The 57,671-nt window shown below is 59.2% G+C and carries 42 protein-coding genes and 1 pseudogene (1 of these 43 running past the window's edge); 25 read left to right on the forward strand and 18 right to left on the reverse strand.

Annotated features, from left to right (window positions below; genetic code table 11):
* A pseudogene (locus QM647_RS15310) lies at positions 1-183 on the forward strand (hypothetical protein); the annotation flags it as partial.
* Positions 184-430: 247 nt separating this feature from the next.
* Here the strand turns inward: QM647_RS15310 and QM647_RS15315 are convergent.
* The 4 genes from QM647_RS15315 to QM647_RS15330 all read right to left on the reverse strand — a co-directional run bounded on the left by QM647_RS15315 (position 431) and on the right by QM647_RS15330 (position 3,336).
* Positions 431-676 carry a hypothetical protein gene (locus tag QM647_RS15315; protein WP_414996413.1) on the reverse strand — a complete coding sequence of 82 codons (246 nt, stop codon included), beginning with the start codon at positions 674-676 and terminating at the stop codon, positions 431-433.
* A 158-nt stretch (positions 677-834) separates the two neighbouring features.
* Positions 835-1,524, reverse strand: coding sequence for an N-formylglutamate amidohydrolase (locus QM647_RS15320; protein ID WP_414996414.1), 690 nt, complete (start codon positions 1,522-1,524; stop codon positions 835-837).
* 38 nt (positions 1,525-1,562) lie between these two features.
* Entirely contained in the window at positions 1,563-2,378 is an 816-nt protein-coding gene (locus tag QM647_RS15325) for a transglutaminase-like domain-containing protein (protein ID WP_414996415.1), read from the reverse strand.
* The gene (locus QM647_RS15330; protein ID WP_414996416.1) at positions 2,368-3,336 is read right to left on the reverse strand and encodes a transglutaminase family protein; all 969 of its coding nucleotides are present in this window, start codon (positions 3,334-3,336) and stop codon (positions 2,368-2,370) included. The genes QM647_RS15325 and QM647_RS15330 overlap by 11 nt, the downstream gene beginning before the upstream one ends.
* A 346-nt stretch (positions 3,337-3,682) precedes the next feature.
* On the opposite strand from QM647_RS15330, the gene QM647_RS15335 reads away from it, so the two are divergent.
* Positions 3,683-4,801, forward strand: a complete 1,119-nt coding sequence (locus QM647_RS15335) for a putative zinc-binding metallopeptidase (RefSeq protein ID WP_414996417.1) — start codon at positions 3,683-3,685, stop codon at positions 4,799-4,801.
* A gap of 129 nt (positions 4,802-4,930) precedes the next feature.
* Here the strand turns inward: QM647_RS15335 and QM647_RS15340 are convergent, their stop codons facing one another.
* Positions 4,931-5,647, reverse strand: coding sequence for a response regulator transcription factor (locus QM647_RS15340; RefSeq protein ID WP_414996418.1), 717 nt, complete (start codon positions 5,645-5,647; stop codon positions 4,931-4,933).
* 686 nt (positions 5,648-6,333) lie between these two features.
* Between QM647_RS15340 and QM647_RS15345 the strand changes: the two genes are divergently transcribed.
* The 5 genes from QM647_RS15345 (at position 6,334) to QM647_RS15365 (ending at position 15,162) form a co-directional block, all read left to right on the forward strand.
* The gene (locus QM647_RS15345; RefSeq protein ID WP_414996419.1) at positions 6,334-6,915 is read left to right on the forward strand and encodes an RNA polymerase sigma factor; all 582 of its coding nucleotides are present in this window, start codon (positions 6,334-6,336) and stop codon (positions 6,913-6,915) included.
* A complete protein-coding gene (locus QM647_RS15350; RefSeq protein WP_414996420.1) occupies positions 6,884-7,858 on the forward strand; it encodes a FecR family protein in 975 nt (324 codons plus the stop codon). The genes QM647_RS15345 and QM647_RS15350 overlap by 32 nt, the downstream gene beginning before the upstream one ends.
* Positions 7,859-7,921: 63 nt before the next feature.
* On the forward strand, positions 7,922-11,137 hold the full coding sequence (locus QM647_RS15355) for a TonB-dependent receptor (protein ID WP_414996421.1): 3,216 nt from the start codon (positions 7,922-7,924) through the stop codon (positions 11,135-11,137).
* 239 nt (positions 11,138-11,376) lie between these two features.
* Positions 11,377-14,298, forward strand: coding sequence for a TonB-dependent receptor domain-containing protein (locus QM647_RS15360; protein ID WP_414996422.1), 2,922 nt, complete (start codon positions 11,377-11,379; stop codon positions 14,296-14,298).
* 489 nt (positions 14,299-14,787) lie between these two features.
* Positions 14,788-15,162 (forward strand): peptide deformylase, encoded by a 375-nt coding sequence (locus tag QM647_RS15365; RefSeq protein ID WP_414996423.1) that lies wholly within the window; start codon positions 14,788-14,790, stop codon positions 15,160-15,162.
* A 55-nt stretch (positions 15,163-15,217) separates the two neighbouring features.
* On the opposite strand, the gene QM647_RS15370 is transcribed toward QM647_RS15365, so the two are convergent.
* The 3 genes from QM647_RS15370 to QM647_RS15380 form a co-directional block, all read right to left on the reverse strand.
* Entirely contained in the window at positions 15,218-16,603 is a 1,386-nt protein-coding gene (locus tag QM647_RS15370) for an LLM class flavin-dependent oxidoreductase (protein WP_414996424.1), read from the reverse strand.
* A gap of 24 nt (positions 16,604-16,627) precedes the next feature.
* The gene (locus QM647_RS15375; RefSeq protein WP_414996425.1) at positions 16,628-17,272 is read right to left on the reverse strand and encodes a peroxiredoxin-like family protein; all 645 of its coding nucleotides are present in this window, start codon (positions 17,270-17,272) and stop codon (positions 16,628-16,630) included.
* A 90-nt stretch (positions 17,273-17,362) separates the two neighbouring features.
* The gene (locus QM647_RS15380; RefSeq protein WP_414996426.1) at positions 17,363-18,199 is read right to left on the reverse strand and encodes a LysR substrate-binding domain-containing protein; all 837 of its coding nucleotides are present in this window, start codon (positions 18,197-18,199) and stop codon (positions 17,363-17,365) included.
* A 230-nt stretch (positions 18,200-18,429) separates the two neighbouring features.
* Between QM647_RS15380 and QM647_RS15385 the strand changes: the two genes are divergently transcribed.
* From QM647_RS15385 to QM647_RS15430, 10 genes are all read left to right on the forward strand, one after another.
* The gene (locus tag QM647_RS15385) at positions 18,430-19,215 is read left to right on the forward strand and encodes an ABC transporter permease (RefSeq protein WP_414996427.1); all 786 of its coding nucleotides are present in this window, start codon (positions 18,430-18,432) and stop codon (positions 19,213-19,215) included.
* Positions 19,216-19,224: 9 nt separating this feature from the next.
* Positions 19,225-20,064, forward strand: coding sequence for an ABC transporter ATP-binding protein (locus QM647_RS15390; protein WP_414996428.1), 840 nt, complete (start codon positions 19,225-19,227; stop codon positions 20,062-20,064).
* A gap of 10 nt (positions 20,065-20,074) precedes the next feature.
* Positions 20,075-21,196 carry an LLM class flavin-dependent oxidoreductase gene (locus QM647_RS15395; RefSeq protein WP_414996429.1) on the forward strand — a complete coding sequence of 374 codons (1,122 nt, stop codon included), beginning with the start codon at positions 20,075-20,077 and terminating at the stop codon, positions 21,194-21,196.
* A 4-nt stretch (positions 21,197-21,200) separates the two neighbouring features.
* Positions 21,201-21,806 (forward strand): cysteine dioxygenase, encoded by a 606-nt coding sequence (locus QM647_RS15400; protein WP_414996430.1) that lies wholly within the window; start codon positions 21,201-21,203, stop codon positions 21,804-21,806.
* On the forward strand, positions 21,803-23,029 hold the full coding sequence (locus tag QM647_RS15405) for a rhodanese-like domain-containing protein (RefSeq protein WP_414996431.1): 1,227 nt from the start codon (positions 21,803-21,805) through the stop codon (positions 23,027-23,029). The genes QM647_RS15400 and QM647_RS15405 overlap by 4 nt, the downstream gene beginning before the upstream one ends.
* 16 nt (positions 23,030-23,045) lie before the next feature.
* Positions 23,046-24,140: an LLM class flavin-dependent oxidoreductase gene (locus QM647_RS15410; RefSeq protein WP_414996432.1), complete on the forward strand. Its 1,095-nt coding sequence runs from the start codon at positions 23,046-23,048 to the stop codon at positions 24,138-24,140.
* Between the two features lie 317 nt (positions 24,141-24,457).
* Complete coding sequence (locus tag QM647_RS15415) at positions 24,458-26,950, forward strand: TonB-dependent receptor plug domain-containing protein (RefSeq protein ID WP_414996433.1); 2,493 nt, start codon at positions 24,458-24,460, stop codon at positions 26,948-26,950.
* Between the two features lie 25 nt (positions 26,951-26,975).
* Complete coding sequence (locus QM647_RS15420; RefSeq protein ID WP_414996434.1) at positions 26,976-27,836, forward strand: TauD/TfdA dioxygenase family protein; 861 nt, start codon at positions 26,976-26,978, stop codon at positions 27,834-27,836.
* Positions 27,837-27,933: 97 nt separating this feature from the next.
* On the forward strand, positions 27,934-28,878 hold the full coding sequence (locus QM647_RS15425) for an ABC transporter substrate-binding protein (RefSeq protein WP_414996435.1): 945 nt from the start codon (positions 27,934-27,936) through the stop codon (positions 28,876-28,878).
* 10 nt (positions 28,879-28,888) lie between these two features.
* Positions 28,889-29,452 carry a hypothetical protein gene (locus QM647_RS15430; protein ID WP_414996436.1) on the forward strand — a complete coding sequence of 188 codons (564 nt, stop codon included), beginning with the start codon at positions 28,889-28,891 and terminating at the stop codon, positions 29,450-29,452.
* 352 nt (positions 29,453-29,804) lie between these two features.
* On the opposite strand, the gene QM647_RS15435 is transcribed toward QM647_RS15430, so the two are convergent.
* From QM647_RS15435 to QM647_RS15445, 3 genes are all read right to left on the reverse strand, one after another.
* The gene (locus QM647_RS15435) at positions 29,805-32,273 is read right to left on the reverse strand and encodes a zinc-dependent metalloprotease (protein WP_414996437.1); all 2,469 of its coding nucleotides are present in this window, start codon (positions 32,271-32,273) and stop codon (positions 29,805-29,807) included.
* Positions 32,274-32,349: 76 nt separating this feature from the next.
* On the reverse strand, positions 32,350-33,552 hold the full coding sequence (locus QM647_RS15440; RefSeq protein ID WP_414996438.1) for an MFS transporter: 1,203 nt from the start codon (positions 33,550-33,552) through the stop codon (positions 32,350-32,352).
* Between the two features lie 222 nt (positions 33,553-33,774).
* Positions 33,775-35,418, reverse strand: a complete 1,644-nt coding sequence (locus tag QM647_RS15445; RefSeq protein WP_414996439.1) for a sodium:solute symporter family transporter — start codon at positions 35,416-35,418, stop codon at positions 33,775-33,777.
* 623 nt (positions 35,419-36,041) lie between these two features.
* Between QM647_RS15445 and QM647_RS15450 the strand changes: the two genes are divergently transcribed.
* The 7 genes from QM647_RS15450 to QM647_RS15480 all read left to right on the forward strand — a co-directional run bounded on the left by QM647_RS15450 (position 36,042) and on the right by QM647_RS15480 (position 48,474).
* Entirely contained in the window at positions 36,042-37,484 is a 1,443-nt protein-coding gene (locus QM647_RS15450) for a glycoside hydrolase (RefSeq protein WP_414996440.1), read from the forward strand.
* Positions 37,485-37,546: 62 nt separating this feature from the next.
* On the forward strand, positions 37,547-38,326 hold the full coding sequence (locus QM647_RS15455) for a FadR/GntR family transcriptional regulator (protein ID WP_414996441.1): 780 nt from the start codon (positions 37,547-37,549) through the stop codon (positions 38,324-38,326).
* Positions 38,327-38,557: 231 nt separating this feature from the next.
* Positions 38,558-40,426 (forward strand): beta-galactosidase, encoded by a 1,869-nt coding sequence (locus QM647_RS15460; RefSeq protein WP_414996442.1) that lies wholly within the window; start codon positions 38,558-38,560, stop codon positions 40,424-40,426.
* 379 nt (positions 40,427-40,805) lie between these two features.
* Positions 40,806-43,529, forward strand: a complete 2,724-nt coding sequence (locus tag QM647_RS15465) for a TonB-dependent receptor (protein ID WP_414996443.1) — start codon at positions 40,806-40,808, stop codon at positions 43,527-43,529.
* Between the two features lie 106 nt (positions 43,530-43,635).
* Positions 43,636-45,747, forward strand: coding sequence for a beta-galactosidase (locus QM647_RS15470; protein WP_414996444.1), 2,112 nt, complete (start codon positions 43,636-43,638; stop codon positions 45,745-45,747).
* Between the two features lie 18 nt (positions 45,748-45,765).
* A complete protein-coding gene (locus QM647_RS15475; RefSeq protein ID WP_414996445.1) occupies positions 45,766-46,926 on the forward strand; it encodes a 1,4-beta-xylanase in 1,161 nt (386 codons plus the stop codon).
* Between the two features lie 219 nt (positions 46,927-47,145).
* Positions 47,146-48,474 carry a UDP-glucose dehydrogenase family protein gene (locus QM647_RS15480; RefSeq protein ID WP_414996446.1) on the forward strand — a complete coding sequence of 443 codons (1,329 nt, stop codon included), beginning with the start codon at positions 47,146-47,148 and terminating at the stop codon, positions 48,472-48,474.
* Positions 48,475-48,514: 40 nt separating this feature from the next.
* On the opposite strand, the gene QM647_RS15485 is transcribed toward QM647_RS15480, so the two are convergent.
* Entirely contained in the window at positions 48,515-50,860 is a 2,346-nt protein-coding gene (locus QM647_RS15485) for an EAL domain-containing protein (protein ID WP_414996447.1), read from the reverse strand.
* Positions 50,861-51,166: 306 nt separating this feature from the next.
* Between QM647_RS15485 and QM647_RS15490 the strand changes: the two genes are divergently transcribed.
* Complete coding sequence (locus QM647_RS15490) at positions 51,167-51,439, forward strand: hypothetical protein (protein ID WP_414996448.1); 273 nt, start codon at positions 51,167-51,169, stop codon at positions 51,437-51,439.
* A gap of 126 nt (positions 51,440-51,565) precedes the next feature.
* Here the strand turns inward: QM647_RS15490 and QM647_RS15495 are convergent, their stop codons facing one another.
* From QM647_RS15495 to mdoH, 6 genes are all read right to left on the reverse strand, one after another.
* The gene (locus QM647_RS15495) at positions 51,566-52,981 is read right to left on the reverse strand and encodes an efflux transporter outer membrane subunit (protein ID WP_414996449.1); all 1,416 of its coding nucleotides are present in this window, start codon (positions 52,979-52,981) and stop codon (positions 51,566-51,568) included.
* On the reverse strand, positions 52,981-53,859 hold the full coding sequence (locus tag QM647_RS15500; protein ID WP_414996450.1) for an efflux RND transporter periplasmic adaptor subunit: 879 nt from the start codon (positions 53,857-53,859) through the stop codon (positions 52,981-52,983). Before QM647_RS15500 ends, QM647_RS15495 begins: the two co-directional genes overlap by 1 nt.
* A 15-nt stretch (positions 53,860-53,874) precedes the next feature.
* Positions 53,875-54,078 (reverse strand): DUF1656 domain-containing protein, encoded by a 204-nt coding sequence (locus QM647_RS15505; protein ID WP_414996451.1) that lies wholly within the window; start codon positions 54,076-54,078, stop codon positions 53,875-53,877.
* Complete coding sequence (locus QM647_RS15510; RefSeq protein WP_414996452.1) at positions 54,075-56,048, reverse strand: FUSC family protein; 1,974 nt, start codon at positions 56,046-56,048, stop codon at positions 54,075-54,077. The genes QM647_RS15505 and QM647_RS15510 overlap by 4 nt, the downstream gene beginning before the upstream one ends.
* Positions 56,049-56,050: 2 nt before the next feature.
* On the reverse strand, positions 56,051-56,494 hold the full coding sequence (locus QM647_RS15515; RefSeq protein WP_414996453.1) for a MarR family winged helix-turn-helix transcriptional regulator: 444 nt from the start codon (positions 56,492-56,494) through the stop codon (positions 56,051-56,053).
* Positions 56,495-56,599: 105 nt separating this feature from the next.
* Positions 56,600-57,671, reverse strand: the 3' portion of a protein-coding gene (gene mdoH / locus QM647_RS15520) for a glucans biosynthesis glucosyltransferase MdoH (RefSeq protein ID WP_414996454.1). The gene runs 854 nt beyond the window's last position; only the last 1,072 of its 1,926 coding nucleotides appear in the window; its start codon lies off the right edge, out of view; the stop codon is at positions 56,600-56,602.

Below are 57,671 nucleotides of genomic sequence, written 5' to 3' on the forward strand. Positions count from 1 at the left end.
TCGGACACGAGGGGAATCCCAAAACGATTCAATCCGCTAGAAATCTGCTCTAGGACTGGCGAGATAAATCCGATGCACGACCGCATCATGATCTGCGGAAGCACGGCCGTGCTGCATGATCTGTCAAGCCTGCATGAACATTTAGGGTTTGAGGAACGATCTAAGGTGGAGCAATATGGTTGAAAGGCCTTCGCCGGTAAGCATGTCCCCGCAAGACCGCTAGCGGCCGGAAGAGGGCGCATCGCGTCAGCGACTGCGTTGGCTCAGGATGATGCGTGTGCTTTGTGTGGCGAAGACAGGGCGCGGAGCGAACGCGACAAACCAGGCACTAGAGAGGCCTTCGTCATGAGGCGGAACCCGAAGATAACAATTGTGCCGTTGATATAATGTAATTGCCCAGGGCATCTGGCGATGCCCTGAAGCACTTGGGCTAGATGTGAATATTCTTTGGCGCTGAATACTGAGTAGACAAGCCCAGTTCCTGGGCCTGCCGCATGGTCAGTAGCTCGACAATATCAGGAACAGCCTCAGAAAAGTGATACGGGCGAGCGTCTATATCGTAGCGATAACCGGCGACTTCAAACATAGCCGGATTGCTACGGTTCTTGAAAACCTGCTGCGGTTCGTCGCTGTCTCGGAACTTGACCCAAGCGCTGTCATACAAACGAATGCTCATATCTAACCCTATATCGCGAGAAAACCCCAATGGTCCAGCCAGACGCGCCTCATCAACACAAAATTTGATCATTGTGATGTCGCGCGTAAGAGAACACGCTGTGACCTAGCCACCTTTCTAGGTTGTTGGCCAAGAATTACAATATCGGATAAGCCCGGTTACAAACTGGCTCGCAGCGCGGCAAAAATCCACTCGGAAATCTGCCCGACATTGGCAGAGTCGTTGATCAAATCATTTCTTACTTCAAGCAGAACCGCGGGAATGCCTCTATCGTCGCCATGCACCGGCACGGCAAAGTCTTCTTCGCGGCTCGTCCGGTACGGCACGTTAGCGCCTACGATTCGACCGGACAGAGCCAGTTGACTCAACAGCTGGCTTCCAAAGCGTTCTGCCGATCCGAACAGGACGCCGGCTTCCCAGGGTCTGACGACGCCAAGATAAACGGGCGTGAAGCTATGGATACTAACCAGGCGCACCGGTTTACATTGCCTTTGGCGCTTGTCGAGGAGCGCACTGATAGCCATATGGAATGGCTGGAATATCCGGTCGATCCGATGCGCGCGTTCAGCGGAGTCGATCACAAGATTTCCGGGAACAGGGGTATCTTCCGAAAAATCGACTATACTGCTTACCGCGTCTATTGGACGGTTCAGATCTATCAGCAAACGGGAGTAGGTTCCCAGATAGGCCGGTGCGTCGAGTGCATCCGACAACCGTCGGGTAAGGGCCGCAGCGCCTAGGTCCCACGCGATGTGGCGGCAGAGATCGTCTTGGCTCAGGCCGAGGCCGTCGTACCGGGCGGGAATATGGTTCGACGCGTGTTCACACAGCAGGACGATATCCGACATACCATCGCCGTTCCTTATTTCGGTCGGATCGGGCCAATCTAGGCTAATGAGATGACCTCCTCGGTAACCACCACGAATTCCGTCAAGAGGGCGGGACCAAACTGGGTGGAAATGGGCACGTCGGTCGCGTCGCGACCAATCGCCATGAGGATGCGCCCAACACGTGGTGTATTGTGTCGGGCATCGGCTGTATACCAGTGGCCTCCGAGATAGACTTCGAACCAGCCGGAGAAATCCATTGGTGACGGACTTGGCGTGACCTTAATGTCGCCAAGATATCCTGTGCAATAACGCGCCGGAATATTCATGCATCGGCAGAGAGTGAGCGCCAGATGGGCGAAATCGCGGCATACGCCAACCTGTTGGAGATATCCGTCGTAGGCACTGCGTGTTCGGTCGGCCAACTGGTAGTCGAAGCGTATATGTGTATGCACAAAGTCCAGTATCGCCTGAACGCGCGGCCAACCGGGTGCGACACTGCCAAACATTTGCCAGGCAATATCGCCGAGTTTGTCGGTCTCGCAGTAGCGCGACCCAAGGAGGAAGACGAGCACATCGTCCGGAAGGTCACGCACCTCATGTTGGACCGCGTCTAAGGGCACATATTCTGGCACGCCGGAATCGTATACAACGAACTCAGTGGATATCGTTGTTTTGCCCGCCGGTGCCGTGACGCGGGTACAGGTGTTGCCGAAACTGTCGGTATAATCCCAGGCTTTTACCCCTTGCGAAAAGCTGAGCTCCTGTGGCGTTAGCAAATCCCCCCGACGGGACGGGTGGATGTTCAGACACAGCAGCATGGGAGTGGGGGTTACACAGGTATAGGTCAGGGTGTAACCGGCTTTAATTTGCATTTGGAAGACTCGCGGGTTCGGGGGTTACAGACGGGGCAGCAGTGGTGACATTGACCTGAACGGTCATGCCTAAGGAGTCGTGGCGCGTTCCCGTGTGAGTCCCCCATAATGGGATGGCTTGACGCGGGTCTCGGGTCACCCCGACCCGTATAAGGTCGCGGTTACCGATAATGCCATTCGTAGGATCAAATTCCACCCACCCGGCGCCCGGTAGAAAGATCTGGGCCCAGGCGTGAGTGGCGCCGCCACCCAGGTGCTCCCCCGTATCGCGGGAAGGTGAATAGATGTACCCGGTCACGAACCGTGCCGCGAAGCCAAGCGCGCGGGCCGCCTCGATCATAAGAAGCGCAAAGTCCCGGCATGTACCGCTCAAGGAGTATAGGGTCATCTCCGGCGTCTGCGTGCCGGGATTACTGCGGCGATTGTACTTAAAATCCGAATGGATAGCGTGCGTGAGGGTTTCCAGTAGAAGCGCCGTGTCGGTTTGGCCGTTCGGATTGATAAATTTTCTCGCCCAGGTTTCGGTGGCGCCATCATCAGGATATTGGCGCTTCATACAGGGGGCGAGATCGGGCAGATCCTCATCCTCGTAGGCAAAGGGCCACGTCCGGGCCTGTCGATCCATGCGAAAATGGGGGCTGAGTTGGGGCGTGTGGTCGAGAACGATGTCGGTCTCGAAGCGCAATTGTTCAGCGGGTTCATCGAATTCAGCGACCACCAGGCAATTGCCGAACACATCGTGGATCCAAAAGAGGTCGCTCGGGTGTGGAGAAATGTCCAATCTGGCCTGAATCAGCCGTTGGTCGTAGCTATCCCTTGGCCGAAACATGAGACGATGTTGACCGAAGCCTACCGGGGTTCGATAAGCATAGGTTGTCAGATGATGGACCCTCAGTATCGGCACGCACAGCCCCTTATTGCTGGCCCATTCATACCGGTAGGAATATTTTTTTTTCATGTGGCTTACACCTCCCATTTACAAGCTTATGAGTGGCAGGTCCGTACAATAGACGTTGCCAAAGCGCAGAGGCGCGCAGTGATGGAGGGGAGATCAGCCTGCGACATCGTCGCTTGCACCTGCTATCCGGTCTTGTATTTTGTCGGTTCATTACATTTCTGAGCTAATTCAATATCCTTCTAAATGCCTTGCTTGGTTAATCTCCGCTCTTGCTTAAAGCGGATATCAGGGGGCGCAAAGCGGCCTCAGAGGGCCACAGCTTTAACAGACTATCGGCAAGTGGATATGAAGCTTAGTGGCGGCCTTGCCACGCGCCTTAGACGACTCCATAATCGGTGAATTGAATATGCGTGATTTTTCCTGTTCGGCCTGTGGCAACACCACCTATTTCGATAATCGCAATTGTCTTAGATGTGGCGCCAGACTGGGTTTCGTGACGGAAACGCAAAGTCTGGAAGCGCTGGTGCCCGCCGAACATGATACTTGGGCGCTGGTGTCCGATGCTTCCAAGCATTATCGGTTCTGTGCCAACACAAAAAGCGACGTTTGCAATTGGCTCACCGACGTCTCTGAAGGTGAGACCTATTGTCGAGCATGCCGTCACAACCGAATAGTACCAAGTCCGGCACTACCGGGCACCCTAGCGCACTGGCGCGCGATAAGCGCTGCGCAGCGCCATCTATTCTACTCGTTTTTGAAATGGGATCTTCCTTCTCCGACCCGGAAGGAGCACCCGACCGGCGGTCTGGTCTTCGATTTCCTGGAAGACACGCACTTGCCTGATGGCTCGATTGAAAAACCCATGACGGGTCACGACGAGGGCGTCATTACAATCAGGGCCGCAGAAGCTGAGGATGCCGAGAGAGAGGTGCTACGCGTCCAGATGCATGAGCCCTATCGGACGATGCTCGGTCATTTCCGGCACGAGACGGGACACTTTATCTGGAACCAGTTGATCCGGGATGGTGGCCTCGTTGATGCTTGCCGGACGGTATTCGGCGATGATCGTCTCGATTACGCTGACGCCCTACAACGACATTATCGGGAGGGACCGCCGCCTGCCTGGCAAACCCAGTATATAAGCGAGTACGCTTCCTCTCACCCATGGGAAGACTTTGCAGAAACTTTTGCGCATTGCCTTCACATCGTCGACACACTTGAGATGGCGCGAAGCCATGAGATTCGTCTTAGTGTATGCGGTGAGCCGGCCCGTGAGATCGCCATTAACCCATATACGGAATCCTCGTTCGAGACCTTAGCCGATCTGTGGGTGCCGTTGTCTATCACGCTTAACTCGCTACACCACAGTATGGGTGAGCGGGCGCTCTATCCCTTTATTTTGACGCCGGCCGTTCGTAGGAAGCTGGAATTCGTTCATCAGGTTCTGACGCATCAGGTACCTTGGGACCTCTGTTCCGATGTAACTGAAGGCATATCAGGCGCGCGTCAACTTGCAACGGCGTAGGATGCTTGCGGAAGGTCGGCTTCACAGGTAATCACTTTAAGCGAAGCTGACGCCCGGATGCCATTGAGGTCAGGATTTCCCCACGCATTTTCGTGTTGCGCGGCTCTATCGCTAGTGCAAAAAAATACCTCATTCTGCGGCGACCGCTGCGGCGTCAGCTTCCAGTACCGCAAGGCGATATCCAATGCGCGCCTCTGACGTCAAACATCCGCCCAAACCGCCCGCTTTGTCTAATTTTGCGCGCACCTGTCCGATATAAACGCGGAGATACTGAGGATCATTCAGGTGGGAATCGCCCCAAACTTCGCCGAGAATTTGGCGGTGCGTGATGATGCGGCCTTTGTTTTTGAGAAAAAGTTCCAGCAAGGCAAATTCTTTGGGCGTGAAATTGACGCGGCGCTGATTTACAAAAACTTCATGGCGAATGCGATCGATACGGATCGGACCATTGGTCAAATCTCCGTTGGCACTGCGGGTATCGACCGGTCGCAGATTGGCACGAATGCGGGCCAGCAAGACGTCCATACGGAAAGGTTTGGTCACATAGTCATCGACACCGGCGTTAAGTGCCCGAATGGCCTGATAATCCTCCGATCGGGCCGTGAGGACGATTATGGGCGTCTGGGAGAATTGTCGGATGGAAGCGATGATATCCTGTCCGTCTATATCGGGAAGGCCAAGATCGAGCAGGATGAGGCTAGGTGAGGCTGCCACAATCTGCCGAAGGGCGCCTTTACCGGTGTCGGTTTCGATAACTTGAAAGTCTTCGACCTCTAGGAGAACACGCAACATACTGCGGATTTCAGGTTCGTCATCAACGATCAAAATCTTAGGTTTGTCGGTCATGATTTGCTCGCAAGCTGAATATGTATGTGGTGAGATTAATGAAGCAGAGCATAAAAATTCAGTTCGAATTCCAATTGCACTATTCTGGCTCGCATCCGGCGGCTTCGTTGTCTCGGGGTCCCGCGCCGTGGCCCGAGCAAAAGCGTACTACTCCTCGATTGGGACCTGAAGACCGACACCTTGACGCCCGGCCAATGGTTTAAGGGGCGCATCTACGAGCGCCGCTGCGACCTCAGTCCCGATGGAGACCTGCTGGTCTATTTCGCCGCCCAGCATCACGCTCCGCTCGGCAGCTGGACAGCGGTATCGCGACCGCCCTACCTCACAGCCCCGGCGCTTTGGTCCAAAGGCGACGCTTGGGGAGGGGGTGCCCTGCTCGATGACGAGCGCACGTTGCGGCTCAACCACCGGCCCGGTTCGGAGTGTCACGTGTCGGATGGCTTTACCCTGATGTTGCCATGTCAATTGACATAACAAATTTTGGAAGTGGTCTTGACTCGGTTCATTGCCTGTATTCCTACTTCAGATAACTATGGCCGTAATCCAATGTGTCGGTCTCATAGGCTACCTCTTCTCGAGAAACGAGTGGGGTAATCCGCTTTGGCCCAATACATCTAAAGTTGGGATAGGGCGCGGCCGTGAGCTTTACCAACCATGCAAAGTTTCGACAGGAACCGTCTCGTTAAATGAGCATTGATCGTAAAACGATCGTCAATTGGGTCGCCCGGGAAGTAATGCCTCATGAACGGCGAATCCGTTCATGGCTAAGGCGCCTTCAGATAGATCGTGACGAAATCGATGATCTTATCCAAGAAGCGTACTGCAATCTCTCGGGGCTTGACCACATCGCTTATATTGCGAGTCCTGAACGCTACTTCTTCCTAACCGTGAAAAACATACTCAATGATAAGTATCGGCGGGCTAAGGTCGTTAGGATCGAGACAATGGCCGAGATGGACAGTCTTGGCCTGGCCTGCGATGAGCCGTCACCGGAACAGATTATTTCAGACCGCAGGGAATGGGAGACCGTCGCTCGTTGCATAAGAGACTTGCCCGCCCGGTGCCGGCGCATCTTCGAATTGCGCAAGGTTCATGGACTGTCACAGAAACATATCGCCAAGGCGCTCAGAATCTCCGAGAGCACCGTAGAGAACGAAGGGGTAAAAGGAATGCGCCTGATCCTGCAAGCCCTTCGCAATGATGACGAAACTGGCGCATCGCACACAAGGATGAAGTATGACGCGTATAGAAACAGCCGCCGAAATTGAGGCCGCTGCGGCGTCATGGCTTTTGCGCCTCGATCAGAATCCGGACGATGAAACCGTTCGACGTGAACTCGACATCTGGTTGGCTGACGATCCGCGCCGGCGAGGGGCGTGGTTAAAGGCCGAAGCCGCCTGGAGCATGCTGGATCAGATGCCCTGGCCTGAGCAATCTCCAAGGGTCGATACACCTGCGCCACGTCGTGCCTTCGGGCGGCGTGACCTAATCCTGGGCGCCTGCCTAGTCGGCGGGGCGACGGCTGTGGCCTTCATTGGAATATCCGCGGCGAGTGCACAGACCTTCGAGACCGAGATTGGGGAACTGCGGAAAATTCCCGTGGGGGATGGGTTGTTTGTCAATCTGAATACCGCGTCCCGGTTTTCGATCCGCGCCTTGGGCAATCGTCGCGAGGTGCGTCTGCTGAAGGGCGAGGCCTGGTTCGAAATGCCAGCCGATCCCTCGATGGTTCTAACCGTGACAGCTCAGGGCCTGCGGGTGCGTGCGTCTAGGGCCGCGTTCTCGGTCCGCAGTAGTAGTGGAGGAACCCAAGTCCTTGTCGGACGGGGCGTTGTTGACGCCGAGCCTGCAGTCAATACGAGCAATATTAAGCTCGATGCCGGGCAATTGGCCAGGCTTGAGAATGACGGAACATTCAAGGTTTCCAATCTGACAGCTGCGGACATTACGCGGCAACTGGCCTGGCGCGATGGCAAAATCGAACTGGCGGGGGAGACTCTCGCCGAGGCGATTGCACAGTTCAATCGTTTCAACAGACGTCAGCTTGTTCTGACCGACAAGGCGCTGGCCGATCAGCGACTCTACGGTCTCTTTCGTGCGGATGATCCAGTGGCGTTCTCAAAGGCGATCGAGGTCAGTCTGGACGCGTCGGTGCATATTGAACCGAACCAGATTGATATAGGCCGCGACCAAGGGGTTTCCGGAAAGTAGGCAAGCGCGACACGGGGGGACCTCACGGCGCGGGTAGCAGGATCGCATCAGGAAGTAAGTCGGATGGACTGGCACGGGCCAAGTCACAAAATATCGATGATTTGCCTCCTGATCTTGGTGGCCGTGGCTTCACCACGCCAGGCCTCCAGCCGTACGGTCTTTCTGGATGTGCCGCGCCAGGCGGTTCAGAAGGCGGCCTCCGACTTCGCTCACCAGGCGGGGGTGCAGGTCTTGGTCACTGCCGAAAACGCGGCGGCGCAGCGTGGACGCGCCATAAGGGGGCAATATGAGATTGAGGACGCCCTTCGTGATATGCTTGAAGGCACGCACCTTCACGCCCTGCGGATTTCCGCCGATGTTTACGCCATTGTGCCGGATACAGAGGGCCGGCGGAGTCGTGCAAACCCCTTGCCTCTTCCTGGGCCGGCCCGGTGGGTGTCGTCCCAAGGCCCGGACACGCAAGTGCCAAGCGAGATCATTATTACGGGGACGCGGCTTCGATTGCCCAATCTGTCCGCCGCCAGTCCAGTCGTTACTGTGACTGAGTCTGAGCTTGAAGCGCAGGGCGCCCTGAATATTGAGGAAGCTTTAAATCGGCTGCCGATGGTGAGGGCGGATTCTACGCAGTTCTCAAATTCATCAGATACGGATGGGCGATCGAAGCTCAATCTCAGGAACCTGGGTTGGCAGCGCACACTCGTTCTGCTTGACGGCAAGCGTTTTATGCCGGTTCAGGCGATAGATTTAAATCTCGTTCCGGTGCCCCTGATCAAGAGGGTTGATGTCCTAACCGGTGGGGCATCGGCGACCTACGGTTCCGATGCGGTGGCCGGGGTTGTCAATCTGGTTCTGAATACCGATTTCGATGGGGTCGCGATCAATGCGGCGGTGGCCGCCTACCAGCACACCAACGACGATAGTGCAATGCGAGCACTTATTTCTCAATACCCCGCCATTTCACTGCCGAGCAAAGGTGTGGTTGATGGGCAGCGCACTGATCTGGGGATCAGCTACGGGCAAGGCTTTGCGGCGGGGAAGGGGCACGTCAGCGCTTTTATCGGTCGGCGTGAACAGGCGGCGGTAAGCTGGAGCGCTCGGGATTATTCGGCCTGCCGACTAGTTGTCAGCGACGATAAGCTCGACTGTGCCGTCAATACTGTTTACTCGCCTTATGGACGCTATGTAGTGGGGTCCGGCGAGATGGCGGGCTCGACCTATTATGGTGCGCAGGACGGTACCCGAACCTTCGTCGGAGGTGATCAAAGCGCGAGCTATGCCTATAATACGCGGGCCACCTTCGCCTTCCAAAGACCGGACACGCGGCTGTCGGGCGGATTTTTCGTCCAGTATGCAGCTTCCGAGACCTTAGGTATATATCTGTCTTTGATGGGTATCGATGATCGCACCCGTAGTATCTTCTATCCGGCACTTGTGCGTCAGACCGTCAATCTGAACTGCGACAATCCTTTGATGTCCGCCGAACAGGCGGTCAGCCTGTGCGGTTCGAGCGCCGGCACAGATGCCTCGGTCGCCACGGATATTGCTTATGAACTGAATGGTCCAGGCAGCGAGCGCCTGGACAATCTGGCAATCAATAAGGACTACCGTATTTCCCTGGGCGCAAAGGGAGAGATCGGAGAAGGCTGGCATTTCGATCTCGGCTATGTCGGCTCGAGGGTCTATACCTCGTTGTCGGACAACAATGAGATTGATGCTGATCGGTTCGCGCGCGCACTGAATGTCGTGAGCGTTAATGGCACACCGACTTGTGTTTCGCGCGTCGACGGGACCGATCCGGACTGTGTGCCAGCCGACATCTTCGGCTATCACACTATAGACCCAGCCTTTTACGACTATGCCTATGCGCACTATCAGTGGTCGTCGGTTACGCAACAGCAGGTCCTTTCGGCGACGGTGTCCGGCAATTTGACAAAAGCTGGCCTCACGTCCTGGGCGGAAAATCCGTTAGCCGTCGCCATAGGCGTCGAGGCTAGGCGTGACGCTTTGCGCAATTTTGCCGATGATGCAACGCGCGCCTACGAAGGTTGGTTGTCCACCACTGGTGGTCATTTCAGTGTGGCTGAGGCCTATGTTGAAAGCCAGCTGCCTTTGGCAAACCATCGTCCGGGGGTCGAGGACCTGGAACTCAATCTCGCCTGGCGCACCTCCTTTTATGATAATCGGGCGAAGGCCATTCCGACCTCGCGCTTCGAGCTGCAATACAGACCTATTCAGGATGTGCTTCTACGTTTGAGCTTCAATCGGGCGTCCCGGGCACCAAATATTTCCGAGCTATATGCCCCGGCTTATTTCAGTACCAATTCAAGTTTGGTCGACAGTTGCGCCGGCGGTACGCCAAGTGCCAGCCTGGCTCAATGTCTCAACACAGGCGTGACCGCCGCTCAATATGGTCATATCGAAGATTGCTCAACTGCCTGTCGAACCTATGGTGGCGGGGGCAATTCGCTTGTCAGGCCGGAAACCGCTCGCACTCTCACCTATGGCTTCGTCGTTACTCCGACCAAAGTACCGGGTCTGCAGGTGTCGGTCGATTATTACCGGATCAGGGTGTCAGACTTCATAGACTATATAGATGCCACTCAGGCCTTATCTAATTGTCTCGTCAGCGACTCGAGCCTCTATTGTCAGCTTATACATCGCGACCCAGCTACCGGCGCGCTTAATGGAGATGGCTATGTCGAGGGAACGACGCTCAACACATATCAACTCCTCAACAGTGGCATTGATCTGCAGGGGCAGTATGGATTTGCCCTGCAACATGGGGGACGCATAGACGTCAGTCTTACGGGAACCTGGCTAGAGGCCTCGGCTTCCGTTCGAAAGGCAGGTGAGGCGGATGTCAATTGTGCTGGATACTTCGGATATCCAAATTGTTATGCACCCTTGCCTAAATGGCGTCACAGTCTGAGAAGCACCTGGTCCGCGCCTGGTCACAGGGCGGCTCTTTCCCTAAATTGGCGTTATATGGGTGCGACCCGCTATATAGGTGTCGTCACCGGTACAACGGCCCTTGCGACCGTGACTTCGGATAAGGCGACCACCCGGGTTTCATCCTATAACTATTTCGATCTTGGCGGGACAATAGTCTTGGGTGACCGTTGGACGGCAGGGCTCAGCATAAACAACCTGCTTGACCTGTCGCCACCCAGAACGGTCTCGATGAATGTCGACGGAACGACAAACAATCCAAATACCTGGACGGGGACATATGACCCCCTTGGGCGGTCTCTTCTGTTCAAACTCGATTTCAGGTACTAGCCCGGATCGGCTCTTTGCAAATTGGATATGTCATATCGGACGTGTGGCCAAAACCGTGTTATTATTGTCACGTTAAGTGCGAATGTCGGATAAATTGTCAATTTGATGACAAAAAAGCGGCGCGCGGCCCAAGGAAAGTTGATGGCCATCCGTAGTTCCCTAGGAAGGCGGGGTTGGCCCGGTCCTGGGAGTTATAACAAATGTCCATAATGAACAGATCGTATTTTAAAATTGGTCTCATGACCTCTATGGCCGCGTGCGCCATTTTTGCTGCCAGCTCTGGCTATGCGCAGGAAGCTTCCGGTACTTCGACGGCTGCGAGCGACAAGGGTGAGACGATCGTGGTTACCGGTACCCGTATCCGTCGCCCGAACCTGACCTCCACGAGCCCGATCACGACCATCGACAAGAAAGAATTGCAGTATCAGGGTGTTCTGAACCTTGAAGAAGCCTTGAACCGACTGCCGCAAGTGCGCGCGGATTCGACCCAGTTCACCAACGGGTCTGACTCTGATGGCCGTGCCAAGCTCAATCTGCGTAATCTGGGATGGCAGCGTTCACTGGTCCTGCTGGATGGCCAGCGGCTGCTTCCGGTCCAGGCGATCGATCTGAACATTATTCCAAGTGCCCTGGTCCAGCGCGTGGATGTGCTGACGGGCGGCGCTTCAGCGACCTATGGCTCCGACGCCATTGCTGGCGTGGCCAATTTCATTTTGAACAAGAATTTCGAAGGTATCGAAATTAATGGCAGCCTGGGCGGCTATCAGCATAACAATGACGACTCGGATATGCAGGCGCTGATCAAGCAGTATCCGAGCATTAAGCTGCCGAAGTCGAATGTGTTCGACGGTCAGAAGACCGACATCAATATTGCGGCGGGTAAGTCCTTTGCCGGTGGTCGCGGCAATATCAGCATCTTCCTCGATCAACGCAATCAGGATGCGGTGACTTGGTCGCAGCGCGACTATTCGGCGTGCCGCACTCAGATCGTCAATGGTGCGATGAGCTGCGTCGCCAACACATCCTATTCGCCATATGGCCGCTTCACCTTCAATGAAGGCCCAAGCGCTGGCGAGACCCTTTATAACGCCCAGGATGGCAGCAATACGCTTGTGCCATATGACTCCTCCTATGCCATCAATACGCGTGAGAAGTTCAACTTTCTGCGCTCGGACAAGCGCTTCACAGGCGGCGTCTTCGGCCATTACAAGTTCAATGAGGCTGCCGAGATCTACGGCACCTACCTCTACATGAAGGATGAGAGCGAATCCCAGTTCTACCCGGCGCTGGTCAGCGATACGGTCGCCCTGAACTGCGATAACCCCTACATGTCCTCAGCCCAGGCGCAAACGATCTGCGGCTCGGCCGCGGGCACAAGCGCCACGGTCTCTACGACGGTCAATTATGAACTCGATGGCCCGGGCAGCAAGGAGCTAACGAATTCTGCCACCAACAAGGACTATCGCATGTCCTTCGGTGTTCGCGGCGACTTCGCGGACGTGTGGCATTACGATGTCGGTTTTGTCGGTTCGCAAGTCGTCACGACGCTTTCCGACAACAATGAGATCGACGACCAGAAGTTCATGAACGCCATTCAGGTGGTAAACGTCAATGGCAAGGCGACCTGTCTGATCAACGCCGATTCAGATACCACCAATGACGATGCGAGCTGCGTGCCGGCGAATATCTTCAGCTATCATTCGATCGATGAAGCCTTCTATGACTACGCCTACCAAAACTACAGTTGGTCCTCGACAACTCAGCAGCAGACCTACACCGCCAACCTGTCGGGTGACCTTACCACCTACGGCATCCAGAGCCCCTGGGCCAGTAACGGCGTGGCGATCGCCGTGGGCCTCGAGTATCGTCGAGACTCCCTGCGTAATGAAGCCGATCAGGCAACCCGTGACTATGAAGGCTGGCTGAGCACGGTGGGTGGACATTATGGAGTCAAAGAAGCCTATGTCGAACTCCAGATTCCTCTGATCTCGGACAAGCCCTTCGTTTATAGCCTGGATTTCAACACGGCGTTCCGTCAATCGAAATATGATAATCTCGACCGCGCCCTCGGGACGTCGAAGTATGAAATCCAGTATCGTCCGATCAAGGATCTCCTTGTTCGCGCCAGCTTCAACAATGCCCAGCGCGCGCCGAATATCTCCGAGCTATATGGCCTGAAGTACAAGAGCATCAACGGATCGCTCTCTGATCCCTGCGCGGGTACCAGCCCCACCGCCACTCTGGCCCAATGCGAAAATACGGGTGTCACCGCAGCCGAGTACGGCTCTCTGACCGACTGCGGCACGTCCTGCTACACCTATGCCGGCGGCGGCAACACCGCCCTGCGTCCCGAACAAGCCGAAACCCTGACCTACGGCTTGGTTTATACACCGCACCAGGTCCCCGGCCTCTCGCTGTCGGCGGACTATTACGATATCCTGGTGCGTGACTATATCGGCTATCTCGACGCGGTGGATAACTTCAACAAGTGTCTGTCAACGGGCCTGAACTACTATTGCCAGTACGTGCATCGCGGCACCGATGGCTCGTTTACCTCAGCCGGCGGTGGCTACGTGGAAGGCGGCACGCTCAACACCTATCGTCTGCACAACCGCGGTATCGACTTCCAGGGCGGCTACGGCTTCAGCATAGGCAAGTTTGGTCACATCGATACTTCCTTCACCGGCACAGCTCTGTCGATCACCGGTGGCCAGGATTCACCGCTGACCGCGAGCGTCAACTGCGCTGGCTATTTCGGCAATCCGACCTGCTACGCGCCCGAGCCAAAATGGCGCCATAACCTGCGCGCGACCTGGCAAACGCCGTGGCGCCAGTCCACCGTCTCCGTCAACTGGCGCCATATTGGTGGCACCCGCTACACGGGTAACAGCTCGGACCCGACTGTCAACGGTGGTGGCAGCTATGTCACCTCGGCTGAATACGCCAAGATCCCTGATTACGACTATATCGATCTGAGTGGTTCGATGCGTCTGCGCCAGAATTTGACGGCGAATCTGTCGATCAACAACCTCTTCGACCTTACCCCTCCGGTGACCGTGTCGACCAATGTCGACGGAACTTCCAACAATCCAAACACCTGGACGGGCACTTATGACGCACTGGGACGTTCGATCCTCCTGAGCTTCAAGCTTAAGCTCTAACGGGATCCGCCTCATTGCGGCTGGTAGCGCGCCGGATTCTCCCCGGGTCCGGCGCGCGACTTCCATTGCCCATCGTGGCTACGCCGGCAGCCTGCTGGATCCACTAGGTCTGGTGATCGACACCGATAATAGGCGGGTCATTGACATGCATGGGGGGCTGCCTGACGCGACCGGCTTTTTGAGAGATCACGACTGCACCTGAAATTGCCGCTCAGGTATCAAGATTGGCGCAATATCTGAGCGCAGGGCTGGTTATGGAGACAAGGCCCGGTCTCGCACGAGAGGTCTCTGATCTGGGGGCCGGTATTTTGAGAAAGCAGCAAGGGGCTAGATGATACGCGACATACTGAAAATGTGTGATCCCCGCCTGCTTCGCGTGGCGCAACCGGTCGCGGATATTCAGGCAGCGGAACTGAAAGCCATAATCTCCGATATGTAAGAGACCATGCTGCCACGAACGGCGTAGGTTTAGCCGCGCCACAGATCGGCGTGGACTTCCGGCTCCTGATCTTTGGCTTCGATGAAAATTTGCACCATCCGGATGAAAAGCCGGTCACCACTCTGATCAATCCCTGGCTGGAGGTGCTGACGGACGAAACCGAGGATGGCTGGGAGGGTGTCTCTCAGTCCGCGGTATTCGCAGTTTGGTGCCGCGCGATCCATATTCGTTATCGCGATACCCTGGAAGATGGCACTGAGCGCATTCGGGAGGCCAGGGGCTTTCATGCGCGGGTGTTTCAGCATGAATTCGATAACCTGAGTGACGTGCTCCATAGGCAGCGTATTCAGGACATGACGCAGTTCGGTTTCATAGAGGCGCTGTTTCCTGATTGGCCGCTGGCGGCTCTGGAGGCGGATGCCTAGTTACAGGTATTCGGCGTAAGGGCATTCACGGCAAAATGCCCTTACGCCTCCAGGTCTAGGTCAGTGAAGCTTCGACTTCCCTGACGACTGGCGTTAATGTTTCGCCAGAAGTTCCATGGCGTTGCTGCGTGTAGCGATTTTCCGGAATGGATAAGCCGAGATGGCCGCGCAGGGTCGTCTCGGTATAGTCCTTTCGGAAAAGGCCACGTGCCTGCAGGATCGGGACGACTTTTTCGCGGAAGGCTGCAAATGAGTCGGGGATCGTCACCCTGAGGATAAAGCCGTCGGCGGCGCGTTCGGTGAACCAGTGTTCAAGCTGATCCGCCACGGTTTCGGGCGAGCCGACAAAGCCGGTCTGCCAGACGCCGAAACGTTGCGCAACCTGTCTCAGGGTCAGGTTATCCTCCCTGGCGATGCGGATGATCCGCTCGGCATGGCCCTTGTAGCTGTTTAAGGTCAGACCGCTGGTATCGGGGAAGGGCGCATCGAGAGGATATTGTCGGAAATCGTGGTAGTTGAAGGCGCGACCGACCTGCACTAGGGCTTTGTCAAGGTCCAGCCCTTTGCGACGTGACTCGGCAATCGCTTGGGCGGCTTCGTCCGTATCCGCGATGATCGGATCGATACCGGGCGTGACAATGATCTCATCGGGATTGCGCCCGAGCGCTACGGCGCGCGCCTTGAGGTCGGCATAATAGGCCTTGGCGTCTTCGATCGTTTCACCGGTAGTAAAGGTGGCGTCGGCGATCAGGGCGCCGAGATCGCGGCCGGCGTGGCTGTCTCCGGCCTGGAAGATGACGGGCTGGCCCTGTGGTGACCGCGTCAGGGCCAGCGGGCCGGCGACGGAGAAGAATTCCCCCTTGTGATTGAGCGCGTGCTGTTTGGTCTTGTCGAGAAAGACGCCGGTGTCCTTGTTACGCGGGAAGGCGTCGTCCTCGTAGCTGTCCCACAGGCCCTGTACAACGCCGACAAATTTGCCGGCGCGGGCATAGCGCACGGCATGGTCATAATGTGCGTCGCGACCATAGTTACGCGCCGCGCCTTCCAGTCCGGTGGTCACGACGTTCCACCCGGCGCGGCCGCCGCTAATCAGATCCAGAGAACCGAACTGGCGGGCGACATTATAGGGCTCCCAGTAGGAGGTCGTCAGCGTGGCGACCAGGCCGATTTTTTGTGTCGAGACCGCCAGTGCAGAAAGCAAGGTCAACGGCTCCAGGCGATTAAGGAAGTGAGGCGCGGAATCGGGCGTGATATAAGGGCTGTCGACGATGAACACGAAGTCGAACTTCGCCGCCTCCGCCAGCCGGGCATTGTCGATATACCAGTTGATATTGATGCTGGCGTCGCTGGGGACGTCAGGATGGCGCCATACGGCCGGCGTCATGCCGACGCCTTCCAGAATGGCGCCCAGTTTGATTTGTCTGTTGGTGGATTGGGTCATGTCGGTCTCGGATATGAGGAATGATCAGGCGTGGGCCGAAAGGGCTTCAAGGACTACGTCCGCTTCCGTCCGTTTCAGCCAGTCCGGGCTGACATCGATAAAGCGCACCCGACCTTCGGCATCGGTGATGATTATGGTGGGCTGCGGTAGGGTCCAGGTTTGAGTCCCGGTCAGTTCGCCTATCCAGCCGACAGGCGGCGTGGCGGGGGTATCGATGGGTTCAAAAGTGATGCCCAAGGCGTTGCCGAACTGATTGTCGGGATCCGAAGCGACGATGAATTCCAGATTGTGGCGGGTTTTGATCTCCCTAAGGCGTTCCGGCACCTGCGGGCTGACGGCAATCAAGGGCAGTCCCCGGGGCTTGAGGTGCGGCCACAGGGCGCGCTGGTAGTAGGGCAGGGCAATATTGCAGGCTGGGCAACCGGCAAAGCGGAAGAAAACGAACACAGCGCCGGCCGGCAGGGTGCGCTGGGTGATGGTGCCGCCTTCGACATCCTTCAGGGCGAATTCCGGCAGATAATCGCCGATCTGGATATGGGCGGCGGGATCGTAGGCCGTCGCAAGCGCGGCGCGCTGATCAATATTCTTTTGCAACTGCTCCGGCGCCCATGTGCGTTCGCGCTCGGCATGCAGGGCATCAAACGACCGGGTGAGACTTTCTGCGACCATGGGATGGCCTCCTCTCTGATAAGGCCTTCAGCCTATCAGGGCAGCGCGCGCGGAAATAATGAGAAAGGCCCGCGGCTGCTTGAGGAATTATTATAGGTCGCGGATAAGCTCGCGCGTCAGCTCAGCCAGGCGCTCGGCGGCAGGCTCGAGCGCATCGTGGGTTTCGACAATGCAGGTGATTTGGGGCAGGGCGGGCAAGCTGTTACTCTCGATGGCTTCGAGATCGCGCAGGAAGAGGTGTGTGCGCGCCGTCACCGCTAGCCCGGCCTGCACGGCGGCTTTCAGGGTCGAGAGATTGGGCGTTTCGACGGCGATCCGGTAGGGAATATCAGCATTTTCAAGCGTGCGGACGGCGGCTTCGCGGAAGCGGCAGGGTTGCTCGATGACGGCCAGAGGCAGCACCGCCTTGCGCGTCAGGTCGTGGGCGCCATACCATTGCATCGGGGCAGTGACGATGGCGCCGGGGTCATTGCTGCCGGAAAAACCAAGTATGACATCAAGCTGTCGGCGCTCTAACAGGGTTTGCAGTTCGGCGGTGCCGGCCACGCGCGCGAAGATCTGCGCTTCGGGATGGAGGGCGGAGAAGGTGGAGAGCAGGCCGGTCAGGAGGGTATCGGCGAAATCCTGCACCATGCCGATACGTACGGGGCCTGAAAAATGATGGGCGCTGACGGCCGCCACGGCCTCGTCGTGCAGGGTCAGCACGCGCCGTGCATAGTCGAGCAATACGTTGCCGGGTCCGGTCAGGGTCAGTTTGCGGCCGTCGCGCACGAACAGCGGCTGCTGGACCAGTTCTTCCAGGCGCTTGATCTGAAGGCTAAGAGCCGACTGGGTGACAAACACCTGCTCGGCGGCGCTGAGCATGGAGCCGGTCTCTACAATGGCGACGAAGCTGCGCATCAGATTGGTCGGCAGGTTGACGGGCATAAGACCTCCAATAAGACTAAACCCTGTATTTTATATTTTGTTTTACAGGGCAAGCCTCTTTGCTTCGCTTAAGCCATTACCAAAACTAAACTCTTTATAAATTGGGTCGCCCTATTGGATTTGGCGGACACGGATGAGTTTTTCTCATAGGTGTTCAGATTAAATCTCATTTGTATAAGTAGGAAATTGGCGCCTTAATCACCCCATCGTTATTGTCATCGGGTAATTTCATGGGCCAGAGCCTGCACCCTGTTCTAAAGCGTTTGAGCCAGGCGCACTGGTTGTCGCCGGTTGTGCTACTTTTGCTGTGGGAAGCTGGCTCGCGCAGCGGGCTTATCCCGCCGCGCACCCTGGCGGCGCCTTCGACGGTGATCGAAACACTAGTGGCCATGACGCTTTCTGGTGAACTGCCGGTCAACCTGCTGGTGTCGCTTGGCCGCGCCGCCCTGGGCCTGGCCATTGGCGTGACGATCGGTGTGGCACTGGGGCTCACGGCAGGGCTATCACGACCGGGTGAGGCGGCGATCGATCCCCTGATGCAGATCAAGCGCACCATCCCGGTCGTGGCCCTGACGCCCTTGTTCATCGTCTGGTTCGGTATTGGCGAAACGCCGAAGATCGCCCTGATCGCCTTCGCCACCCTGTTTCCGCTCTATCTCAATCTCTACAGCGGCATTCGCGGTATCGATGTCCGCCTGATCGATGCCGCTCGCAGCTTCGGCCTCAATCGCTGGCAGATCATCGTCGATGTCGTCCTGCCCGGCGCCTTGCCGTCGCTGTTCACCGGCCTGCGCTATTCTCTGTCAATCTCCATCCTGATGCTGGTCATTGCCGAGCAGATCAATGCCACCGCTGGCCTGGGCTACCTGATCAATAATGCCCGCGACTATATGCGCACCGACATCATCGTCGTCTGCCTGCTGGTCTATGCCGCCCTGGGGCTGGTGGCCGACTGGCTGGTCCGCGCCATTGAAACCCGTGCCCTGTCGTGGCGCCCGAACCTCATCGCCGCTTAAAGGTCCGCTATGAACGCCATCCTCTCGCATAACCGCCTGGGCATTTCCGAACCGACCTTCCGCGCCGAAGGGGCGGCGGGCGCGTCAAAGCCTGCCGTGCGCCTGCGCAATTTTACCCGGCGATTCGGCGACAATGCCATTATCGACGGCCTGGATCTCGACCTGGCGCCGGGCGAATTCGTTTCCCTGCTGGGTCGCTCCGGTAGTGGCAAGACGACGCTTTTGCGCACCCTGGCCGGGCTGGACGGCACTGATGATCAGGACGTCACCATCCCGGCGGCGCGCGCTGTCGTTTTCCAGGATGCCCGCCTTCTGCCGTGGAAGCGCGTCTGGGAGAACGTTGCGCTCGGCCTCAAGGGCAAGGATATCCGCAAGCGCGCCGAAGCGGCCCTGCGTGAGGTTGGCCTGGGGCATCGGCTGGATGCTTGGCCTCTGACGCTCTCCGGCGGGGAGGCCCAGCGCACGGCCCTGGCCCGCGCTCTGGTGCGTGACCCACAACTGCTGCTGATGGACGAGCCTTTCGCCGCCCTCGATGCCCTGACGCGCCTGCGCGTCCACGAACTGGTGCTGCGGCTGTGGCGCATCCACAAGCCAACCGTGATGCTGGTGACCCACGATGTCGACGAGGCCATTGCCCTGAGCGATCGCATTCTGGTGCTCGACAAGGGCCGCATCGTTGCCGAGGAGCGCATTGAGACGCCGCGCGGCGATCGCTTGGCCCTGACCGTGACCCTGCGCGAGAAACTGCTCGGCTGTCTGGGCACCGGTCACATTCCGGAAGGCGCCGATCTCGCCGCCGTCTTCGACGACAAGCCCAATATTCCCTTCTCCCCGCCCGATCCCTTCTAAAGGTGACCTCATGACCCGTCCGACCCCAGATCAGCTCGAAATCCTCGGCCTGATATCGACCCAGTATGCCTCGGAAACCCATGCGCCGGCCGGTCCGGTGATCGACAAGACCTATGTCGAGACCCACGCCCTGGCGCATGAAAATGGCGGCTTTGACCGCGTCCTGATCGGCTACCATTCCTCGGCGCCCGATGGCGCGCAGGTGGCGGCCTACGCCGCCGCAAAAACCACCAAGCTGAAATTTCTGCTGGCGCATCGGCCGGGTTTCATCGCCCCGACTTTGGCGGCGCGCTCACTGGCCACGCTGGAGAATTTCGCCGATGGTCGCCTGGCCGTCCACATCATCACCGGCGGTTCTGACGCGGAACAGGCGCGCGATGGCGATTTCCTGACCAAGGACGAACGCTACGCCCGTTCGGCCGAATATATCGACATCCTCAGGAAGACCTGGACGAGCGCGGCGCCCTTCAGCCACGAGGGCGCGCACTACAAGGTGGTCGATAATTTCTCGGCGGTGAAGCCGCTGCAGCAACCGCATATCCCTGTCTTCTTCGGTGGCGCGTCGGATGCCGCCATCGAAGTGGCCGGACAGTATGCCGACGTCTATGCCCTGTTCGGCGAGTCCCTGGAAGGCGTGCGGGAGACGCTCGACAAGGTGCGCGCCAGTGCTCGCCGTCATGGTCGTGAAGGTCAGATCAGCTTCTCGCTATCTCTGCGTCCCATCCTCGGACGGACCGAAGATGAGGCCTGGGCGCGTGCCGCGCGCATTCTCGCAGATGCCCGCGCCCTCAAGGAAAAGGATGCACCGACCTTCTTCCGCCGTTCCAAGAACGAATCCGAAGGCACCAAACGCCTGCTGGAAACCGCCAGCGGCGGCAAGGTGCGCGACAAGCGCCTGTGGACCGAGATCGCCGAACTGACCGGCGCGCAAGGCAATTCCACCTCGCTCGTCGGCACAGCGGAGCAGGTGGTGGAAGCGCTGCTCGACTATTACGACCTCGGCATCACCAAGTTCCTGTTCCGTGGCTTCGATCCGCTGGAAGATGCCATCGACTATGGCCGCAACCTGCTGCCGCTGCTCCGGCAGGCAGTGGCCGCGCGGCTGGGCCAATCGGCTGTGGCGGCGGAGTAAGGGAATGACCGTCCATGCCGCGATCGAGGCCGCGCCTAATCTGGCCCGTCTGCGTAGCTTTGTCACTGATCTGGCCGATCTGATCGACCAAGGCGATGACGAAGCAGCGATCCTCGCCGGCGGGCATATCCTGCTGAGCCGGCTGGTCGCCACGGATGACTGGCTGCCGGAGATTTATGCGCAACCCAATCCGGAGCGCTACCAGCAGTACCTCCTGCATTGCGATAGTCGTGAGCGCTTCTCGGTGGTCAGCTTCGTCTGGGGACCGGGACAGTCGACGCCGATCCACGATCATACGGTCTGGGGGCTGGTCGGGATATTGCGCGGCGCCGAACTGGTCGAATCCTATGTCCGCAAGGACGGCGTCCTGTTCTGTACCGGTGAAAACGTGCTCCACGCCGGTGAGGTCGAGGCCGTCAGCCCGAAGATCGGCGACATCCATCGCGTGACCAATGGCACCGAGGGCGTTTCCGTCAGCATCCATGTCTATGGCGCCAATATCGGCGCTGTCAGGCGGGCCGTCTATGCCATCGACGGTACACCTAAACCTTTCATTTCTGGCTACGCCAACAGCCATTTACCCAATCTCTGGGACCGTTCGAGACCATGACCCATATTACCCCACAAACCGTCCATTCCGCCCTGATCCGCGGGGAGGAAATTGCCCTGATCGATGTGCGAGAGGAGGCGGAATTCGCCCTCGGCCATCCCTTGTTTGCTGCCCAGATCCCGCTGCGGCGCATCACCGCCGAGGCGCACTGGCGCCTGCCGCGCCGCGATGTGCTTTTGGTTGTTTACGACAATGATGACGGTTTGGCCGATGCCGCCGCCGAGACCTTTGTCAATCTCGGTTACGAACAGGTGCGCGTGCTCAAGGGCGGGCTGAACGGCTGGCGCGAGGCAGGCTATGAGCTGTTCGAGGACGTTAATTCGTATTCAAAGGCCTTTGGCGAACTGGTCGAACACCGGCGGCACACGCCGTCCCTTACCTCGCCGGAGGTCAAGGCCCTGCTCGATGCCCGTGCCGATGTCGTGGTGCTCGATGCCCGCCGGTTCGACGAATATACCACCATGTCGATCCCGACCGGCATCAGCGTGCCCGGCGCCGAGCTGGTGCTGCGCGCCGGTGCCCTGGCGCCCGATCCGGAGACCACCATCATCGTCAACTGCGCCGGCCGCACCCGCTCGATCATCGGCACCCAGTCGCTGATCAATGCCGGCCTGCCGAACAAGGTGGTGGCTCTGCGTAACGGCACCATCGGCTGGACACTGGCCGGGCAGGGGCTCGACCATGGCCAGACCCGCCAGGCACAGGACGTGGCTGATACCGAGGCCCTGACCAGTGCGCGCAATGTGGCCTATCGCGCCGGCGTCAAGCGGCTGGCGCTCGAAGATCTGCGCCGGCTGGAGGCGGACACATCGCGCACGCTCTATCTGTTCGATGTCCGTCAGAAGGCCGAATTCGAGGCGGGCCATATTGCCGGTTTCAGCCATGTCGCCGGCGGGCAGCTGGTGCAGGAAACCGACCACTATGCGCCGGTGCGCGGGGCGCGGATCGTGCTGGCCGATGATATCGGCCCGCGTGCCGATATGAGCGCGTCCTGGTTGGCCCAGATGGGCTGGGAGGTCTTCGTGTTGGACGGTGGTTTCGATGGTCCACTCGTCACTGGCGGCGACGGCGCACCCGAACCACGCGGCCCGGAAGGCCGCTATCGGCGCCCCTATGAGGGCACCGAAAACAAGGCCGCCGCGATGCAGGCCTATCTCGACTGGGAATACGGCCTGGTCGATCAACTGGCGCGCGATGCCACCCACGGTTTTTACGTTATTTAAACAAGGAATTACCACCATGAGCGTCAAGTTTATCGGCTATATTGGCTTCAACAACGCCTCGGAAACCAGTGGGCTTCTCACGGGCTCCAACCTCGTGCTCGACCGGGCCTATGTCGATGCGGCGGCGCAGGCACAGGAAGAGGGCGGGTTCGATCGCGTCCTGATCCCCTTCGGCTCCAATTCGCCGGAAAGCCAGATCGTGGCGGCCCACGCCGCCGCCATCACTACGAAGCTCGGCTTCCTGGTGGCGCACCGTCCCGGCTTTACACAGCCGACCCTGGCCGCTCGCCAGCTGGCGACGCTCGACGGGATGAGCGGGGGGCGTGTCGCGGTCCATATCATTACTGGTGGCGCAGATGAGGAAATGGCCCGTGATGGCGACCATACGGTCAAGCCGCAGCGTTATGCCCGCACCGACGAATATCTCGATGTGCTCAAGCAGGAATGGACTGCGCTGAAGCCGTTCGACCATGAAGGCAAGTTTTACAATGTGAAGGGCGGTTTTGCCGCTATCAAGCCGCAGAATGTGCCGGTCTTTTTCGGTGGATCTTCAGAGGAAGCCATTGAGGTGGCCGGCAAGCATGCTGATGTCTATGCCACCTGGGGTGAGACCCTGGAACAGACGCGCGAGATCATCGGCCGCATCCGGCATTCGGCGGCGAAGCATGGACGCAGCGGCCTCGGCTTTTCGCTGTCCCTGCGCCCGGTAATTGCCGATACCGAGGAAGCGGCGTGGCGTAAGGCTGATGACATTGTCGAACAAGTGAAGGAGGCGCGTCTCGCCGCGGGCCTGCCGATCAGTGGGCATAATCCGGCCAATGCCGGCTCTCAGCGCCTGTTGCAAACCGCCTCGACCAATCGCCGCGATGGCCGCCTGTGGACGGGCGTGGCCGCGCTCACTGGCGCCCAGGGCAATTCAACCGGTCTGGTCGGCACGCCAGAGCAGGTTTCGGATGCGCTGCTCGACTATTATGACCTCGGCGTCGATCACTTCCTGATCCGCGGTTTCGATCCGCTGGCTGACGCCATAGATTATGGCCGTGCGCTGCTGCCGTTGACGCGGGAAAAGGTGGCGCGTCGGCTGGAGCAGGGGGCTGTGCTCGCCAGTTGAGTCGGTCCACAAGACGGTCTGTCCCACCTCCGTCGCGCACCGCGTGGCGGAGGTTTTTTGTTGATCGGTCAGGTTGTTAATCTTCTGCTGATGTCCGGCGTTAGTTTTCCTGAACCTATAAGAAAACGTCATAGACACACTGTGTCTAATCATTTGCAGCTCACAATATAATCCTATTAATTGAGTTTTATATAGGGCCGGCGGGATCAAGACAGACACATCCCCACCACGACAGGGCCATCACGTTTTCTCATTCCGGAGCCCTCATGTTCTCGCCTAAATCCCGTTCCTTTTTGTTCAAAACTGCCTTGCTCGCAATGGCCTCACTGGTTGCGGCCGAGGCCCATGCCGCTGACAGGACGGCGGAGCCGCCTGCCGACGGCACAACGGCCGCGGCCGATCCGGTGGCGGCCAATGCCGGCGTCGAGGTCGTAACCGAAATCGTCGTGACCGGGGCGCGGGGCGCCAAAGCGCGCACCGTCGCCGACAGTCCGGTGCCGATCGACGTGCTGGGCGCCAGCCAGTTGAAAGCGACCGGCGCCACCGGCCTGAAGGATGTCCTGGGTTCGCTGATCCCGTCGTTCAGCCAGCCGGCGCAGGGCGGCGGCGGCACGTCGGCCAGTGTGCGGCCGATCGCCATTCGCGGCCTCAGTGGCGACTATTTGCTCGTTCTGGTCAACGGCAAGCGTCGCCATACCACGGCCCTGATCAACAACCTGTCGCGCGTCTCGGGTGGTTCGACTCCGGTCGATATCGACCTGATCCCGACCAATGCCATCGGCCATCTCGAGGTGCTGCGTGATGGCGCCGCGGCACAATATGGTTCGGATGCCATTTCGGGCGTTCTCAATATCATTCTCGACAAGGTGCCGGAAGGCGGCAGCTACAACGCCACGCTCGGCCAGACCTTCGATGGCGGCGGCCTGCTGTTCCAGCAGGGCCTGACCTGGGCCACGCCAATCGGTGACAAGGGCGGGTTTGTCCGTCTGTCGGGCGAAGCCAAGTACCATACGCCAGCCATCCGCGCGGTGCCGGTGACCACCAATGTCTATCCGCTACTGGCCGATGGCTCGCTCGATCCACGCGAGGCGACCAATGACCATATTGTCCAGGGCGGATATGGCCGCTCCAACCGCGATGCCATCCTCAACACCGCCCTGAATGCCGAGCTGCCGGTTAATGACACTCTGACCTTCTACACCTACGGCACCTACAGCTATCGCGGCATCAAGGACGCGCGCGGCGGCTATGCGGCGACCAGCGTGTCTTCCCTGCCGCAAATCTATCCGGACGGCTTTCAGGCCTACCGCCGCATCAAGGAAAACGACTTCCAGGTCTCCGCCGGCTTCCGTGGTGAACAGTGGGGCTGGAACTGGAATGCCTCGACCAGCGTGGGGCAGGACAATGTCTGGCTCGGCGCCGAGAATACGCTCAATCCGTCGCTTGGCCCCACGAGCAAGACGTCGTTCTTCATGGGGCGGCAGATTTCCAGCCTGTGGGTCAATAATCTCGATGTCGACCGCGATTTCAAGGTCGGTTTGAGCGGACCGCTGCAGGTGGCGCTGGGTGTCGAACAGCGTTGGGAACAGTTTGAAAACCAGGCGGGTGAACCGGACTCTTATCGCAATGGCGGCTATGTCATCCCCAGCGACGACACGCCGTTTGGCCTGCTCAATGGCGGCAAGCGCCCGCCCGCCGGTCTCGTTTCTTTCACCGGCACCACGCCGGACGACGCCACCAAGCTGTCACGCACCAATGTGGCGGCCTATGCCGATATCGGCGCCGATATCCTGAAGAACTGGTATGCTGGCGTGGCCGTGCGCGCCGAACATTATGACGACAGTGCCGGCGATACGGTCAGCGGCAAGTTTTCGACCCGCTACGAAATCTTCCCCGGTTTTGCCCTGCGCGGCGGCGTCAATTCCGGTTTCCGCGCGCCGTCCCTGGCCCAGACAGGTTTTTCGACCACGCAGAACACGACTTCGATCAATGCTGATGGCTCGATCTCCAGCTTCCAATCGAAATTTCTGCCGGTCAATTCAGCCCAGGCTAAGGCCCTGGGGGCTCAGCCGCTGCGTCCGGAAAAATCCCTCAGCTATACCTTCGGTGCCACCTATGAACGCGGGAGCGGCCGTCTGACGATCGACAGCTATCAGATCGAGATCGACGACCGGATCGTCAAGACCGAACAACTGACCGGATCGGCCGTCCAGGCCATTCTCGCCAGTTCGGGCTTCACTGATCTGTCCACAGCGCAGTACTTCACCAACGCTATCGATACCTATACCCGTGGCATCGACGTGGTGGGCGAATATACGTGGCGGACGGATCGCCTGGGATCATTCCACGGCACGGCGGCCTATAGCAGCAATACGTCGAAGATTCTGCACGTCATCGACAATCCGCCTGAGCTGGTGTCGCTCGGTTCCAGTTATGTCCTGTTCGGGCGTCAGGCACGTCAGGATCTGCTGGTGTCATCGCCGAAGGACAAGGTCATTCTGGGTGTCGACTGGTCGCTCAGCGCTTTCAAGACCAGCCTGAAGACAACCCGTTACGGTTATTATGTCGAATCCGGACCGGTCGCCTCGGCCGACCAAGCCTTCCCGGCGCGCTGGATCACCGATCTGGACATCAGCTACGCCGTCAACAACAGCCTGACCCTGTCGGCCGGCGCCAACAATCTCTTCAACGTCTATCCGAAAGAGCGCGCCGCCTCCGTGCTCTACCAGGGCTCCGGTCTCTACGGCTCTTTCTCCCCCTACGGCCTGATCGGCGGCTTCTACTATCTGCGTGCCTCTTACCGCTACTAAACCCAGCTAAAGAAAGGAAATGACCATGACCCAATCCGCACTGCGCAAGACCGATTTTCCGGTCGGCCAGCTTGATATCCGCCCCCTGCAACCGACCATCGGCGCCGAAATCCACGGCGTCGACCTAAGCCAGCCGATCAGCGATACCATTCGCGATGAGATCCGTGCCGCCATCCTGAAATACAAGGTCGTCTTCTTCCGCGACCAGGATCTGACCCACGACCAGCACGCCGCCTTCGCCGAACGTTTCGGGCCGCTCTATACGCATCCCAGCACGAAGCATGACGCCAAGATCACGCCGATCCACCAGATCAGCGCCGAAGATGCCAAGAAGTATATCGCCGACGCTACGCCAAAGGCCCTGCGAGATGCTTATCACACCGATACCAGCTGGCGTCTGGTGCCGACGTGGGGCGCGGTCCTGCGCGCGGTTGACCTGCCGGAATTGGGGGGTGATACCATCTGGGTCGATGCCGGGCTCGTCTATCGTAGCCTGCCCGATGATATCAAGGCGCGCCTCGAAGGTCGACTGGTGACGCACGATTTCCGCAGCGCTCTGGCGCGGGCCGGTCACGAATACCCCGTGGTTGCCCATCCGATCGTGCGCACGCACCGCGAGACCGGCGAAAAGCTCGTCTGGGTCAATTACAGCCAGCATCCGCAGATCCTACGGCTCGAACTGTCGGAGAGCCAGGAACTGCTCGATATAATCCTCGAACACTATAAGAACCCGGAATATCAGGTCCGCTTCTCGTGGGACAAGGGCTCGGTCGCCTTCTGGGACAACCGAGCCGCCGTCCACTATGCGGTCCGTAATTACGGCGATTATCCGCGCGTGCTTGAGCGCATTCTGATCGCCGACGAACCGCTCTACGCCGATCTGTAACCGCCTGTCCGGAAAGGTTTTTAACGTGAAAACACATATCAATTTGTCGAAGTCAAAAGTCTTGTCCGGATTGAAAGTCCTGCCCAGAATAAAAGTCTTGGCCGCCGCCGTTCTGCTGACGGCGGCGGTTACGCTTGCTGCCTGTTCGCCGAACGCTTCGAAGCCGGCCACCGGCGCGGTTGTGCTCAAGGTGGGCAATCAGAAGGGGACGACCCGCGCTCTGATGACAGCGTCTCACGCATTGGATGGCGCCCCTTACACGGTGGAATGGTCGGAATTTCCCGCCGCCCAGCACCTGTTGGAGGCCCTTAATGCGGGTGCGGTCGATGTCGGGCTTGTGGGGGATGCGCCCTACCTCTTTGCCTTCGCCAACGGCTCGCCACTGAAGGTGGTCTCGGCCATTGCCTATGGTGACGGCTCCAGCACGGCCATTGTGGTGCCGGCCAATTCGAAGGCGAAAAGCCTGTCTGATCTAAAGGGCAAGCGCATTGCTACGGGCAAGATATCGGTCGGGCATTATTTGTTGTTGCGGGCACTTGAGAAGGAAGGCCTGACGACAAAGGATGTGCAGATTGTCTTTCTGGCGCCGGCCGATGCCAAGGCCGCTTTCGCCTCCGGCAGTATCGACGCCTGGTCAACCTGGGCGCCCTTCCTGACGACCGCCACGCTGCAGGATCATGCCCGTGTGCTGGTCAGCGGCAAGGGCCTCATGACCAGCCATGCCTATCAGGTGGCGACACCGGCCGCCATCCACGACAAGACAGCGGCGCTGCAGGATTTCAATGCCCGGCTGACCAAGGCCTATGAATGGGGCAATGCTCATCCGCAAGACTATGCCGCCGCGCTCTCCAAGGACACCGGCCTCCCAATCGATGTCGCCGCTGCCATGCTGAAGCAGATCGCCCCCCATACGGTACCCTTGGATGCGTCCATTGTGGCGGAAGCCGACGGCGTGGTCGATCATCTGTCCAAGGCCAGCGATACGCCCCCGCAAAAACGCCCGATCGCTGACGCCTTCGCGACAGAATTCACATCCAGATAGAGCTCCTTCCATGTCGCATCCCATCATTCCCCTCGTACCCTCAGATACGGTCTGGTTGATCCGTGGACCCGGCACCGCTAAAAGCCTGTCCGACGGCCGGTTTGGACAGGTCTATGCCGCCCACGGCTACAAGGTTGCCATCCTTGAGGACAGTCGAGATCCCGCTGTCCGTGCGCAATATGCTTTGCACAATATCAAGACCCTGATCCGTGAAGGCGACAGTCTTCTGCCCTTGCAGTCGCGCGCGCGCAATCTCAGTCAAAAGGGAGATGACCATACGGTTGTGGTCGGGCTGAGCTGGGAGGCCGAGGATGCCAGATCGGTCCGGCCAATCACAGTTCACCGCAACCTTCTGAATGACCATCTGGAACTGGTGGCAACCTATCTGCAGACGGTATCGCCGTCGACGCATGAGGTAAATCTGGAGGAGGAGCGGGTATCAGCGCTGCAGGAACAGGCTGATTCATTGCTCGCGCAAGGGCTGATTGAAGCCGCCGTCGATGTGCGCAAGTGGATTGACTTCAGGCCTCTGCAAGCGGCCAGCACCATTCCCGCCGTAAAGGAGTTGGCGTGATGTGCAACTCAAGATCTTAGATCGTTGGCTTTGGTGGTACAACCCGCGCAAACTCGACCAGCGAAAAGCTGGTGGGCGCAGTGCTGGCGGAGGCGCGTGCGCTGGGTGCGCGCACGGAACTATTCGGTGGCTCGGTGCTGGGGCATTGCCACATCATGCGCGGGAACATCCGGAACGCAAAAAATCTCTCATATATGCATCAAATATATCTTTGTTGCACACGGTGGCTTTTACCTAGAGACAGCGGATTTCACCTAGATACAAACGTGAAGACGGCTTTCTTAAGGGACACATCCGTTGCAGAACGGAAGCCGAGCCGAGGCTTAAGACGAGGAGGATGACAGGCAGGGCTTTAATTCCACGCGTCGTCGCTGCCGATTGGTTCACCAGGCGGAACGGCTGGTTTGAAGCGGCCATCGCCCACAGCGGCCTTCAGAGCGTCCGTGTCGAGCAAGATCGCCGACAGGTTTTTCGCCCAGTCGACCTCGTCAGGGCTACCCTTGCGCGTTACCAGAGCATGCGCGGTTGCTTCGACCCGCGCCTTCAGGATTGCCGTCACATCCGGATCGGTGCCTGCCTGTCGGGATACCGCAGCGAGATTCATCAGGGTCTGGTAGGCGATGCGGCGTGCCAGGGCGTCGCTCTCCTTGCCGGGCATGGTTGCCGCCAGCAGCCGGTCGGTCAGTTCGGCCACGCCCAAGGCGTTCGGATCGGCGACGTGCTGCAGGTTGATACGGGCCAGACGGTCGGGGGCCAGTAGGGCGTTCAGGGTCACCTGAACGGCGACATCGGCGGCCGTCAGCGGATCGAATACCGGGCTGCCCGGCGTATCCATGACCTCGATATCGTACTGGCGATTGTCGCTGCCGTTGCGCGCCGCTGACAGGAGCGGCACCAGCCGGGCGGGTACACGCACCTGATCGGCGGACAGGGTATCGAGCAGGGCGCCAAGGGCGGCCCGCTGGGCGTCGGGCGTAACAGGGTGGGCGGCTTCGCGGCCATCGCCATTGACCGAATAGGCGAAATCGACGCCGCCGATCGCCTTAGCCGCCGCGGCGACCTCGTAACGGTGCAGCAGCCAGAGGGGCACGAACTTGCGCTTCAGCTCGGCGACCGGCTCGCCGGGGGTGAGGGCATTGAGGTCGAAGCGGTCGATGGCGACACGCCGGATACCCATCAGCCGCGTCAGCTCGGCTGTCGGATTGGCACCGTCATCCCACAGGCCGCCCCATGGCTGGCCCGTATTGCCGGCGCGGGCATTGTCGTCCTGGACATAGCGCAGGCCGGCACGAACAGTCGCCTGGGCGGCCTGCTTCGCCTCCGTGTCGCTTTGCGCGCCATAAAGCCAGGCAACGGTGGCCTTGTCCCATTTGCCAACACCGGTGCCATAGGCATCCGACAGGTCCGGTGCGCCATCGACCAGCTGGATGCGCGGCGGTGGATAATCCATCACCGATGCCCGGTCTTGAGTGCTTGCCGCGAAGTTATGGGCAAACCCCAGGGCATGACCAACCTCGTGCGCGCCCAGCTGGCGCAGGCGTTCCAGGGCGATGACAGCCGGATCGTTCGGGTCGCCCGTGCCCAGTTTGGCGGTGCCAACCAGGCCTTCGTACAGGATGATGTCCTGACGAGTCCGCAGGGAGCCGAGGACGACCATGCCCTTGACGATCTCGCCAGTGCGCGGATCGACGATTTCCTGGCCGTAGGACCAGCCGCGCGTCGCGCGATCGACCCAGTTGACCATGTTATAGCGCACATCCAGTGGATCTGCGCCCTCCGGCAGAAGCTTGACCTGGAAGGCGTCTATGAAGCCGGCCTCGTCAAACGCCTGCGCCCACCAGCCGATACCTTCCATCAGGGCTTTGCGGATATTTTCCGGCGCGTTGCGGTCGACATAAAAGACGATCGGCGTCTTTACACGCGAGCGCGCTGCCGACGGGTCGAGCTTTTCCAGGCGGAAGCGGTTGGCGAAGTCGTGGACAACGTCGGAGCCCAGTGGCGTTGAAAAATCGACGACCTGGGTTGAAAACCCGCCGATGCGATCATCGAATATGCGCGGCGCAAATCCCGGCGCTGGCAGTCGCACCAGTGAATGATGGACCAGAAAGCTGACCTGCTGGGACTGGGGCGCGATATTGGCAACCTCTTCGCCAGGTGTGTCTGAGGCATAGGTTTGCAGGGCATCGACTTCGATATTATCGGGGAAAACCTTCAGCGAACCCGGATCGGCGACGCTGAGATCTCCCTTGAGCTGAAAGTTGCGGCCGGCACCCTGTTTTGGATCCCCCGTGCCCATGGCGTCACCCGACTGGCCGAGAGACTCGGCAATACCCAGGGTATCGGTCGTCAAGAAACTGGAAATATCGACAGAATAGGTGCCGTCGGGCGTGGCGGCGGTGACATCGCCCATCCAGACAACGGAGGTGGCAAAGTCGGGGCTGCCTGCATCGGCCGGAGTGCCGGTCGTGCGGAAGCGGGGATTTTCGTAGACAATAGCCACCTTGCCGCCGATGCGGCGAAAGGCGAGGATCTGCGTATTGCCGACGCGTCCGCGATCGAGGAAGGTCGGCGCCGCGCCAAGCCCTGTGCGCAGGGCGTTGGCATACAGGAAGCGCGCGGAGACGCCGTCGGGACCGGGGGGCGGCAAGGTTAGCCAGATATGGCCGGCGGCCTTATCGACATGAACAGGCAGAAGGCCGGACAGGGCGGTCGAGCCCTCAAACGTCTTGTCGGGTGACTGGGCAGCAGGGCTACCGGCCCAGGCGGGCAGGGTTAGGCAGGCCCACGCTAAAACAGCTGCCGATATAGTGGTAACACGCATGGAAGCCCCCTTTGCCAAGGACGAGCCTATATCCGGGTTCGATGACGCGCAAGGGGTCAGCCAGGGCCTGAGCCTATCAGCTGGAACGTCTGAGCCAGCTCACCGGCCAAGGGGGGCTTGTGTCGGTCTTCGTCAGAAAAAGCCACATCGCAATGGTCAGCCCGATAACGCATAGGACAGCCATCAGGCTATAGCCCCTGGCCCCGCAGACCTCGAACACAAGGCCAGAGACTGCCATGCCGATGCCCGTCATGGTGCCGCTGGCATAGGCGGAGTTGATGGCCTGTCCCAGGCCTTCGAAGCCTGGCGGCACAAGCAGGAACACCAACTCCAGGCCGGCGAGGTAAACCGCAGCGAAGGTCAGTCCGTGCAGCACCTGCAAGGGCCATAGGAGCCACAGATCAACGGTGACCGACATCAGGCCCCAGCGCAGTATACCGGCGGCGGCCCCAAGGATGAGCAGGCGCCAAGGCCCCAGATGGTGGCGCAGGCGGCCGCCAAAGGTCAGGAACAGCAATTCGCTCAGGACGGCGAAGGCCCACAAATAACCGCATAGGGCCGGAGACAGGCCGGCCTTTTCCCAGATGAGGGTCGAGAAGGCATAATAGTAGCTGTGGGCGGCCTGCAGGCAGCCCAGGGAGATGATCAGCAGTACGAAAGACCGGTTTTTCAGGAGGGTTGCGAGCCGGCCCAGACTGGGGAGGTCGTTGCGGGCCAGAAGCTGAGGGTCCAGCCGTGAATGCGCGGGCAACAGGAAGCGGGCGCCCAGGCAGACACACAGGGCCGAGGCGACCATCCAGGCCAGGACGGCATTCACGCCGGCCAGTTGCAGCAGGTAGCCGAGGCAGATATTGGCAAAGATGAAGGCTGCCGAGCCGCTGGCCCTGACCCAGGCGAAGCTGAAACGGCCACTGCGGCCTAGCTGCATCGTCATGGCGTCTAGCAGCGGTGTGATGCTGGCGCTGGCGGTATAGCCAATGCTGAACAGGATCAGGAACAGCCAGAAGCGTTGCGTCTCAGTGCCCGTGACCAAACCCATCAATGCGAAGGCTACGGTGGTTGTCACCGCTAGCCAGAAAAGCGGTGTGCGATATTTGACAAACCGGTCAGCCCACAGGCCCGACAGGGGCCCTGTCAAGGCCCGGGCAATCAGGGGAACGGCGAGAATCCACCCGATCCGCTTCGCCGACATGCCACTATGGCTGAGCCAGGAGGGCAGGAACGGCAGGCTGGCGCCGGTTCCGGAACAGAGGAGGCCATAGAAAAGGGCTTGCCGCATCAGGAGACCAGTCTGGCGAGGCGGTTGTGCCGCCTCCGAAGGTCGCGGCATCCCGTGGGGCATGTCTTCACTGCTGACCCGTCTCACCTTGTCCACTCAACCCTCTGGCTCGGATTTAAATCCGATTATATTTTGAAGCTGAATGGCAATTTGGCTCAAATAACAAGTAAATTGTCAAGGTATTCGATATCTGGTGCATAATTAGTGTGATTTATAAGAGAATTACCAAAAGATAGCGTAGATCACCGTCAACAGGATGAGGACACCAAGAGCGGCCAGATTGAAGGCGCGGGAGGTCTTGAAATTTATACGGCTCAGGTCCACGACCGCGTCAGAAGCCGGTTCCTTTGTCAGTAGGGAAACGCCGACACAAGTGAACGAGGAAATCCAGAAGACCCAGCCGACCCGGTTGAGAAACGGCATGTCTGGCAGGTGAGTGACGGTCCATTCGGGGAGGGCGCCGCCGATTTCGGGGTGCTGATGGAGATGCGATACGGTGTAAAAGAGGCACGATATGACAAAGCCTGTGGCGATGGCTGAAAACGCCCCCGCAGTGGTGCAGCGTTTCCAGCACATTCCGAGCGTGAATATGACTACGATGCCTGGCGCGAAGAAGCCGGTCAGGCTCTGGCCGAACTGAAAGACCTGATCGAAGCTGCCCAGCAGCGGTTTGGCCACAACGATGGCTACGCCTAAGGCGGCGACGGCCGAAATCCGGCCAATGGAGACAAGAGTTCGGTCGGGCAGGTCGGGCGCCAGCGGCTTGACAATATCCATGGTGAATATGGTCGCGATCGAATTGATCTTGGACGCCGAGGACGCGACGATGGCCGCCACCAAGGCCGCAAAGACCAGGCCCAGGCATCCCGTTGGCAGAAGGGTCATCATGGTCGGGTAGGCCTGGTCGGAGCGGGCGATATCCGGCGCCAGCAGGAGCGCGGCCATGCCCGGCAGGACGACGATGACCGGCATCAACAGTTTGAGATAGGCGGCGAAGGCTATACCCTTCTGGGCTTCCGGCAGGGACTTGCCCGCCAGGGCGCGCTGGACGATGTACTGGTTAAAGCCCCAGTAGGACAGGTTCATGATCCACATGCCGCCGATGAGCACGGCGATGCCGGGCAAATCCTTGTAGTGCGGACTGGTTTTGGGCAGGATCAGGCGGAAATGTTCGGGAAAGCGGGTCATCAGGGTATCCATTCCCCTGGCCATGCCCAGGAGCGAGTTGTCGCCTCCGATCCGGCCAAGGGTAACGGCCAGGATAATAAGGCCGCCCAGGATCAAAAGGGATACTTGCACGACATCGGTCAGGGCCACTGCCTTCAACCCGCCGGAAATCTGATAGGTTAGAGCGAAGCCGCCAAGCAGCACCAGGGCCAGCATAGGGTCCATGCCGGTTACGGTTGTCACCGCGGTCCCGCCAAGCCACAGGATGGCCGTGAGGTTGACAAGGATATACTGGCCCAGCCAGAAGACGGCCATCAGGTAGCGTACGCTGGGTCCGAATCGTTGAGCCAGGAAACCGGGCATGGTCTGGCTACCGGTCGTGAAGAAAACCGGCAGAATGAACTTGCCGACGAGCAGAAGGGTGGCCGCCGACATCCACTCATAGGAGGCGACCGCCAGACCGATCCGGAAGCCCGAACCCGACATGCCAATGATCTGCTCGGCGGAAATGTTTGCGGCGATAAGCGAGGCACCTATGGCCCACCAGGGCAACTGGTTGCCGGCAAAGAAATAGCCCCCGGGGCTGGCACTCAGACGAGGGCCGCGGCTGGAGACCCACTGCGCCAGGCCGAAAATGGCGAGTGCGTAAAAGAGGGTGATAGCCATATCGACAGGTGACAGGAAATTGGACGTCATCATGCCTCCCCTGTGCCGCCGCCAAGCCCCGGGCGCGTTTATATGCCCAAGCTACCCGTTCGTAATGTGTCGGGCCCAACACGTCCAGATGGCGCGACGGCTTATTGCCCCGCCATTTGCCGATCCGGAAATTTAATCGCATTTATGGGTGAGTGGGTGCCGCTGTCAACGCATTCAGCATCGTTCGGAAGCAGGGGTTTTGTGTGAAATCTCAAACGAATTTCACGTTGTGCATGAAACACGTGTCGCATCAGTCGATAAAAATAAATCGTACAATTCTTCTTGCTTTGAACATTAAGTGTGATTTAATTGCGAAGAGCTTTAAGAGGTGCCGTCCCGCGAGGGCTGCCTTGTAGCGGTTGCCGCCTAAGGTTCCTGAAGGGTTTCAGTCTCCCTGGCCCCTTCTTAACTCGGCCATTGTCGATTCGGTCACAGCCGTGTGTAGTGTCGTTTCAAGCCGCTAACACCGTGCGGATAGAGACGACACTATGCACGGCTTTTTTCCGTCCACTGCCCGGGGTATGAGGGAGTAAATGCGCTGGAGAGTTGGAGATACGATGCCAAACAGGAGATACATCTGGCTTCTGGCGCTTGTTCTGACTTTTGCGCCAATCCCGAAAGGCCTATTGGCCGAACCAGCGCCCGCGGCGTCAAAAGCGGTAAGTGTAGAGATACGCCCGCGCTGGGACACGCCGGGGAAGCCCTTTGAGGGCTGGGGCACGGCTCTGGCCTGGTTTGCCAATGTGACTGGCAAGTTGCCGCCGGCGCAACGTGAACATTTGGCCGACCTGCTTTATGGGGCGGATGGCCTGGGCTGGAATATAGCCCGCTATAATATCGGTGGCGGTAATGCGCCCGAAGCCACGCCTTACCTGCGTCTGGGAGCGGACATTCAAGGCTTCTGGCGCCGCCCTCCCGGCGTTACGGGCACTGACTGGTGGGCACCCGATGATCCCGCCCAGTGGAACTGGTCAGCCGATGCCGGTCAGCGCTGGTGGCTGGACGCCGTTCGTACACGCGTGCCGCAAAAGGATCAGATCTTCGAGGCCTTCTCTAATTCGCCGCCCTATTTCATGACAGTCAGTGGCCTGGTCTCTGGTAATGACAGTGGGCTCGATGACAATCTACGGCCGGGCTATGAAGACAGGTTCGCCGATTACCTGGTTCGGGTGACCCTCGAACTTGAGCGGCGTCACCATATCCATTTCCGTACGCTGTCGCCAGTCAATGAACCCAATACATCCTACTGGTATGCCGCCAATACCCAAGAGGGCGCGCATTGGTCGCCCGCAACCCAGTCCCTGGTCCTGAAGGCGGTACATAAGGCGCTTGTCGGCCAAGGAGCCGATACGGAAATCTCCGCGATGGACGAAACCAACGCGCTTACCTTCGTTCAGGATTGGGCGGGCCTGGACGAGGCGGCGAGGGACGTTATCGGTCAGCTTAACGCGCACAGCTACGATACGACCGGCAAGACAGCGGTGCGTGACATTGCGCGCGCGACTGGCAAGCGGTTGTGGATGTCGGAGGTCGATCTGACGCCACCCGGTGTCCGGCAGGATTTTGGCGATATGCGCCCGGCGATTACCCTTGGCGAGCAGATCGTCAGCGACATCAATCGCCTGCAACCTCAGGCCTGGGTGCTGTGGCAGGCGGTCGAGCGCGAAACCATGGAAGCGGGCAAGGGCTCGAACTGGGGGCTGATCAAGCTCGATTTCGCCAATACGGCCGACCCGGCGATCAACGTCACGGTTAAATATGCCGCCATGGCCAATTTCTCACGCTATATCCGGCCGGGCGCTCGGTTCCTGCCGGTGGACGATACCGATACGGTTGTGGCCGTGCGGCCGGACGGAAACTCATTCGTGGTGGTTCACGTCAACCCGGGGCTTTATGAGCGCCGCCTCGATATCCATTTCCCCGCAGCGAAGACCGGCTATCGGGTAACCCGGATCGTGACCGACAAGGACCATCGAGGTGAGGTGACCGCTACGGGAGCGCTTGACGCCGAAGGGTTGTCGGCGCCGCCCTTGTCGGTCACCACCTTCATCGTTTCCGCGCAGCCGTGACGAGTGGCTTGCGTTGCGCGACTGCCGAGCCCATAACAGGTGGCAAGGGAGCGGTGTTTGCCATGACTGAGACTGAAAAAGATCCGGATCTGGACGGATTTACCGACGCGACCTATGCGGAGGCCGTATCGCATGGGCGGCTGCATGGCACACTGGCGCACCGGCTGGCCGTTGATATCCTGAACGGTGTGTACAGGCCCGGTGATACCCTGCCATTCCAGCTCGATTCCAGTGAAGCGCTGAACATTTCGCGCACGCCTTATCGCGAGGCGCTTAAAATCCTCGCGGCCAAGGGCTTTGTCGACAGCCGCCCCAAGCGCGGTACCCGCGTGCGCGAACGGACGGACTGGAACCTGCTCGATCCAGAGGTCATGGGGTGGATGTTCGAAACCACACCCACGGTGGAATTCATCAATGGCCTTTTCGAGCTGCGGCTGATCAACGAGCCGGCGGCGGCCGAACTTGCCGCGGAGCGCCGCACGCCCGACGAGGTCGAGCGTATGCGTCACGCACTGGAAGTCATGCGTATCGAGACCCTGGCCACCGAGTCTGGCCGGCTGGCTGATATCGATTTTCACAAGACCCTGCTGATCGCGACGCGCAACGAGGTGCTGATTTCGCTGAATAGCTCGATCGCCGCAGCGATTGCCTGGTCGACGCGTCTGAAATCGACTGACCCGAAGGACTCGCGCAGCAGTTGGCAGGATCATGCGCGCGTCTTTGAGGCCATAGAGGCGGGGGATGGTCGTGCGGCCCGCTGGTCGATGGAGACCCTGGTGCGTCTGGCGCTCGAAGATACCCGCCGTTCGCAAAAGCGTCGTGAAAACCAAATGGACGAGTAGTCGTCTATTTCAAAATAAATCACATTTTATAATTGCCGTTTTCATATTGTGTGATAATTCATGGCATCACAGATGCGGCTGCATTTGTCCGACATGTAGAAAAGTATCTGAGTTTTATGTGGATGGTGGCGCCTGCGGGCATGCGCCTTTCTGATTGTCCGGATAACTGAAGGCGGCTGAGAAAAATTAATCGCATTAATTTTGTGCGGTGCAAGGCAGGAGAAGTGAGACATGGGCAAGCGGATCGATCAGACGCGGCGGAATTTCCTGACCATGGTTGGCAGCACGGGTGCGGTGATCGCTCTGTCGGGCGCGGGCACGACCCAGGCGGCCACATCGCGTTTTACGGTGGTGAACGATCAGTTCATGCTTGATGGCAAGCCATTCCAGATCCTGGCCGGGGAAATGCACTATCCCCGCATCCCGCGCGAATATTGGCGCGACCGTTTGCGCAAGTTGAAATCACTCGGTCTCAATACGCTTACCACCTACGTCTTCTGGAACGCTCACGAGCCATCGCCGGGTGTGTTCGATTTCAGCGGCAATCTCGATATCGTCGCCTATATCAAAATGGCGCAGGAAGAGGGGTTGTGGGTCAATCTGCGTCCTGGGCCTTACGTCTGCGCCGAGTGGGATAGCGGTGGATTGCCCGCCTGGCTGTTTCCGGAAGAGACCGGCATCGCCCGCACCAGCGATCCTAAATTCATCGAACCTATGAAGGCCTGGTTCAAGCGCCTGGGGCAGGAACTGGTGCCGCTGCTGATCGATAATGGCGGGCCGGTCATCCTGACCCAGATCGAAAACGAATATGGCGCCTTCGGCGCTGACCATGACTATATGCGCCAGGTAATGGAAGCCGAGCGCGATGCGGGCTTCTCGGGCCTGCTCTATACCGCCGATCCGTCACAATTCGTCGCTAACGGCTCGCTGCCGGGGATCGTCGCCGGCATTAATTTCGGCACCAATTACAAGGCCGAGGAAGAGTTCGCGGCACGGGCAAAGGTGCGGTCCGATGGGCCGTTCTTTAATTCCGAGCTTTGGGGCGGTTGGTATGACGCCTTTGGCGACCTGCACACCACCATGGAAATTCCGCCGCTGATCGACAGTCTGAAATGGATGCTCGATCGCAAGATGTCGATCAGCTTCTATATGCTACATGGCGGCACCTCATTTGGATGGTATGCGGGTGCCAACTGGGATTCGAAAGGCTATAGCGCGGATATTTCCAGCTATGATTACGATGCTATCCTGGATGAAGCCGGCCGGCCAACGCCGAAATATGAGGCGGTGAAAGCCCTGTTCCAGAACTACCTGCCGGCTGCAGCCTTCGCGCCACTGCCGGCGGCCGAGGTGCCGGTCATCGTGCCGCGTTTCCGCTTAACGGAGGCAGCGCCATTAGAGCCGCTATTCAGCAAGCCCGTACAAACCTCATCGCCGAAGTCTCTGGACGTGCTGGGTCAGATGCATGGCCTGATGGTTTATCGCCACCACGCTGCGAAGGCCCTGTCGGGGGATTTGAGCTTTGCGGATGTGCGCGATTACGCTCTGATCCGGGTCAATGGCGAGACGGTGGCCACGCTCGATCGGCGCCTGAAGGAAAAATCGGTTCGGATCGATGTACCTAAGGGGGGCGTGTTGGAAATCTGGGTCGATACCCACGGCCATTGCAATTACGGCAAGAATATCGGCCGCGACCAGAAGGGCCTGATCGGTACGGCCAGCCTGAATGGGGTGCCGCTTGAAGGCTGGGAACAGTCTGGCGCGGCCTTTGACGATATCTCCGGGCTGAAATTTACATCAAAGCCCGCGAAGGGACCGGCCTTTTATCGCGGGACATTTGAGGTTGCGGCCAATACCGCCACGCCAGGCTTTACTTTTCTTGATATGCGCGGCTGGGGTAAGGGCTGTGTCTTTGTCAACGGGTATAACCTTGGCCGTTACTGGTCGGTGGGGCCGCAGCGCGCAATGTTCGTTCCGGGGCCCTGGTTGAAGCCGGGGGTAAATGAGGTGGTTGTGCTCGACCTGCACGAGGTCGGCGAGCGTACCATCGCCGGCGGGCCCAACGAGATCTGGGATTTGCCGGGTCTCGTTAAGGCCTGACTTCGAATCGGATTCGGTACCGAAGGGCCGGGTGCTATTTCAGCGTCAAATTAATCGGCTTTAAAATCGCAACGTCATTGAAATTTGTAAGACTAAATGACGTCTTGTGTTCCAGCAATGACCAGGTGGCATAGCCGCCAGGCTGGGACGCGCGTTGACTTCGATTGCCAAAAAAATATCACAATACAATCAATTATATGTAATTCTACTTTTGCATAAGGCTGGGAAAAGTCGTTATTGAAATATTGGTGTTACATAATTGATACGATAGCCTCTCATCAGCCTTTTTTTATAAATCTGATTTGAAAATAAAATCATATTGTCTTACAAATCCCCTCAACCGGCGCGTTGACGCCGACAAAGAAAAAGGAGGGAATTTATGAAGTCCAAGATCAGATTACTTGCGTCCGCATCCATCGTCCTGATGATGGCCAGTGGCGCCGCTTTTGCGCAGGATGCAGGCCAGGCCCCGGCAGCCGCCACAACCGATCAGTCCGCGACAGACAAGACCAGCGACAAGGCGGACGAAAAAATCGATCCCACGGTCGTTGTGGTTAAAGGCTATCGCGCCAGCTTGCGCTCTGCCCAAGCGATCAAGCGCCGCTCCGATTCTATCGTTGACGCGGTCGTCGCAGAAGATATCGGCAAGCTGCCGGATGTGAACGCCGCTGAATCGCTGGCGCGCCTGCCGGGCATCCAGATTGTTCACGGCAGCGATGAAGGCAGCGGTGTGCTGGTGCGTGGCCTGCCTGACGTGGCGACTACCGTCAACGGGCGGGATATCTCAACCGCCGAACTGCGTCGCGTCCAGCTGCAGGATTTCCCATCCGGCGCGCTCGCCGGCATGGAAGTTTACAAGTCCGGCTCGGCTGATCTGCTGGAACCGGGTCTGGCTGGTCTGATCAATGTGCGTACCCGCCGGCCGTTCGATTTCACCGGCTTTGAAATCGATGGCGCCATCCGCGAGACCTATAACGACCAGAACGACAAGTTCAACACAAACGGAAACGTCCTGATCACCGATCGCTGGTCGACCAGCCATGGCGATATCGGAGCGCTGTTGAATCTGTCCTACACCGAGCAGGATTTCCGTAACGCTGTTCGCTGGGCGGATGGTTATATTGCGTCGGCCACAGTTGACGGCCAGACGATCCGTTATCCGAATTCCGTCGGCGTCTATATGGATACCGGTCACCGCTGGCGGCCGTCGGCCAATGCCACGCTGCAATGGAAGCCGAACGATCAGGTTGAAGTCTATGCTGACCTGCTGTGGCAGGCCTACCGTGCTGAGCATTGGAATGACTGGGCACAGGCGCCGCTGTGGAATGGTACGAAAAGCAATGTCGTGCTCCAGGAAGGGACCGATCAGGTCCTGAGCATGACGAACACGGGTGGCGACCCGATCCTGTTCTATCGTTCGACCGGTTTTGACCGTACTGATACGCAGCAGATCGCGGTGGGCGGCAGCTGGACTAACGGCAGGCTGAAGCTCTCCACCGATCTGGCCTATACCAACAGTTTGTATGAGAGCTCCTCGTGGAGCCTCGACTCAGCGATCAAGCAGTCATATCCGATCGATGTCAACTTCGTCTCAGATGGCGGCACGGCCTGGAATGCCGTTGGTCTCGATGTATCTGATCCCAGCCAATATATCTGGCGCGGCTATTACGAGAGCATCTACAAGGTCGGCGGCAACGGCATCCAGTGGCGCGGCGATGCGGTCTATGACACAGACTGGGGTATCTTCAAGCAGATCAAAGCGGGCTTGCGTTATTCGGACCGCAATGCCTTCCTCGAAAGCAATTCCCGTTATGGATGGGTCTTACCGCTCGCCATTCCGTTCGACTCCATCGGCGTGGGGGACCTGTCTCTGACTCAGGATACCTTCCGTGGTGGCGAGCAGGGCTTCCGCAACTATCTGCAACCGTCACGCGCCGGTATTGTTGACAATATCTCGACCCTTCTGGCCGACACCCGTGCGGCCCTGGCAGAAATGGGTGATACGGGTGGCGTTGCGAACTGGCAAGCCGACCTGATGCCCTATGTTTCGGGTTTCAGAGCGAAGGAAGCCACCCGTACTGGCTATCTGCAAGGACGGTATGAAACCCATTTCTTCAACTCGGATGTTGACGGGAATATCGGTATCCGTGTCGTCAATACGATGTCCAAAAATTTTGGTGTTTCCAGCATCACCTGGAACGACGTTACCACGGTTACCAATAACTCCCTGACGCAGAACTACATTGATGTCCTGCCGAACGTCAGCATGCGTCTGAAGCCGACCAGTGATATGCAGATTCGTCTGGGCATCACCAAAACGCGTACACGCCCTGACTTCAGTCAGCTCAACCCAACTTTGAGCATTGGGCAGAACAAGGGCGAAGACGCGGACCTTTATGATGCAAAAGGGTCCACAGGTAATATGGATCTGAAGCCGCTAACCTCGACTAATTATGACATTACCTGGGAATACTATCCATCAGGTAATACGTCGGCGAGTGTGGCGGTGTTCTATCATGACCTGTGGGGCTTTATCAGCAACTACAACATAGTGGTCCAAGATCCGACCTATGGTACAATGCTCATCAACCGACCGGAAAACGCGGGTAGTGGCAAGATCAAGGGCGTGGAAGTTGCCGGTCAAACCTTCCTCGACTTCCTGCCAGGCGTCTGGAATGGTTTCGGTGTTCAGGCGAACCTGACCTATATCGATGCCTATAACGAACTGCCGGACACCTTCGGCACCGCTGGACAGATGGTGAAGATTCCGGGCGTGTCCAATTGGAGCTATAACCTGGCCCTGTTCTACGAAAAGGGTAAGATCTCCACACGTCTGTCCTATAACGGCCGCTCGCGCTGGATCAACTCTTACGACAACCGTAGCGGTGCCTGGGAAGGTGAAGGCACGGAGTCTGTAAATCGTCTGGACTACTCGTTCAGCTATTCGCCGAACGATACCTATACGATTAACTTCGATGCTTCGAATATCCTGGCTCAGCCGTTCCATAACTTCCATGAGTACGAAGGCGGCAAGCAGTTCGTCCGCGATATCCGTGACGAAGGCCGCTACTATGGCCTGTCGCTGCGGTTCAAGTACAAATGATTGAGGAGGGGCCGTCTTCGGACGGCTCCGGCCATGAGCTGAGTTCAAGCTTCTGGGGCCGGTCCAGTCGGATGCGGCCCCATCGATATTATACAGGTGTCCTTCGATGAGAACGCGCAACTCCTTCGCCATCACGCTCTCCGTGCTGACCGGTTTGCTTGGTCTGTGGTCGAGTGCCGCTTGCGCCGAACCCAAAAAACCGGACACCATCCTCTATGGTGTCGCCTATTACGACGAATACACGCCGGTCGATCGTGTCGAGGAAGACGCGCGCATGATGAAGGCGGCGGGTATTTCGGTGGTTCGTATCGCCGAATCCACCTGGGGCACGCTTGAGCCTAAAGACGGCACTTTCGATTTCAGCCATATTGATCGCACGCTCGCTGCCATGAGCAGGCAGGGCATCAAGGTCATTGTCGGCACGCCGACCTATGCCGTGCCGACCTGGCTTGTCCGCGAGCATCCCAATGTGCTGGCCATCACCCCGCAGGGCCCGAACAGATATGGCCCGCGCCAGAACATGGATATCACCGATCCGGATTACCGCCGGGCGTCAGAGCGGGTGATTATCGCGCTGATCGACCACGTGAAGGACAATCCAGCGGTCATCGGCTATCAGGTCGATAACGAGACCAAGGCCTATAATACCAGCGGCCCGAATGTGCAGGCCGGCTTCGTGGCGCATATGAAGCAGGCATATCCGAACCTCGACGATCTGAACAAGGCGTTTGGGCTCGACTACTGGAGCAACCGGATCAATAGCTGGGAGGATTTTCCCTCGGTAAATGGCTCCATCAATGCCAGCCTTTCCAATGCCTTCGCCGAATACCAGCGTGGTCTGGTCACAGACTTCTTGACGTGGCAGGCAGGGCTGGTGCGCCTGCATGCCCGGCCGGACCAGTTCATCACGCAGAATTTCGACCTCGGCTGGCGCGGCTATTCCTATGGCATCCAGCCGGAGGTCAATCACTGGGAAGCGGCCAAGCCGCTCGATATCGCCGGTATCGATATCTATCACCCCAGCCAGGACAAGCTGACAGGCACTGAAATTGCCTTCGGCGGCGATGTCACACGCTCGATGAAGAATGGCCAAAACTATCTGGTGCTGGAAACCGAGGCGCAAGGCTTCCCGGACTGGACGCCCTATCCGGGGCAACTGCGGCTCCAGGCGTTCAGCCATCTGGCATCGGGCGCCGACATGGTGGAATACTGGCACTGGGCCACGACCGCCAATGCCATCGAAACCTACTGGCGCGGGCTGCTCTCTCAGGATTATCAGCCGAATGCGACCTACGAGGAGGCCAAGACCATCGGCGCCGATTTCAGGCGCCTGGGGCCAAAGCTCGTGCATATGCGCAAGCATAACAAGGTTGCGATCTATGTCAGCAATACAGCGCTCAGCGGCTTTGATGCCTTTCGGATGAATGCCGAGGGCAAGAGCATCGGGTATAACGATGTGCTGCGGCCCTTCTACGATTCCCTGTATCGCCAGAATGTCGAGGTCGATATCCTGTCGCCGTCATCAACCACGCCGCTGGACGATTATCAGTTAATCATCGTGCCGGCGCTCTACGCCGCCAGCGATGCCGAAATCGACCGCTTGAACGCCTTTGCCAAAAAAGGCGGGCATCTCGTCTACACCTTCAAAAGCGGTTTCTCGGATGAGAACACCAAGGTGCGCTATGAGAGTCAGCCCGGCCATATCGCCGAGGCCGCCGGCATAAAATACAACCAGTTCACAATACCGGACAATGTGTCGCTCGAAGGCGATCCGTTCGGCGTAGGCGAGGCGGATAACAAGGCGCGTTGGTGGATGGAATTTGTGACGCCGACCACGGCCAAGGTGGTGGCGCGTTATAAGCACGCCTCATGGCCAGACTATGCCGCCGTGACGCGCAATCAGTACGGCAAGGGGCAGGTAACCTATATCGGCTTCATGCCCACCGATGCCCTGATCGACAAGATCATGGCGCAGGAAGTCCTGGGCGCGGACGTAGCTGATCGTTCGTCAGGGGCGCGCTTCCCGATTATTGTGCGTTCCGGCACTTTGCAGAATGGCCACAGCGTCCATTATGTCCTGAACTATTCCGCGACGCCGCAAACCCTGTCCTACCAGTTCGCCGCCGGCAAGGAGCTTTTGTCAGGTGCCGGCGTGGCGGCCAACACGGACTTGGGCCTTGAGCCCTGGGGCATCAAAATCATTGAAGAAAACAAATAATAACTGGAGGAAATCGTCATGAGTTTCATGTCTTCGAAAGCATTACGCGCCAGCGTGGCATCTGTGGCGCTTCTGGCCATACTTAGCGGGCAGGCCGATGCCGAGACGTCTCGGTGGTCTGCGGCGAAGGCCAATTCTTGGTATGGCCAGCAGCGCTGGCTGGTGGGGTCCAACTTCCTGCCGACCGACGCGATCAACCAGTTCGAGATGTGGCAGGCCGATACCTTCAACCCGGCCGAAATCGACAAGGAGTTCGGGTATGCCGAGGGCATCGGCATGAACACCATGCGCATCTTCCTGCAAGACCAGTTGTGGGCGCAGGATCCGGAAGGCTTCAAAAAGCGCATCAATATCGTGCTCGATCTGGCGGCCAAGCACCACATCAAGCCGATGCTGGTCCTGTTCGATTCCTGCTGGGATCCGAACCCGAAGCTGGGGCCGCAGCATCCGCCGATCCCCGGTGTGCATAATTCCGGCTGGGTGCAGTCGCCTGGCACCGCCGGCCTGATGGACGAGGCTGGCTGGAGCCAGTACGAATCCTATGTCAAGGGCATTGTCGGTGCCTTTGCCAAGGATGACCGCATCCTGGCCTGGGATGTGTGGAACGAGCCAGATAACCAGGGCGGCGGCAATTACAAGCAGCTCGATGAAGCCACCAAGACGACGCAGGTCGCCAAGCTGCTGCCGCAGGTCTTTGCCTGGGCGCGGACGCAAGACCCGATCCAACCGCTGACCTCGGGCGTGTGGCACAATGACGACTGGTCGCCGAACGGTAAGCTGAACGCGGTTGAGCGCGTGCAGATCGACGAGTCGGACGTCATCAGCTTCCACAGCTATGACTGGCCCGAACGCCTGGAAGAACGCATCAAGTCGCTGCAGCCCTATGGTCGTCCGCTGATCATGACCGAATATATGGCCCGGGGTAACGGCTCAACGTTTGATTCAGCCCTGCCGATGGCGCGCAAATACAATGTCGGCGCCATCAACTGGGGCTTCGTGCTGGGCAAGAGCCAGACCAACATGCCTTGGGACTCATGGGAAAAGCCCTATACCAAGACCCCGCCGACCCTTTGGTTCCACGATATCTTCTATCCGGACGGTACACCCTATCGTGCCGCCGAACCGGCCCAGATCAAGGCCATGACCGCAGAGGCCGAAAAAGCATTCAAGAAGAAGTAGGTCGCACAGCAGTCGGGCATGAGGCCGCAGAGAGGGGCATCTGTAAAGGTGCCCCTTTTATTTCTGCTATTGGAGATGGAGCGCGGATTTCGCCCGTTCGTCCGCATTACAAGCGGCCTGATACAATCGGTCACCATATTTCGCTTGCCTTCGCAGCGGCATTTGGGCTTGGTTGCGACCGAAGGTCAGATGACTCGCTAGCAAACTAAGGTCCAAGAAATGAAGATTACGATGATTGGTTCAGGCTATGTTGGCCTGGTTTCGGGAGTGTGTTTCGCCGAATTTGGCCACGACGTTGTCTGCATGGATCTCAACGCTGACAAGATCGAAGGCCTGAAGAAGGGCGTCATCCCGATCTTCGAGCCGGGCCTTGAGGACATGACGCTCGATAATGTCAAGGCCGGGCGCCTGACCTTTACCACGGATATCAAGGAAGCCGTTGCCGGCGCCGATGTTGTGTTCATCGGAGTAGGCACGCCGCCGCATCCGGAAACTGGACACGCTGACCTGAAATATGTCTACGCCGCCGCGCGTGATATCGCCCGCTCGGTCGAGGGGTTCACGGTCGTGGTCACCAAGTCGACTGTGCCAGTAGGCACTGGCGACGAAGTCGAGCGCGTCATCCGCGAAACCAATCCGGAGGCTGATGTGGCTGTGGTTTCCAACCCGGAATTCCTGCGTGAAGGGGCGGCGATCAAGGATTTCATGATTCCAAACCGCATCGTGGTCGGCATCGAGGACGAGCGTGCCCGCCCAGTCATGACCGAAGTCTATCGCCCGCTGTTCATCAACCAGTCGCCGCTGATGTTCACCACGCGCCGCACCTCCGAGCTGATCAAGTACGCCGCCAACGCCTTCCTGGCGATGAAGATCACCTACATCAACGAAATGGCCGACCTGTGCGAAGCGGTCGGTGCCAATGTCCAGGAAGTGGCGCGCGGCATCGGGCTCGATAACCGTATCGGCACCAAGTTCCTGCATGCCGGTCCCGGCTATGGTGGCTCCTGCTTCCCGAAGGACACCCTGGCTCTGGTTAAGACGGCGCAGGATTTTGGCGCGCCGATCAAGCTGATTGAGACCACCGTGGATATCAACGATACCCGCAAGTCGAAGATGGCGAAGAAGGTGATCAAGGCCCTGGGGGGCAGCGTCACAGGCAAGACGGTGGCCGTGCTTGGCCTGACCTTCAAGCCGGAAACCGACGACATGCGCGATTCACCAGCTATCACAATCATCGAGGAGCTGGTTGAGGCCGGCGCCACCATTCGCGGCTTTGATCCGGAAGGCATGGAGAACGCCAAGGCCGTCCTGCCGCCGATTACCTATTGCGAAGGCGCCTATGACGCGGCCACCGGTGCCGATGCCGTAGTCATCGTCACCGAATGGAATGAGTTCCGTGGCCTGGACCTGAAGCGCATCAAGGCGGCGCTGACCTCGCCCATCCTGGTCGACCTGCGCAACATATACCGCAAGGAAGAGGTGGCGCGTCACGGCTTCATCTATTCCTCGATCGGAAGACCGAGCGAGGATATTGCCGCCGCCGAATAAGGCTGCAGTGACAGGGAGTCTCAAGGCGTGAGCGACTGATCTATAAAGCCTGTCTGGACACCTGCAGGATCACCGCCGGCATGGGCGGGCGCCCCGGTTCCCCGAAGAGGAAGCCCTGGGCCTGAGGGCAGCCTTCTTCATGCACCATGCGTCTTTGCGCCTCGGTTTCGACTCCTTCGGCGACAACCGGAAGCTTCAGGCTGCGGCCCAGACCGACAATGGCACGGACAATGGAACGGGCGGCGCCATCGGCTTCCAGGGCGCTGACAAAGCTGCGGTCGATCTTGAGCTTGTCGAAGGGGAAGCTCTGCAGGTTGCTCAGGGACGAATAGCCGGTGCCAAAGTCGTCCATAACGATCCGCACGCCTAAGGCCTTGAGGCGTTTGAGGGTCTCCAATGCGCCACGCTTGTCGCGGATGAGTACCGACTCGGTGATTTCTATTTCAAGCCGGCCCGGTGAGAGGCCTGTTTGCTTCAGGACACTATCGACGACATCGACGAGATTTGGCACCTGGAACTGTACGGTCGAAACATTGACGGCTACGATCAGATCGTCGCTCCAATGTGCGGCGGCCTCGCACGCTTCGGTCAGCACCCACTCGCCCAGTGCAACGATTGTGCCGCTCTCCTCGGCAATGGGAATGAAGCGCTCGGGCAGAATCTGGCCCAGGTCGGGGTGATTCCAGCGCAACAAGGCTTCATAGCCGGAAATCTGTCCAGTGGCGGTAGCAACGAGCGGCTGATAGGCGATTGAGAGCTGGCTACGCAGAATGGCGTGTCGCAGATCATGTTCAAGTGCCCGCCGGGCGCGGACTTCATTGTCCATCTCCAGATCGAAGAAACGTGCATTTCCGCGACCGGCCTGCTTGGCGCGGTAAAGGGCGATGTCGGCACAGTGGCGCAGGCCATCGGCATCGTGCGCGTCCTGTGGACCCACGGCCACACCGATCGAAACACCGACGGCTGTCGGATCGCGTGCCGTATCCATTTCTTCTGCAAAGGTGGCAAGGATGCGCTCGCACAGATGACGCGCCGCTTCGGGTTGCGCGCCCCCCATCTGGACGATAACAAATTCGTCGCCTCCGATCCGCGCCACGGTGTCGCCGGCGCGCGTCGCTGAACGCAGGATGTCGGCCACTCGACGCAAGATCTCGTCGCCTCTGGCATGACCGAAGATATCATTGACCGCCTTGAAGCGATCGAGATCAAGGGCAAGCACGGCCAGGGTGGAGTGCGCGCGCTCCGTCATCGCCAGGGCCTGATGCAGGCGTTCTTCCAGCAGGGTGCGGTTTGGCAGGCCGGTCAGGCCGTCATGGCGAGCCATGTGCTCAACCTGACGCTGGGCCAGTTTGGTCTCGGTGACATCATGTATGCCCAGCACATCGGATAGGCGCCCACGGTATTCCAGCTGATGCCGGGTAACCTCTACCTCGCGCATCTCACCGGAAACCGGGCGAAGAACACCATCGACCGCCAGAACACCCGCTGCTGAATCATCGTCGATCAGGTCGAATGTCAGATAGGTATCAGGTGACTGCCCGATCATCTGTTTCAGTGACACTCCGCAGAGTGCCGCCATGCGCGCATTGCTTTCGATGATCCGGCCATCGCGACAGATCAGCAAACCATCGAGCGTGGCATCGGTCAGGCCTTTCAAATCGGTTAGATAACGGTCGAGAAATACGGCGAGAGCGGACAGCGTGATCAGAGCCGTCGTAGCAATGAATATAGAGCCCGTGAGCCAGGTTTTGCTCAGGCTGGTCTCTGGAATGGCTATTCTAGGGTCCGGCACGATCGCCATGGCCGTCATCCCGCCAAAGTGTAGACTGACGATCCCCAGGACAAGCAGTAGCGGCGGGGCGATCAGGCGGGCGCGATGAGGCAGGTGGTCGAAGGCGAGGAAGGCGGCACAGACAAGAATGGCCGAGATAACACTCGCCCAGAAAGCAGCCGACAGGTTGATTGAAATTCGACCTGGTATTTCGATCGCGGCGATGCCGGAATAATGCATAACGGCTATGCCCAGGGTCAGGATGACGCCGGTCACGGTCGCGCCCATCAGCCCTGATCTTGCAGGGATTGCAACGAGGCCTATCCACCATATGCCTATTACAAAGGCCACGGAGGCGATGGTCAGGCCCGGTGCGAATGACATGGGGACGCTGCCCTTGTAGGCGAGCATGGCCAGGAAATGTGTGGCCCAGATGCCTACGCCACCGGCGACCGCAGCCGTCAGGCGCCAGTGGCGCTGGCGATTATGCGTGCACTCCTGCGCGCGATTGAGCAAAAGGAAAAAGGTAAAACATCCGATCAGGCAGATGCCCGCCGCCAGCACAACCAGCGTGTAATCATGCTGGTGGGTGATACATTCCACTATGGAAAACATACACTAAACTCCCGCAATGCGGGAACGGTAACAACATAAGGTTGCTTCGAGTTTAACGCGAAATAATTCAAATGTGTAACATTGGGTTGTGCGTCGTGACACGTGAACGTATGAGGCAGGTTGATCTGCGAGTGGCTGTATAAGGGCTTACCGGCCGCTTGTTTGTCCGTGTCGGAAAGATTATCGCCTTCAATCCCAGCTTTTCTGACTGAAAATTTATATCGAACGCGTTTGTATGAGGGCCTGCCGCCAGAAGTCGCGGTAAGGGCTGGCAGTAGGCTGTTTACCTTACAGAGGAGCGAGGCCATGACCGCTATTCCCGCCACCCTTGCGGCCGCCGACAGCGCCGCGGCCGTCGAACTCACTCTCGACGGCCTCAAAAAACACACCCTGACCGAGAGGGAAACGCGCGATGATATACTGACATTGTTCGATATCGAGCTGTCGAACGAACAGGCGCGTCAGATGTCCGGTTATCTCAACCGCATGCTGGCTATCGTCCGATCCGGTGACATGACGGCGGGGGAAGCCGCGCGCGACATCCGTGAAGTGATGCAGTCGGTAAATCGCAATAGCTGACTAGAGGCAGATGGTCCGGCTGTTTTTAGCTACCTATTTGTATGCGCTAGATGTGTTTGTGCCGCTGATCGACTTGCGCCAGAAAGACTGTTGTTCCTTCGCTTTACGGCTTAGGCGTGATTGATCTCAGTTCGCCTGCCAGCCGCCACCGAGGGCCAGAAAGACTTGAACCTGGTCGGCGGCCAGTTTCGCATCGGCGCCGGCCAGGACCTGATCGGCCTGAACCACCTGGCGGCGGGCGTCGAGTACCGGCGCCATGCCGATCCGTCCAGCCTTTTGCAGTCTTTGCGTTTCCGAAAGGGCTTCAACCGCATGATCGTGTGCCGTTTGCAGTTCGGCGCGCTGATCGAGATCGCGGGCGTAAGCGTTGAGCGCGGTTTCGGTTTCGCGTAGGGCGGTCAGGACCGCGCCATCGAAGCGGGCCTCGGCCTCGTCGATCTGGGCGTCAGCACTGGCAATCCCGGCCTTGGCTCGTTTGCGGTTAGGGAACTCCCAGCTGATCAGCGGTCCCAGCCCGTATTTCATCGTATCGTAGCGCAGGAAATCGCTGGCCAGACCAACCGATCCCACCGAGGCGCCGAGCGCGATGTGCGGATAGAGCGCTGCATTGGCCACGCCAGCGCGCGAGGTGGCGGCCTTCACCTCGGCCTCGCGAGCACGCACATCCGGACGGCGCTGCAGGAGGGCTGCGCCATCGCCCATCGGAATGGGGTGCGACAGCTTCGGCAGGGCGTTGCAGGTGCCTAAATCAGCTGGCAGTTCGGCGGGCGCCCGGCCGGTCAGGGCGGCCAGCCGATAGAGCGCTGCCTGATGTGCCGCCAGAAGGGCGGGCAGGGCGGCGCGCACTTGCGCTTCTTGACCGCTGGAACGCGTGACATCCGAGGTGCCGCCGCGTCCGGCCTTGACCAGCCGCACAGTCAGTTCGGTGCTCTCACCCTGCAGGTCAAGCGCCTGCTTGGCAATATCGATCTGGTGGCCGGTGGCGCAGGCATCGAGCCAGGCGCGCGTCGTATCGGCAACCACGCTGATGCGCACGGCGTCATAGGCGGCCTGTGCCGCCGCGACATCGGCATGGGCGGCATCGATAGCGGCCCTGACCTGACCCGCCAGATCGACCTGATAGGAGATGCCGGCCTTGGCGCTATAGAGATAGTCGCTGGGCAGGTGTTCGCCGATCAGCAGATATTCCTGCGCCGAGGGCTGGCCATATTCCAGCCCGGCCGATATCTCGGTCTTTACGCCGGCATCGTCCTTGGCCACATCGAGGCCTATGCGGGCGCGCTCTATACGCGCGGAAGCAACGCGCAGGTCGGTATTGGCGATGAGGGCGTCCTTAATCAGGCCGTTCAGCCGCTCGTCATTGTAAAGCTTCCACCAGTCGCCCGGTACGGCATTGGCGGTGAAGGCGGCATTGTCGCTGTTCTCGAAGGGCGCATTGGCGGGCGGGCGGTTGATCGCCGCCGTATCGGCGCGCTTATAGACCGGCGCGGTGGCGCACCCGGCCACCATCAGGGCCAGCAGGCTGACATAAAGCGGGCGCATTACTTTACTCCCGCTTTCAGCACTTCGACCGTGGCCGTGCGACCCGCCACCAGGGCGGTGTTCGGCGGCAGCTTGTCGATATGGACGCGTACAGGAATCCGCTGCGCGAGACGCACCCATGAGAAGGTCGGGTTGACGCTGGCCAGCAGGGTCTGACCCGAGCCGCCGTCACGCTCATCTATACCGCCGGCGATGCTGTCTACATGACCCTGGATGAAGGCATCGTCGCCCATCAAACGGACGCGCACCGGATCGCCCAAGCGGATATGTTTCAGCTTGGTTTCCTCGAAATAGCCGACGATGTAGAGCGAATTGCGGTCGATGATGGCGAATTCCGGGTGGCCCGAGGTGGTGTAGTTGCCGGGTCGCAGGGACAGGTTGGTGACCGTGCCGTCGATCGGGGCGCGCACCTCGGTGCGATCGAGATTGAGCTGTGCCGTTTCCAGGGCCACGCGTGACTGGGCCAGCGCCGCCGTCAACTGCGCTACCTTGGCGTCGCCGGCCTGCGTCACTTCTGTTGCCACCAGATCGCCGAGGGCGTGGTTACGGGCGGCTTCCGAACGCGCCTCGGTAATCGCCGGCATCTGGGCGGTCAGGGCCGCTTTCGCCTGGTCGACCGCCAGCTGGTAGCGCGGGCGATCGACGGTAAACAGCAGGTCGCCAGTCTTGACCTGCTGGTTGTCGCGCACCGCCACAGCGGTCACGAGACCGGAGACATCCGGAGCGATGCGGACGATGTCGGCGCGCACGCGGCCGTCACGCGTCCACGGCTCGTCCTCATAATGATGCCACAGGGCGCGGCCCACGAAGAGGGCGATGATGACCGCGACGACGGTCGGGATCAGTCGGATAAACAGGGTCTTGTTGAAGGTCGGCATGGCAAACACACAAAATCAGTTCAGAGTGAGGAGGTAGGCAAAGCCACCCCACAGGATGACGGTCAGGGCGATATCGAACAGGCCGCGGTGCCACACCCAGCGGTAGGCACCGAGCGCTTGCATGCCCCACTCGAGGAGGCGGGCGGCCGCGAAGGCCAGGATGGCGGCCGCCAGGAGTGGGTGGATATAGACCCCGGCGATATTCAGTTCTTCGGTCATATGGTGGGCTCGAATTGGGGAGGGGCGGCGTCGGGGAAGAGGTTGCGGCGCAGGCCGGTCAGAGCCACGAGGGCGCCTATCGGGCGCGGTTCCGCCAGTACCGTGTCGATGCGCTCACGCAAGGCCGATGACGGCTTCAGGCTCTCGCTATGCTCAAGGGCGGCAAAATGGCCCGACACTGCGTCAAGCAGGGTGGCGATCTCGGCATCGTCCAACTCTTTCAGCACCAGCAGGTTCAGGCCGGTGCGCAGGTCGCGCAGGGCATCGGCGGCGGCCAGACGGTCATGGGTCGAGGCGCCGGACAGGCGCGGCGCCAGGAGCTGGACGCGGTCAAGCATAAGCCCGGTCCATTCACCGGCACTGACGCGCGACCGTGCGTCTGCGATGGTGGCCAGTTCGCGCCAGCAGGCCTTGAGCACGCGTCGGGCAATAGTCTGAGGTCCGACAACCCGCAACAGGCGGGTGGCGAATATCGCGCCCGCGACACCCACGACCTGAGCAAAATTGGCATTGGCGAAACTGGCGAAATCGGCAGAGAAGGTGTTGGTCAGGGCAAGACCCGTCGTGAAACCCATCGCCAATGGCATGATGCGGATGTACCATTTCGGTAAGGGCAGCAGCACACCCATGAGCAGAAGCGGTGGGGCCAGCACCACACCCAGCATGACGAAGCCGTGCACCATCGGCAGGACGGCAAACTGGTAAAGCGCGATAAGGGGCAGGGAGATAACAGTCCAGGTCAGGAAGCCGCGCTGGGCAGTGGTCGGATCGTCCAGGGTGGCGAAGAAGCAGCACATGACGGCGGCAATCATCGGGGCGATCGATCCTTCCGGCCAGCCGGTCAAAATCCAGAACAGGCAGGTGCCCACAATGGCGGCGAAGGTGGCGGCGGTGGAAAGCAGTGCCATGCCGTAATCGAGGTGCAGCGGACGCACGATGCGCTGGCTGACGAGCGCGCGGGCGTCCGGGCTCAGGGTAGAGGCAGGCTTGCTCAAGGAGGCGCTCAGTTCGCGCGACAGCCGCAAGAGGTCGATCAGTTCGGTCAGGCGGGCCAGAAGGTTATGTGCCAGTAGATTGGCCCAGCCGGTTATGGGCGTTTCAGACCCAAGACGGATGATGGCTGCGCGCAATGCCAGGGGATCGTCACGGCGGTCCATTTCGACCCAGGCTCTTGTTTCATCGAGCAGCGCCTGGACATCGGACGTTAGTCCGTCCGCCTGCTTCAGGCTCTGGACGCGGTCCTCGATGGCCGAGATCAACGGCACCAGCAGCATCAGGCGATCCTGCAGGGCGGCGATGGCGGCGCGGGTCGGGCGCTGGGCTTCAGTGTCATAGGGAATGTGGGTCGCCAGCATATGCAACTCGGTGATGTCGGCGGCGATTGAGCGCCGCTGGGGCGCATTGCGTGGCAGGATATGACCGGACAGGGCGCTGACAATCCAGGCTTGCGCATCACTGGAAATGGCGGCCAGCTTGGCTTCGAGCACGGCAGAGACGCTGCGTGGGAAGAAAAGGGTGTGCATCAGCGAGGCGCACAGGACGCCGACGCCGATCTCCTGGGCGCGCAGCAGGGCGATCTGGAAAATCTGGTCAGGGTGATCGACGCTAGGAAAGCCGATAAGGGCCGCGGTATAGCCAGCCAGCATGAAGAGGTAACTGCGCGGGGTTCGGTCCAGTAGAGACAAAAACTGACAGGCGCAAACCCACAGGGCTAGGCTTATGGATAAAAGCACCGGGGCATTGGCCATGGTCGGCACCAGCCAGATCGCGGCGGCGCCGCCAATCAGGGTGCCGCCAAAGCGATAGATGGCCTTGGAGCGCACCGTGCCCGTCAAGGGCTGGCTGACGATATAGACGGTAGCCATGGCCCAAAACGGCCGCTCCAGCCCGATGATCAGGGAAATATAGAGGGCCAGCATCGCCGCCATGAAACTGTTGGCGGAGAACACCCATTCGCGCAGACGGATCATGCCTAGCCCCTGTCGTCCATATTGCGCTGGAAACGAGCCAGCACGCGGGCCGTCGTCTCCAGGTCGGTCGCGCTGATGCCGCCGAGCAATTGCGAACGCACGCTGTCGGCGGCGATCTCGGCGCGGGCGGCCAGATCGCGGCCAGCGGGAGTCAGATGCAGGGTCTTGGCGCGCTTGTCCTCAAGGCAGGGGCGGCGTTCCAGAAGCTCGGCGCGTTCCAGCTGGTCGAGCAAAGGCACGAGCGAGGGCGGTTCGACACCCAGGGCTTCGGCCAGGGCGCTTTGGCGAACACCGTCGTCCAGCCGGCCCAGCAGCATGACCGGCAGGCCAAGGGTATGAGAAACGCCAAAGCCGAGGAAGGCGCGGTCGACCTGCTTGCGATAGGCGCGGCCCAGCGGCGCCAGAAGGGCGGTGATCGTGCGTTGTGAGGCTTTGAGCGGGGTCATGGCAGGATGGTAAACTAATATTATTAGTTAGATAACTAACTATATGGGGCTGCCTTGTCAAGCGCTCACAGGCAATTTTGAAAAGAAAGACGGAGCCGGGAGCGTTTATCCCTTTGAAATCTGGAAAAGCGCCAGACGATTGGTCAGTTGCGGCAGGTCACGCAGCGGCCGCAACAACAGGTTCGACAGGGGCGGCAGAGACCAGTGGACCGGTGCCTGCGGTTCTTCAGGAATGCGGAATAGGTCGAGCAGGAACCAGGGCGTGTTCAGCGAGGTCAGGGCCACCAGCGGTGCCGACAGAACCAGGCTGGTAATAATGGTGGCCATGATGGCGACGGTCGTCGGGGCGAACAGGGAGACAATCACAACCAATGCCAGGCCGGCAACTGTATGCGGCCCGAAACGCCTGGTCAGCTCGCGCGGGCAGACCGCATAGCCCGAGCGGCGCTGCGCGTTCCATCCACTCTTGCGTCCGGTCAGAACCGAAATGACAATGGCTGTATGAGTCAGCATGACGATGGGGGTCAGAAGCGTGGAAATGACCGTCTCGGCAATGAGGCTCAAGGTCGCTTCGAGCGTGTCGCCGAATCCCTTGTGGCTTTCTTCACGGGCATAGATGTCGAGGAAGGCCAGAATCTTCGGCACGATCAGGAAACCGACGGTGATGCCCAGCATGACTGACAGGGCCGGGCCCGAGAGATCGTCGGCATTGGTGTGGCTGACGGTCAGGGCGGAACCGATGGCTACCATCGCCACCCAGATCGGGGCAATTAAGTAGTTAAGGATACCACGCAGCAGGTGGAAGCGGTTGATCCAGTGAAAGCCGGAGGCATTCAGCAGGGCGGCGTGCTGCAGATTGCCCTGACACCAGCGGCGGTCACGCTGGAGCGTATCCATCAGTGTCGGCGGGCTTTCCTCGTAGGAACCGCCCAGGCGGGGCGCCATGTGGACGGCCCAGCCGGCGCGGCGCAGCAGGGCGGCCTCGACGAAATCATGGCTCATGATGTGGCCGCCGAAAGGGGCGTGGCCGGGCAGATGCGGCAGGCCGGCGGCCTCGGCGAAGGCGCGGACGCGGATGATGGCGTTATGACCCCAGTAATTGCTTTCGGCACCGGACCACCAGGCGATGCCGCAGGCGGCGGCCGGGCCGTAGAGGCCCGCGGCAAACTGTTCCGCG

The organism is Asticcacaulis sp., assembly GCF_047605585.1.
In the GTDB taxonomy this organism is placed as follows: Bacteria; Pseudomonadota; Alphaproteobacteria; order Caulobacterales; family Caulobacteraceae; genus Asticcacaulis.

Excerpts from the sequence above, each read along its gene's own strand:
- QM647_RS15315 (WP_414996413.1), bottom strand. The coding sequence starts at position 676 with ATGAGCATTCGTTTGTATGACAGCGCTTGGGTCAAGTTCCGAGACAGC.
- QM647_RS15320 (WP_414996414.1), bottom strand. The coding sequence starts at position 1,524 with ATGTCGGATATCGTCCTGCTGTGTGAACACGCGTCGAACCATATTCCC.
- QM647_RS15325 (WP_414996415.1), bottom strand. The coding sequence starts at position 2,378 with ATGCAAATTAAAGCCGGTTACACCCTGACCTATACCTGTGTAACCCCC.
- QM647_RS15330 (WP_414996416.1), bottom strand. The coding sequence starts at position 3,336 with ATGAAAAAAAAATATTCCTACCGGTATGAATGGGCCAGCAATAAGGGG.
- QM647_RS15335 (WP_414996417.1), top strand. The coding sequence starts at position 3,683 with ATGCGTGATTTTTCCTGTTCGGCCTGTGGCAACACCACCTATTTCGAT.
- QM647_RS15340 (WP_414996418.1), bottom strand. The coding sequence starts at position 5,647 with ATGACCGACAAACCTAAGATTTTGATCGTTGATGACGAACCTGAAATC.
- QM647_RS15345 (WP_414996419.1), top strand. The coding sequence starts at position 6,334 with ATGAGCATTGATCGTAAAACGATCGTCAATTGGGTCGCCCGGGAAGTA.
- QM647_RS15350 (WP_414996420.1), top strand. The coding sequence starts at position 6,884 with ATGACGCGTATAGAAACAGCCGCCGAAATTGAGGCCGCTGCGGCGTCA.
- QM647_RS15355 (WP_414996421.1), top strand. The coding sequence starts at position 7,922 with ATGGACTGGCACGGGCCAAGTCACAAAATATCGATGATTTGCCTCCTG.
- QM647_RS15360 (WP_414996422.1), top strand. The coding sequence starts at position 11,377 with ATGACCTCTATGGCCGCGTGCGCCATTTTTGCTGCCAGCTCTGGCTAT.
- QM647_RS15370 (WP_414996424.1), bottom strand. The coding sequence starts at position 16,603 with ATGACCCAATCCACCAACAGACAAATCAAACTGGGCGCCATTCTGGAA.
- QM647_RS15375 (WP_414996425.1), bottom strand. The coding sequence starts at position 17,272 with ATGGTCGCAGAAAGTCTCACCCGGTCGTTTGATGCCCTGCATGCCGAG.
- QM647_RS15380 (WP_414996426.1), bottom strand. The coding sequence starts at position 18,199 with ATGCCCGTCAACCTGCCGACCAATCTGATGCGCAGCTTCGTCGCCATT.
- QM647_RS15385 (WP_414996427.1), top strand. The coding sequence starts at position 18,430 with ATGGGCCAGAGCCTGCACCCTGTTCTAAAGCGTTTGAGCCAGGCGCAC.
- QM647_RS15390 (WP_414996428.1), top strand. The coding sequence starts at position 19,225 with ATGAACGCCATCCTCTCGCATAACCGCCTGGGCATTTCCGAACCGACC.
- QM647_RS15395 (WP_414996429.1), top strand. The coding sequence starts at position 20,075 with ATGACCCGTCCGACCCCAGATCAGCTCGAAATCCTCGGCCTGATATCG.
- QM647_RS15400 (WP_414996430.1), top strand. The coding sequence starts at position 21,201 with ATGACCGTCCATGCCGCGATCGAGGCCGCGCCTAATCTGGCCCGTCTG.
- QM647_RS15405 (WP_414996431.1), top strand. The coding sequence starts at position 21,803 with ATGACCCATATTACCCCACAAACCGTCCATTCCGCCCTGATCCGCGGG.
- QM647_RS15410 (WP_414996432.1), top strand. The coding sequence starts at position 23,046 with ATGAGCGTCAAGTTTATCGGCTATATTGGCTTCAACAACGCCTCGGAA.
- QM647_RS15415 (WP_414996433.1), top strand. The coding sequence starts at position 24,458 with ATGGCCTCACTGGTTGCGGCCGAGGCCCATGCCGCTGACAGGACGGCG.
- QM647_RS15420 (WP_414996434.1), top strand. The coding sequence starts at position 26,976 with ATGACCCAATCCGCACTGCGCAAGACCGATTTTCCGGTCGGCCAGCTT.
- QM647_RS15430 (WP_414996436.1), top strand. The coding sequence starts at position 28,889 with ATGTCGCATCCCATCATTCCCCTCGTACCCTCAGATACGGTCTGGTTG.
- QM647_RS15435 (WP_414996437.1), bottom strand. The coding sequence starts at position 32,273 with ATGCGTGTTACCACTATATCGGCAGCTGTTTTAGCGTGGGCCTGCCTA.
- QM647_RS15440 (WP_414996438.1), bottom strand. The coding sequence starts at position 33,552 with ATGCGGCAAGCCCTTTTCTATGGCCTCCTCTGTTCCGGAACCGGCGCC.
- QM647_RS15445 (WP_414996439.1), bottom strand. The coding sequence starts at position 35,418 with ATGATGACGTCCAATTTCCTGTCACCTGTCGATATGGCTATCACCCTC.
- QM647_RS15455 (WP_414996441.1), top strand. The coding sequence starts at position 37,547 with ATGACTGAGACTGAAAAAGATCCGGATCTGGACGGATTTACCGACGCG.
- QM647_RS15460 (WP_414996442.1), top strand. The coding sequence starts at position 38,558 with ATGGGCAAGCGGATCGATCAGACGCGGCGGAATTTCCTGACCATGGTT.
- QM647_RS15465 (WP_414996443.1), top strand. The coding sequence starts at position 40,806 with ATGAAGTCCAAGATCAGATTACTTGCGTCCGCATCCATCGTCCTGATG.
- QM647_RS15470 (WP_414996444.1), top strand. The coding sequence starts at position 43,636 with ATGAGAACGCGCAACTCCTTCGCCATCACGCTCTCCGTGCTGACCGGT.
- QM647_RS15475 (WP_414996445.1), top strand. The coding sequence starts at position 45,766 with ATGAGTTTCATGTCTTCGAAAGCATTACGCGCCAGCGTGGCATCTGTG.
- QM647_RS15480 (WP_414996446.1), top strand. The coding sequence starts at position 47,146 with ATGAAGATTACGATGATTGGTTCAGGCTATGTTGGCCTGGTTTCGGGA.
- QM647_RS15485 (WP_414996447.1), bottom strand. The coding sequence starts at position 50,860 with ATGTTTTCCATAGTGGAATGTATCACCCACCAGCATGATTACACGCTG.
- QM647_RS15490 (WP_414996448.1), top strand. The coding sequence starts at position 51,167 with ATGACCGCTATTCCCGCCACCCTTGCGGCCGCCGACAGCGCCGCGGCC.
- QM647_RS15495 (WP_414996449.1), bottom strand. The coding sequence starts at position 52,981 with ATGCGCCCGCTTTATGTCAGCCTGCTGGCCCTGATGGTGGCCGGGTGC.
- QM647_RS15500 (WP_414996450.1), bottom strand. The coding sequence starts at position 53,859 with ATGCCGACCTTCAACAAGACCCTGTTTATCCGACTGATCCCGACCGTC.
- QM647_RS15505 (WP_414996451.1), bottom strand. The coding sequence starts at position 54,078 with ATGACCGAAGAACTGAATATCGCCGGGGTCTATATCCACCCACTCCTG.
- QM647_RS15510 (WP_414996452.1), bottom strand. The coding sequence starts at position 56,048 with ATGATCCGTCTGCGCGAATGGGTGTTCTCCGCCAACAGTTTCATGGCG.
- QM647_RS15515 (WP_414996453.1), bottom strand. The coding sequence starts at position 56,494 with ATGACCCCGCTCAAAGCCTCACAACGCACGATCACCGCCCTTCTGGCG.